Raw genomic sequence first — 52,714 nt, forward strand, 5'->3', positions numbered from 1 at the left:
ATAATAGATAGCCCCATAATGTCTAACCAAGACAATGAAGCTTAAATTTATATCAAATATCTCAATATCATCGAGTGATGGATACCAGATATCGCTAAAAAATTTAGAGAGATCATCAAAGCGCAAAATATCAATGCTCTCAAATTTATTAAAATTTATGCAAATTTCATTTGGTGTGGCGATGCCAAGCTCGCTAAAAGCGGCCTTGAGATCAAAATTTGCTTCGTCTGCATTAAAGCCATCAAGCCTGCTAAATTTATCTATCTTGAAAAACTCATCTATGTTTTGTAGGCTAAATTTATAAAGCAAATTCTCTCTTATCTCTAAGCACTCAGCCGCCGACAAGCTCCTAATGATAGGCATATCAAAGCCATGTTCTTTGCGGAAATTTTCTAGTTTTATCTGATCCATATTGTGGGTTTTGGCTAAACTAAATTTAGCCAAATTTCTATTTTAAAAGCTCTTTTGCGTATTTAAGACCCAGCTCGTAAGCTTTAGCATTTGCCTCTTTAACCTTAGCTGGCACGCTTGCTAACATCTCTTCACGCACTAAATTTTCATCCATGCACCCACTCATCGCCACAGCCACACCAAGAGCCACGACGCTTTGGGTGATGACATTTCCGACCTCGTCTTTTGCGATAGAGATGATAGGAATTTCATAAATTTTCCAGCGCTTTTTGTCCTCGTCACTTACTTTTACCAAATTTGGCTCGACAACGATCGCGCCGCCCTCTTTCACGCCACTTTTAAAGGCATCGTAGCTTATCTGCGCAGTTGCTAGCATAAAGTCTATCTCGCCCTCGTTTGCATAAGGATATAAAATTTCTTTCTCATCAAGTATGATATCGACCTTCGTTGGGCCACCGCGCACCTGAGATGTGTAGGTAGATGCCTTCACGCCGTATCCGCCCGCCTTTATCTTAGCAGCTGAGAGGATCTCGCCTGCTAGTATGACGCCCTGTCCGCCAACGCCGACAAATCTTAGCTGTGACTTCATGCTAGCTCCTTAAAATCTATCGCTTCGCCGCTCATAGCAGCCTTTCTTACCATGTCGTAAGCCTTGGTATATTCGATCTTCTCTTCGTCTTTGTGCAAAACGCCAAGTGGGAAAATGCCATTTTTCTCCTCGTCGCTTAGCATGTCAAATTTGACCTTGCTCGTCGTGCGGCCCTTTATCCACTCTAAATTTTTCACCGCCTCACCCATTTTGTTCTTGCGGCCTAAATTTATATGGCAGTTTGAAAATACATCAAAAAAGCTGTATCCATCGTGGCTAAAGCCCTCTACAAAGAGCTTTGTGAGCTTCTCAGGCTCGATGACGCTACCACGCGCGACAAAGCTAGCACCTGCTGCGGTTGCGAGCTTACAGGCGTCAAAGCTAGGATCGATGTTGCCGTATTGCGCTGTGACCGTCCACATGCCCTTTGGCGTCGTTGGGCTAGTTTGCGAGTTTGTAAGTGCGTATATGAAGTTGTTTATTAGGATGTGATTTAGCCCGATATTTCGGCGGCATCCATGTATCGTGTGGTTGCCTCCGATCGCCAGTCCGTCGCCATCGCCAGTTACTACGATGACATGCTTGTCTGGGTTTGCCATCTTTACGCCAGTGGCGTAGGCTATGGCTCTGCCGTGCGTCGTGTGAATGGTGTTGCAGTCTAGATATCCGCTAAAGCGGCCAGAGCAGCCTATGCCTGAGACCACGCAAACGTCGTTCATATCCCAGCCCATCGTGTCGATAGCGCGGATGAGCGCCTTTAGTATGACGCCGTCGCCACAGCCCCAGCACCAAAGAGTAGGCATTTTATCTGTTCGTAAATATTTATCATAATTAAAAGCCATAAATTTCTCCTATCTTCGCCTCGATCTCGCTTGGGCTTATCGGTCTGCCGTTTGCTTTTAGCAGTTTTGCAAAGTCATCTCTTAAGATGATCTTTGAAATTTCGCCACTATATTGACCTAAATTTAGCTCGCAGACCAAAATTTTCTTAAATTTATCTGATATCTCTTTTAGTTTTTTAGCTGGAGCTGGAAAGAGTGTGAGTGGCTTAAATAGCCCTACTTTTAGCCCTTTTTCACGTAAATTTAATATCGCTTGCTTAGCCGAAAGCGCCACGCTACCAAAGGCGATGATGCAAATTTCAGCGTCATCAAGCATAAACTCTTCAAATTTCTCGCACTCATCAGTGTGTAAATTTATCTTGTTAAACAGCCTATTCATTGAGTATTCAACGATCTTGCCATCTTCTGTTGGAAAGCCAGTAGCGCCGTGATGAAGCCCAGTTATGTGGTAGTGATAGCCTTTAAAGAAAGGATTTAGCGTGGCTGGCGCGTCTGGTGCTGCCTCGTAGGGTTTATACTCTTTTGGCTCGCCACAAAATTCTCTTCTTTTATAAATTTCTAGCTCGCTGATTTCTGGCAGACGCACCCTTGCTTGCATGTGGCCTATCGTCTCATCAAGTAGCAGCATAACTGGCGTCATAAACCTAGCTGCGAGGTTAAACGCTCGCACAGTCTGCGTATAGCACTCCTCTAGGCTACCAGGCGCTAGCACTATCATATTTACATCGCCGTGAGTTGGGTTTTTAGCCTGCAAGATATCGCCTTGTGCGACGCGGGTAGGCAGGCCAGTTGAAGGGCCACCGCGCATGACATTTACGATGACAAGCGGTATCTCAGCGATAAAGCCAAGACCTATTTGCTCAGCCTTTAGTGAAATTCCAGGACCAGAGCTAGCAGTCATCGCTTTAGCACCGCTCGCACTTGCGCCAAGAGCTACTGAAATTCCAGCTATCTCATCTTCCATTTGTATAAATGTACCGCCGTTTTTTGGCAAAAGCACGCTTAGCTCGTGGGCGATCTCGCTGCTTGGAGTGATAGGATATCCGCCAAAGAAGTTACAGCCACACTCGACCGCAGCCCTTGCTACTAGGGCATTTCCAGTTGATACTACCTCTCTCATGCGCTCTCTCCAAGTTTTGCAAATTTATTTGCCTTTACGGCTGCAGCTCGCTCTTTGCTTTCAGGCGTTAGCTTTGCAAATTTAAAGCCTTTATCAGCAACATAAATGGCAAAATCAGGGCAGTGAAGCTCGCAGTCACGGCATCCTATGCATGAGTCGGCATAGACCACCTCTATCATCTTGCCAAGCACCGCCTTTGGCTCAAGCCTCATACCTAGCACGCCTGCTGGGCAGTAGCTCACGCAGACATCACAGGCCTTACACCTGCTCTCATCGACCCAAACTGGGACATTTTCTTTTACGATCATATATCTTCCTACTCTAAGTTTTCTTTTAAAAATTTGATATTTTTTCTAATCTCAGCTTCACTTTTGTTTAGTTGCTCTTGCTCGTCTTCGTCTAAATTTAGCTCTAAAATTTCTTTTAAGCCATCACGTCCGAGCCTTACTAGCCTGCCGCAACTTAGCTCATCGTCTATTAGCACGCTAGCGCTTATTATCTCATCGCTCTTGCCAACGATCATCTCGCACATCTTCACAGCCGCAGCCGCTGGCGCGTAGTAAGCTGAAGTGCCAAGCAGTTTAACGATCTTTGCGCCGCCAGTGCTTGTCTCTTTTTTGAGCGCTTTTAGCTCATTTTCATTTAAATTTTCGCTGATATTGCTAGCTGATACGATCATCTCGTCATTGTGAGCGCCGACGATCTTTGCTCTTAGCTTGCTGGCATCTTTATCTTTTAAAAGCGCTAGCTCATATCTGCACCTTGCGCTATCTAGCTCGCCAGCCATGCCGACTACCTTGTTTTTGCTAAAACCGCTAAATTTATGTGCCGTCCAGACCATCACGTCAAGCGGATTTGTAACGACTATTATCACTGCGTTTTTGGCAAATTCAGCTATCTTTTGCGCTGTTTGCTTTACGACAACGGCGTTTTTAAGTAGCAGATCTTCTCTAGTTTGACCCTCTTTTCTTGGGCTTCCAGCTGTGACTATGACAATGTCACTACCTTCAATTAGCACAAAATCATCGCCACCACAAACGCTAGTTTTAGCGTTAAAGACGCAGCTTGACTGCGCTAGATCGATCGCTTTTGCGCGCGCCACGTCACCAAATATATCTACAAGCGCGATCTCATCGCAAAGCTCTCTCATACAAAGCGCATAAGCTATGCTAGCACCGACGTTTCCAGCTCCAACTACACTTATTTTCATCTCTTATCCTATTATTTGATTTAAAATTTCACTTGGTCTCATGACCTCATTAGCTCTTGCTTCATCTAGCAGGTAGTATCCGCCAAATTCCACGCTTGCACCATCTTTTTCTCTGATCTGCTTTAGAATTTCGCTCTCGTTTTTCTCTAGCTCGTCTGCTAAATTTTCAAAGATTTTGCTTAAAACCCCACCACTTTTTGCCATCTCTCTCGCCCAAAATAGCGCTAGATAGAAGTGTGACTCTCTAGTATCAAGAGTGGCGTTTGGCGTTTTGTTTTCGTCCAAATAGCTAGCAACAGCCCTATTTAGCGCATCGCTTAGCTCTTTTGCCTCTTTTTTTTGCCTAAAAAATGCTAGATGTTCAAGCGAAGCACTAAGCGCCAAAAACTCGCCCAGACTGTCCCAAAGCAGGTGATTTCTCTCTTTTAGCTCTTTTACAAGCGTCGGAGCCGTCCCACCAGCACCAGTCTCAAACATCGCTCCACCAGCAAGCAATGGCACAACTGAGAGCATTTTTGAGCTGCCGCCTAGCTCAAATATCGGAAAAAGATCGGTTAGATAGTCTCTTAAAACGTTGCCAGTTACGCCTATGACGTCTTTGCCAGCTCTTATCGCTTCAAGCGATTTTTTAGTTGCTTGCTCGTAGTTTAAAATTTCAAATTTCACGCCAGCATTAGTAAATTTATCTCTAAATTTGTCAAATTTAGCTATCAAATTTCTATCATGATCGCGGCTGCTATCTAGCCAAAATATAAGCTCATCTTTTGAAATTTCGCCTCTTTTTAAGGCAAGCTCAAACCACGCATTTATCGCATCTTCTTTAGCCTGCGTCATCCGAAAGATATCGCCACTTTTAACGCTAAATTTAAAGACGCTCTCGCCAGCTTCGTTACAAACAACAAATTCTCCGTCCTCTTTTGCGATGAAAGTCTTATCGTGGCTGCCATACTCCTCGGCCTTTTTAGCCATAAGCCCCACGTTTGCCACGCTGCCGATCTTGCTCACATCAAGCGCGCCATGCTCTTTAAAGTCCGCCACGCAGGCCTCATAAACTCTAGCGTAGGTCCTATCTGGGATCATACAAAGCGAGAAATTTAGCTCGCCGTTTTTGTCTTTTACCTTGCCAGAGTTTCTAATGAGCGCAGGCACGGAAGCGTCGATGATGACGTCATTTGGCACGTAAAAGTTGCTAGCATTTTCATTTAATGCCCAAATTTTTGCCTTTTTGCTCAAAATTTCATCAAATTTAGCCAAAATTTCATCTTTATTTTTAAGAGTTGAAATTTTAGAAAACATATCTTTTAAGCCGTTTTTTGCCTCAACTCCGTGAGCCTTAAATTCATCGCCAAATAGCTCAAAAACCTCTTTAAAATAGCTCTTTATTGCATGCGCGAAAATGACTGGGTCGCTAACCTTCATCATCGTGCATTTTAGATGCAAGCTCAAGGTCAAATTCTCTTTTTTTGCCTCATCAAAGCAGCTTTCATAAAATTTATCTAGCTCATCTACGCTTAAATATGTAGCATCAACTATCTCGCCACTTTGGACGGCAAGCTCTTTTAAAAGCTCTTTTTTGCCATCTAAACTTATAAAATTTATATAAAATTTCTCATCTTTGCTAGCGATTATTGAGCGCTCATTTTCGTAAAAATCGCCCTTTTGCATGTAGCAAATTTTAGTTTTATTTGTCTTATCCCAGTCTCCGTTGCTATGTGGATGCTTTTTGGCAAATTCTTTAACCGGTGGCAAAACTCTTCTGTCTGAATTGCCTTGTCTTAGCACTGGATTTACCGCACTTCCAAGCACTTTTGCATATTTTTTAGCGACCTCTTCATCGTAGTCTGTGATGATCTCGTCTGGATAAAATGGCACATTTATGCCCTTGCTTCTAAGCTCCTCTATCGCTGCTTTTAGCTGAACGAGTGTGGCTGAGATGTTTGGCAGTTTTATGATATTTGCCTCTTTATGCGCGGTTAGCTCACCCAAAAGCTCTAGCTCATCGGCCTTGTTTAGCCCAAGCTCTTTACTAAAAAGAGATAAAATTCGCCCTGCTAGGCTTATGTCAGCCCTGGTTATGCTAATGCCAGCGCGTGATAAAAAGCTCTTAACGATAGGAAAGAGAGAGTAGCTTGCAAATAGCGGTGCTTCGTCAGTTTTAGTCCAGATAATGTCACTCATTTTAGCCCTTTTGATTTTTTGAAATTTATCACGTTTTTTATTAAAGATAGTTGTATTTTAGCCCTATTTTGCGATATTTTGATTGTGCTCGCTTAAGGTTTTTGAAAAAATGTGTTTTTTCGCCTTTTTATCAAGCACAAAGTATAGATAATCGCTCTTTGCAGGGTTTATCGCTGCTTTTATCGCACTTATAGAGACGCAGCAAACTGGACTTGGCGGTATGCCGTCGTTTAGATAGGTATTAAACTCGCTCATGTCGCTTCTTATGCGCTCAGCCGTGATCACATCGTGCGAGTAGATGCCATAATTTAGCGTGCCATCCATCTGCAGCCTCATGCCCTTATCTAGGCGGTTGTAGATGACTGAAGCGACAAGAGGCATCTCAGCGTCGTTAGCGGCCTCTTTTTGGATGATGGAGGCGATGGTTAGAATTTTAAACCATTTTTTCTCGTTGTACTCGCCAAAAATTTTCCTGCTGATCTCGCTTTGCGCCTTTTTAGATGAATTTACAAGGTAATAGGCTAGATGTCTTTCACTGATGCCTATTGGAATTTTATAGGTATTTGGCATTAAAAAGCCATCGCTCACTGGCACAAGGGCGTTATACTCGCTATTTAGTTTAGCTCCGTCAAGTCCTAGCTGAGCAGCGATCTGGTTTAAAAAAACGATCGTAGTCTCGCCAGGTATTAGCGTGATCTCGGTCATCGCAGCCTTTGCTTTGGCAAGTTTTTTTAAAAAATCAACCCTTGAAATTTTATCTTTACCTATCTCGATCCAGCCTGACTGAGGCAAGCCGATGAAGCGCATGGCGTACTTGTCGATCGCACTTAGGTTAAAGTTGCGATTAGCTAAATAAGATATAATTTCGCCCACACTTCCCTTTGGCACAAAGACGACCTTGCTCGTGTTTATGGGGCGTGCCAAATAAACAAATACGCTTAGGACAACGATGAGTACGATATCAAAGAAAATATCCAGATATGGCTTTTTTATAAAATTTTTCATCATTTTGATTCTTTCGCTTCTTTTGCTTTTAAAATACGGCATAAAAATTAACGATTTCGAGTTTTACGGCGTAAAATTGGAGCAATTATATATAAAGTTAGATAAAAAAATAATTGTAAGAGCAAAGCAGATCAAGCTGCCTAAATTTAAACAAAACGCAGAGCAAAAAGCCAGCGACAAGCAGCTTTTAAACCTTAGCCAGGGTGTGGATTATCTTGACACATTTTTTCAAGAAATTTCGCTTGAGAGCGTGCAAATCGGCGATGATTTTAAGATCAAAATTTTATTTTTAGATGATATATTTTTCGTTGATAGCCCTTATCTAAACATCGATATCAAATTTCAAAAAGAGCAGCAAAACGGCGTCGATCGCTTCATAGTAAGAAATTTAAGCCTTAAAGATTTTAACGTAAGCATCAGTGGCGAAGGCAGCGCAAATTTTGACAAAGATGACTATAAATTTGATGGAAATTTCACCTCGCACGAGCTAAATGGCAAGCTTAGCTTTGCCTTAAAAGATACACTTTTAACTTACAAAGCCTATGACGTAAATGCTGGCAGTATCAAGGACTTCATCGCTGAGCTTGATAGTCGCATACACCTAAACAGCGAGGTTAAAAACTGGATATATGGCTATGTCGTGGCTGATGACTACCACCTAAACGAGATAAACGGCAAGGCTGATCTAGCCAAAAATGACCTTTATCTAAACGACCTAAATGCGACTGCAAATGCCAAAAATTTACTTGTTAAATTTGATAAAGGCTTACCAGCCGTAAATGTCGCTGAGGCAAATATCACGCTTAATAACTCAAAGCTTAAATTTGACCTTACAGCTCCAGTTTATAAAGGCAAAAAGCTTGATGGCTCAAATGTTGCTATAAACAACATCTTTGATGAAAAGAGCGCAAATTTAGAGCTTTTTATAAAGACAAATTCCATTTACGATGAGGCGATAAATGAGATACTAAGAGCTTATAAGATCAACGTGCCAGTTAGGCAGCTAAGCGGCAAAATGGACGCTAGCCTAAAAATTTTGATAAAACTAGACGAGAAAAGCTTAGAAAATTTTGATGAAAAAAGCGTCATCGCAAATGGCGATTTTAAGATAAGTGACGCGGTTTTAGATATCGCTGGGAGTAAATTTAACGCTAAAAGTGCCCTTGTAAAGCTTGTAAATACTTCTGCGCTAAACATCGATGCAAGCGGCTTTGGGCTTGATTTTTTCAGAGCAAATGCAAAAGCAGATATAAATTTACAAAAAAGCACCGGCGAGATAAAAGGCGTTATAGAAAGCTTTGACCTAAAAGAGAAAAATGATGAAATTTTAGCCTTTAAAAATGAGCCATTTAGCGCGCTTCTTGACTTTAGTAAGCCAAGCGAGACCACACTTAGCATTGAGCCTTTTGGGATAAATTTAAGCTTTGGTAATGAGAGCTTGATAGCCACCAAAAACAGTAACTTTATCATGCAAAACTCCCCAGTTTTAAAGCAAAATGGCGTGCTTGGTTTTGATGATGTGAGCATAAAAAGCAAGGACTTTGTTAATCTTGAAATTTTGGCAAAAGGTCTTAAATTTGACATGCCGTTTTTGGATAAAAATGGCTCAAAATATGATAGTGACGACTTTTTGATCACGGTCTCAAAAGCTGGCGTAAAGGTGCAAAGTGCGAGCAAAAAACTCTCTTTAAACATCGCCGAAAAAGGCATAGAAGCTAAGAGCAACGATCTAAATTTACTTGTCCTTGATGACAACAGCACAAAAGAGCAAAGCACGCCGCTTGAACTTTTTGCAAAAAATGGCGACATCATCTTAAAGGACTTAAACAAAACCTTGCCATTTACTAGCTTTAGCGCCGAGAAAAAAGGCAAAAGCACCTCGCTAAATGGACTAGCAAAGCAAGGCAGAGTTGGATATTTTAGCGATGAGAAAAGCATAAATTTGGACGCAACTGATATAAGCGGCGAGTTTATAAATGGTCTTTTAGGTACCAAGAGCTTTGAGGGCGGTAAATTTCGCCTAAAAATGCTTGGAGAAAACTCTAAAAATTTCAAGGCTGAGGTGAGATTTTTTGGCACGTATCTAAAAGACTACATCTTTTATCAAAGGCTCTTAAGCTTTTTAAACTCGGTGCCGTCGCTTCTTAGCTTTAAAACACCTGACTTTAACGACAAGGGTTTTACTGTTAAAAACGGCAAAATTTTACTTACTAGAAAGGGCGATGTGATCGAGTTTTTAGCGATTGAGATGATAGGCACGAGCGCAGATATCGGCGGACGCGGCACGATCGATCTAAATAGCAAAAAGATAAATATCGATCTTGAGCTAAAGATACTAAAAGACGCAAGCGGCATCATCGACAAGATCCCACTTATCAACCAAATCATCCTTGGCAAAGACCGCTCGCTCTCAACCGTCATCGCCATACGCGGCACGACTGAAAAGCCAGAGTACTCTACGCAGATACTGCAAGACGCCCTGCTCTCGCCGCTAAAGATCATAAGAAACGTTCTGCAGGCTCCGTTTTTGATATTTGAGTAGTTTAAATCTGTAACGCACGAAAATTATAGAAAAAAATTATTGGCTGCTTCTAAAGCCAAGAGTGGCGCTCATTTTTGATTATTTATATTATCCCAGGCTCGTAAAGTGCGTAAAGATATCAAAAGCTAGAGATCAAGGTTTTGGTAGCTATTTTTTACTACTACCACTATTAAAATATTTTAATAAAAAACATAAAATTTTACATATAAAAATATGTAAAATTTACTTCATCTCAAGGCGCATAAGATACATATCCTCGCCGTCAGTCACCTTTAAATTTTGGCTTTTACACTTTGGACAAGTAAAGTCATTTTCGCTAAGCTCCCCGCCAAATCCACAATCCAAACACTCTACAACAATGCCTTGTAAATTTATGACAAGCTCGGCGTTTTCGCAGATCGTGCCAGCCTTATAAACGTCAAATGCACTCTCCAGATAGTGTGGCTCCACTCCGCTTAATCGACCAACTTTTATCTCGATCTTGCTTATCTCTTTTGCGTTTTCTTTGGCAGCATTTTTCTCGCAAAGGCTGACTAAATTTTGAACGATACTAAGCTCGTGCATTAGCAGATCCTTGGTAGTAGCTCACCCTTTGGCGGCTCGAGAAATCTTCTTGATTTATAGGCGTTTTCGATGATGACACGCTCGTTTTTTGCCTCCAAAACCTCGCCTATTATCATCGCGTTTTTATCAAATTCTCTTAAAATTTTAAGTGCATCATCAGCCTGGCTCTCATCAACAGCCATCACAAAAGTGCCCTCATTTGCAAGCTCATAAGGCTCAAATCCAAATAGCTCACAAACGCCCATCACTTCGTCTGCGACCTTGATATTTTCTTCAAAAACTAAGATGTCAAATTTGCTAAATTTAGCCCACTCATTTAGCACCGCACTTAGTCCACCCCTTGTCGCGTCACGCATAGTTTGTGGCTTTATACCAGCGCTAAATAGCCTTAAAGCAACCTCTTTTAGGCTCTTGCAGTCACTTTTTAGATCAAGCCCAAGCTCAAATTCCTCTCTAGCTGCAAGCACCACTCCGCCGTGTCTGCCAACATCTCCAGAGATTAAGATTTTTGCCCCTGCTTTTAAATTTTTAAGCTCCACGCCTTCGCAAACTATCTCGCCGATGCCTGCTGTGTTTATGAAAATTTTATCGCATTTGCCCTTTGGCACGACCTTTGTATCGCCACAAACTACGCTCACACCGCTCTCTTTACAAGTTTTTGCAAGCGAGCCAAGCACACGCTCGAGCTCCTCTATACTAAGCCCCTCTTCGATGATGAGCGAGCAGCTTAGGTATTTTGCGCTTGCTCCAACCATCGCAAGGTCGTTTATAGTGCCGCAAGCCGCGATCTTGCCAATGTCGCCGCCATTAAAAAAAATGGGAGTTACCACAAAGCTATCGGAGCTAAATGCGATCTTGCCGTTTAAATTTAGTATCGCTGAGTCGTTGCTCTGCCTTAAAATTTCATTATCAAAAATTTTAAATATCGTCTCGTTTATAAGCGAGTTCATCTCCTCGCCGCCGCCGCCGTGGCTTAGCATTATCTTTTTCATTAAATTCCTTAACCAACTCTTGCGTATTTAAAATATGCCGCACAAGCGCCCTCGCTTGAAACCATGCACGATCCTATCGGATTTTGCGGATTGCAAACTTTACCAAAGACTTTACACTCTGTTGGCTTTGCTAGCCCTCTTAAAATTTGCCCACAAATGCAAGCTTTGCTCTCGCCAGCGCTCTCTACACTGCAGTCAAACTGCACTCTAGCATCAAGGTAAGCAAACTCATCTTTTAGTTTCATGCCACTTTGTGCTATCTCGCCAAGGCCTCTCCAGACAAAGTCGCACGGCTCAAAGTACTTAGCGATGAGCTCTTTTGCCTTGAGGTTGCCCTCTTCTTTGACAGCCCTTGCGTACTCGTTATAGACTTCATAAGTGCCTGCGTTTTGCTGACGGACTAAATTTAGCACACTTGCCATGATATCAAGCGGCTCAAAACCGCTAATGGCGATGGGCCTTTTAAATTCGCTTGCTAGCTCTTTATAAATTTTGCTACCCGTGATGACGCTCACGTGACTTGGACCCAAAAATGCGTGTATCCTTACGTTCTCATCGCTCATTATAGCCCTAACTGGGGCTGGAACGGTCACGTGATTTATATGAAAGTATAAATTTTTAATGCCCTCTTGCACCACTTTTTCAACCAAATTTGCGCTCATCGGCGTCGTCGTCTCAAAGCCAATGGCAAAAAATATGACCTTTTTGTCTGGATTTTGCTTAGCGATATTTAGCGCATCAAGTGGCGTGTAAAGTGCCCTTATGTCGTGTCCCTCGCCGCGAAGCTTTTGCAAGCTAGTCTTTGAGCCAGGCACTCTTAGCATGTCAGCTAGCGTGCAAAAGATCACATTCTCCATGCTAGCTAGCTTACAGGCCTCGTCTATGCGGCTCTTTGGCATCACGCAGACCGGACAGCCTGGGCCGTGGATGAAATTTATATGCTCTCCAACTAAGCTTGGCAGTGCAAATTTCATAATACTGTGCGTGTGGCCACCGCAAATTTCCATGATATTTAGCGGTTTTACGCTCTCTTTTTGTATCAGTTTTGAAAGGGCTAGGATTAAATTTTTATCGCGAAAGTCATTGATAAGATCCATCAAATTTTCCCCGCGTCCATATCCTCAGCGATCTTTTTATAGACCTCCAAGCTCTCCAGCGCAAACTGCGTATCGATCTTTTGCATGGCATATCCTACGTGGATTAGCACATATTCGCCAACTTTTACCTCTTCAGAGATGAGATCTAGGCTTACCTTTCTAGTAACGCCCAGAGTCTCAACGGTGGCTACGTTATTTTCATCTATTTCTATTACTTTTGAAGGGATCGAAAGACACATTATCTTAGCTCTTTTTTAAATTCCAAATAACTTATCCATTTGTCGATGCCCTCGCCTGTTTTGTTATCTACTACAAAGATATCAACCTTTGGATTTAGCTTTCTAGCGTCGTTTTTTACTCGCTCGATATCAAAGTCAAAGTGCGGTGCAAGCGATGCTTTTGTGATCAAAAGCACGTCAGCAGCCCTAAACATCACTGGATATTTGCTCACCTTATCATCGCCCTCTGGCACTGAAAGAAGCACAGCGTTAAAGTGTGAGCCAACGTCGTAGCTTGCAGGGCAAACTAAATTTCCAACATTTTCTATAAAGACTAGATCAAGCTCGTTTAGTGGCAGATGATGAAGCCCCTCATGCACCATAAAAGCGTCTAAATGGCAGGTCTGACCTGTGCTTATCTGATGAGCTTTTGCGCCAGCTTTTACTATGCGGTCGGCATCTTGATTTGTTTCTAAATCGCCCTCAACAACGCCTATTTTAAATTTGCCAGCCTTTATCGTAGCCTCTAAAAGCGTAGTCTTGCCAGCGCCTGGGCTACTCATCAAATTTACACAAAGTATCTTTTTCTCATCAAGATGCGCTCTATTGTGAGCTGCCTCTTTGTCGTTTTCAGATAGAATTTTCTCTATCACGTCTATGGTTTTGCTCTCGTTTAGCACAGGGTGTGCGTGAGCCTCGTGGCTATGCTCGTGTGCGTCATTAGCGTGATCTGTATGCCCATCATGAGTGTGTGGGTGTGAGTGAGTAGTGCCATCAGCGTGAGTGTGAGTATGGGCGTGATTTCCCATTGAACAACCGCAATCTTTACACATTTTATTATCCTTTTTTATTAATTTTCAGAGATTTTAACGCTTAAATTTAAAAATAAAATTAAAATTTAAGGGCATTTTATGCAAATGAGATAAATTAACCCGTTTTTTAATCGTCCCTTTAAATTTACCTTTGATCTTGCAAGCGAACTGGCTCTTCAAGGCTCTCGTTATCATCTGTGTAGCCATTTTCATCAAAATTTTCATCACTGCTTCTTTTTTTACCATTTGGCGTGATGATGAGATCTTTTAGCCTTGCCCTGCCATCATCCATTACCATCAAAACAGCAACAGCATCCACATCTTGATCCATCATCTCTCGCTCAGTCTGCTTTGCCTTTTTAGTTGGCATGTAAAACTCTTCGATGCCATATTTTACAAATGAATATCCATCAAATTTACCAGCTAAGAAAAGAGCATCTTTTGGCTTAGTAAAGCTAAATTTATCAAAAGCGTAAGTGGCATTCGCATCTTGCTTCAAAATGGCGTAAATTTCATCATTTTTTGAGAAATTTCTATCATATTGATCTATCTCAACGCCAGTTTTTTCATCAAATTTATACTGCTGCAAATTTGAAAAATCATAGCTCAAGCTCACGTAGTTCCCACGAAAGAGATCTCTTGGATCGTAGAGATTTACCCTCACTTTTATCTCTTTTCCAAGATAAAGTGGCATGAGCGCGTATGCGAGCATCGCAATTATTAGTAAAATTTGAAAAATTATGGCTAGTATTAGTGATCTTATCTTCATTTTGTACGTCCTTTTTTAGCAGCAACTGCGAGCACGACGAAGGCAAAGATGATAAATAGCGCCGTAGCCCCCAAATAATCGCCTATTAGCTCAAAGTATCTAACCACAGCAACTAAGAATATCATGCATAGTCCTAGCGTTAGCTCGCCATTTTTGATAAGCACAGCTGCGACGATGATGTTTGCTAGCGAGAAGAAGATATTTGCATATCCCACGCCAAAGCTAAAGACAAATGGCAACGCAAAGAGTATCAAGCCAAGAAGTAAGCCACTTTTGTTTTTTTCTTTGAAAAATAGCGCAATGCTAGCAATGCTAAATACGGCAAAAACCTTGCCAAAACTGCTATAAAAAAATGCTTTTGCAAACCAAAATTTATCTTCTTCTAGCTCGTAGATATCGCCATTTGCATAAGCTATCAGGCAAACGATCAAGATAACGATGCCAAGATACTTGCCAAAGCCTTTTACAAGGTGCGCTAGCCTATCTCTAAAGCCAGCTAACGTGCTAAAGAGCGCGACAAGTAAAAGCGCGTATGAGAGCGATAAAGTAGCAGCCATCGGCGCTCTAAACATAAGATCATCATAGCCATAAAATTCATTAAACCCACTGATCTTAGCGCAAAGCGAAACGATGTAGAAAAATATATCCGCTAAAAGCACAATCGCAAGAAATGCCGAGTCACTTTTATAAAGCGCGTAGGCGCCAAGGGCTATAAAGACGACAAATTCATAAGCAAACTCGCCACCCATGCCCTTTAAAACAAACCAGATCGTCGCAAAAACAAGGCTTTGAGCCACCAGCAAAGCCTTTTTACTAGCAAAAGAGAGCGCCATAGCTCCAACGCTCCAGAGCAAAACTCCACCGCTTGGCTCGTCGCTAATATTATAAATTTGAGCGATAAGCGCTATGGCTGCTCCATAGCAGAAATTTCCCAAAAAGAGCGTAGCCGCGCCAAGCTTATCTTTGCCTTTTTTAAGATAATAAACTCCGCCAAAATTTAAAAGAGCAAGCACGCCAAAGATGATGACAAGGCGCCCCATCCTTGGTATCTCCTCCCAGTAGGCTCCAACTAGGGTAAAAAATGCCAGCGCGAAAAAGAGATAAGCAACCAACTTTAAAATAAAGCTAGTCCTTTCGCTATGAGCGTTTAGATCTATATCATATAAATTTGCTATTTTTAAAGCGGTAGCCTTATCGACCACATCCTCTTTTTGCCAGCGATCTAGCTCTTTGGCTAGAAAATTTCTATTGTAAAAATTCATCTTTCATTCTCTTTAAATGACATTTTTTGTGGCTAATGATAGCATACAAGCGACAAAAATGCCAGAACAAAAATAAAGCAAAAAAAGGAGAAATTTAAAAAGCCAAAAACTTGGGCGGGCTTTTGCAAATTTAGCTTTAGCCAAAGCCCAAGTAAAAAACAAACGGTCATCAAACTTTCGCCACAAAAAAGATATCAGGCAAGCAAAAAATCGCAAAACCCGTTATCAATTTGCAAAAATGGATCACAAAAACTGCTAAAAACTACCAAAAAGACAAAATAAGACAAGCCCTGCAGCCAAGTAAGCGCTGCTAGCTATTTACAAAAAACCTAAATTAAGAGCCAAAAAAGCTTTTAGCTTAAAATTTAGGCACAGCGGCCTTTGTAAGTTTAGAAAACTTAACACCCTTTAAGCCAGCAATCCTATCAGCAAAGCGCTCTATCTTGCTAGCTTCACCTCTTATCGAGATCGTTTCTAAGCAGTTGTGGTGATCGACATGAACGTGATTTGTGCAGATGATCTTCACATCAGAGTCATGCTCGATATCCATTTTTTTATTCACCAAATCGTTGTGATGATGCACATAAATGAGCGTCAAAACCCCAATCAACTCCTCGTTAGCATCCTTCCAGCTATCGCTTACGATCTTTTCACGGATCAAATCCCTTGTAAATTCACTCCTAGAAGCGTAGCCTTGTTCGCTAACTTTTCTATCTAGTTCGTCTAGTAATTGACTAGGCAAAGAGACACTAAAACGTATAACACTATCCATTTTTTGCTCCTTTCTCGTTTGATTACCGTTTATAATCATTATACATCACTTCTCAGAAAATGTGGATAAATAATAATAAATTTGCCCTAAATTTACGTTAGAATCGTTACTGCAGAATTTCTTATTGATATAAAATTTCAAATTTACTTTAGTAAATTTTTTGTAAATAAGCTCAAGCAAAGTCTTATTTTGAAAAACTCCACCACTTAATAAAATCTCTTTTTTCTCATTTTTAGAAATTTCAAAAATAATATCAGCCATGCCATTTATAAATGCCGTTGCCGCCACTCTTGGCTCATCTTTTAAAGCACTTTTAAAGGCATATTTAAAGCCGATAACTCCGTCATTTAGGCTAAATTTGTAACACGCATCTAAATTTTTATCATAAAGCGCCTCAAGCCTCATGCCACTCTCGCCCTCAAAGCTTGAGTGAGAAATGCCACATATTATCGCACCAAACGCGTCAAAAATCCTACCAACCGAGCTAGTTTTTACTAAATTTAGCCCCTTTTGCTCCATCATCTTGAAATTTCTAAGCACCTTTTCATCAAAATTTACTAAAAATTTATGCCCCTCGTCCTCAAGCTGATACTTCAAAATAATAGAATAAGCGATGAGGTAGATATTTTTTATGCTATTTTCGCCGCCAAATAAGCTAAATTCATCAAAATGATAAACTCTCTCGTAACTCTTTTTATCAAGCCTAAAGACCTCGCCACCCCAAATTTTGCCATCCTCTGCGTATCCAGTACCGTCAAAACAAAAGCCAAGATACTCTTTGTCTGGCAAATCATTTTCAAAGATCACGCTTAGCAAGTGCGCATAGTGGTGCTGCAGATGAACTAGCTCAAAGCCCTGATCCTTCGCCCATTTTGTATTTAAAAAATTTGGATGAAGATCAGCTATAACTTTGTCTATTTTTAGATCATAAGTCGTTTCAAAAAGGGTGAAAATGTCCTTAAACCTATCAAAAGTCGCCACGTTTTTTAGGTCACCGATATATGGACTAACCATCAAAAGTCCGTCTTTGTAGATACAAAATGAGCTTTTTAGCTCCGCTCCAAGGGCTAAAAATGTCCCTTTTTGCTTAAAATTTGTATGGATGAAATTTGGATTTAGCCCGCGACTTGTCCTTGTAAAAATCACTTCATCACCAACGCAAAATGCGATACTATCGTCACTTGGCGAGTAAATTTCTCGGTCGTGATCAAGATAGAAGTCTATAACCTCGCCTAGTTTTTCTCTTAGCTCGCTCTCATCTTTTATCACAACCTCGCCTGAGATGTTTGCGCTAGTTGCGATGATGTCGTGTTCTAAATAATCAAATAGCAAAAGATGTATGCCGCTAAATGCGAGCATAACGCCAAGCTTATTTAAATTTGGAGCGACGCTTTTTGCGATATTTGAGCCGTTTTTTGCCTCCAGTAGGACGATTGGCTTTAAATTTGAGCTAAGAAGCTTCGCCTCCGCCTCTGAAATTTGCGCTATTTTTCTAGCGTTTTGCAAATTTTTACTCATCAGAGCAAAGGGCTTGCTTGGGCGGTGCTTTCTGGCTCTTAGCTCGCAAACTGCGGCTTCATTTGTCGCGTCGCAAACTAGATGAAAGCCACCAAGACCTTTAATGGCTAAAATTTTGCCCTCGTTTATGAGCCTAGCCGCCTCTTTTGCCGCTTCGTTCCCACTAGCCAAGACTTTGCCAAATTTATCTTTTAAATAGAGCTTTGGTCCGCAGTTTGGGCAAGAGATCGGCTCTGCGTGGTAGCGGCGATTAAGCGGGTCTTTGTATTCGCCCCCACAAAATTCGCACATCTTAAACTCGTTCATCGTCGTATTCACCCTGTCATAGGGCAAGGCTTTAATGATCGAAAATCTCGGTCCGCAGTTGGTGCAGTTTATAAATGGATATTTGTAGCGTGGATTTGTTGGGTCATAAAACTCGCGCAAGCAGTCATCGCAAAGTGCGTAATCAGGCAAGATAGGCGCTTGTTTGGTGGCTGATTTTGAGGCGATTATCTCAAGCTTTTCATAAATTTGATCTATCTTAAATTTCTTTAGCTCATCGATCCTAGCAAGGGCTGGCAGCTTCTCATAAAGCTCTTTTTCAAAAGCCAAAAAGCTAGCCTCTTCGCCGCTAAAATTTAGCTTCACGCCCTCATCATCATTGTAAATTTCGCCAACGAGCTTAAATTTATGCGCCAAAGTATAGACAAAAGGTCTAAAACCAACGCCTTGAACTAAGCCTTTGATCTCATATCTAAAGCTTGATCTCAATGCCAAATCCGGGGTCAAAATTTGTTTTTATATTTGGGTTTAGGTGCTTTTTTATCAAGTTGCTAACTACCTTATTGTAAAATAAATCCCCGCTTAAAGTAACATTTTTAATCTTAAATTTATCTCGTTTTTCATAGCTAAAATCGCTCAAAAAATGCGCCAAAGACTCGGTGCAACCAAAACTGATATTCTTCTCTCCAGCGCCAGCAAGGATAAATGAAATGATACTTTTTACAAACTTAACCACGTCTAAACCAAAGTTATCTTTCATTTTATAATCGATCCTAACGCCTTTTTGACCGCTAAAATCAGCTGCCATAAGAAGCAAATTCTCCCCTGCTTTTTCAAACTCATCGCTCAAGCCTAAAATCCGTCCAGCTATACAAAATAGTGAGAAAAAGCTAGCGTTTGAGCTAAATTTACCACTTGGCAAGTCGCGCTCTTTGCTAAAGTTTTCAAGTAGTCTTTCGCCGCCCTCATCAGCCCTTATGAGCTCATAAATTTCTTCAAAGCTACTAAATTTTGGTAAAAATAGAAGCTGCGTTTTGCTTGATTTTGAAAGCAGGTAAATTTCATCATCGCTAAATTTGCTAAATTTTAGCCCCAAAGCCACTTCGCCCAAACTCTCAAGCTCAAATTCCTTATTTTTTGTGTAAAAAAACGGGCTTAAAAGTGCGCTGTTTTCAAGCAAAGCAAGCCTTGAAAGAGCGCTTTTTTGCTCCTTTATGGCAACGCTTAAAAAGCTAAAGTCCTCTTTGTTTAGCTGCTCGCAAAGGGCGTAAAGAAAAAGATCATTTGGCGCCATCACATCAAAAAATGGCGGTGCGCCCTCGTGGTTTTGCCTATAAATAGCTGTCGTTTTTAGTGCCAAAAGTGGCTTTTCAAAGCTAGCAAGCGCGATCTGTGCCCTATCACCAGCTATAAAAATTTTTGGTAGCTGCTTTAAATTTACAGGCATCAAGAAATTTGCATCAAATTTTACCCCAAGAGAAATTTCATATAAATTTTCATCTTGCTCTATGCAAACGCTCTTACCATTTTTTAATAAATTTAGGCAGGTTTTTAGCTTTTCATAAAAATTATCAAGCGTTATCTCGCCATCAAATTTACTCAAAGCAAGCGCGCCGCTTTCATTTAAAATAGCCTTGCCATTAGCCAAAAATGCCGCCGCTTGAGATGGGCTAAGCGTGCCAAATTTTATCTTTTTAATTTCACCTGCCATGTCAAGCTCATCTGCTGTATCAACCTCGCTATGCTTTATAAAAAGGCTATAAGGCAAGATGACGCTAGCTCTGTCTGCTAGAGCGCTAAGCTCCTCGACAGAGCCACTTACTTTTAGGCAAATTTGATCATCTTTGCAGCTTATAGAGTGCTTAAGATCTTTAGCTAATGAGCGTAAAAATGGCGCTAAAAAGGCTGGGTCTTTAAAGCAGTCAAATTTAAAAGCAAGTATCATTTTAAACCTTTTTTGGCGTAGTCATCGAGGGTGTCGTTTAGGGTGAAATTTGCCACCTTTTCGCACTTAAAATCAAGCTCTCTTAAGTGTTCAAGTAGCGTTTTTTCTAGGATGTTAGAAGCTTTTATAACTTCATCTGAGAGGCTAAAATTTGATGATTCTATGCGGCTAGGTACGATGCCTAAGATTTTAGTTGTCGGCCTGTCGCCTGCAAGCTCCATTAGATGAAGGGTTTGGAGCATCTCGATCTCGTGAGCCGAGCCGTCCCAGCTGATAAAATTTGGTACGTTTAGAAAGTCGAAAAAATAGACATCGCCCACGCTTGCGCCATTTGCGCTAATGCAATCAACGACGATAAGATAGTCAAATTCGCTTATTATGTGAGTTAGAGCGAGGGCTAAAGTGCCCCCGTCCATTAGAGTAAGCTCGTTTTTAGAACTTGTAAATTTATAGTTTTTAGCCATCAAATTTACAAAATGAACACCTATGCCCTCATCAGCAAACATCACGTTGCCAATGCCAAGAACTAGCACTCTCATCAGTGTTCTTTTACAAATTTATAGCCACTAACGATGGCGTCCATCGCTCCATTTTTACCTTTAACGGCGTTAAATATCGCCATATAAACGTGAATTGGCACAAATATCATGATGATCCACATGCAAATTCTATGTATCGTTCTAACGTTTGCTAGACCGCCCATAAGCTCTTCAAAGTATCTCGCTGGCTCGTAGATCGCTCCGCCAAGTCCATTGTGATAAACGTGAGCGTAAAGCACTAGGCCAGTTAGGCAAATGAGTGCCAAGATGACGTAAAAGAAAAAGTATGAGGCAAACTGCAATGGGTTATAAACGCCCCTTAAATGCGGGTGCGGCCCCATAAAAATGTAATACTTTATCTGCGCTATCCAAACTTTTGGACTTAAAAAGTCAAGCACGCTCATCCACTCTTTTTTGCTATGTTTATCAAAGACAAATAGATAGAATTTAAAGATAAATACCGCTATTAGCACAAAGCCAGCGACCTGGTGAGCCAAACGCCACTTTGCTTGCATGAAATTTGTAGGCTCGCTCGTGATCTCTGGACTCATAAAGACATAAGAGATGTAGTAGCCGCTAACCACCAAAAGCGTGATAGCTACAAATCTAATCCAGTGTGTCAGCCTAACGCCGATGGAGAATTCATATTCGCTGATCCTGTCAGGATTTTTATGTGACATCTTTTCTCCTTACAAATTTGGATTTATCTTATAAGTACTCAAATCATTTCCCTTCGTATCCATAACATGCACGGCACACGCGATGCAAGGGTCGTAAGAGTGAATTTTTCGTATTATCTCAAGTGGTTTTGAAAGATCAGCGATCTTTAAACCAACTAAGCACGCCTCGTAACTTCCCATTTGACCTTTGGCGTCTTTTGGAGAGGCGTTCCATGTGCTTGGCACGACTGCTTGCCAGTTTGAGATGACGCCATCTTTTATGCGGCACCAGTGGCTTAGCGCACCTCTTGGAGCGTTACCTTTGAAGTGACCTTTATACTCTTTGCTATTGTCTATGACATATTTTGCGCAGGTCTCTTGATCTGTCTTTAAATTTTCGATCAAGGCATTAAATGCGTCCATTGTGTGCTCTGCGACCACTTTTGCTTCAAGCATACGAGCAGCAGTCCTGCCTAGAGTTGAAAAGACCGCGCTTAGTGGCAAGCCACTCTTTGCTAAAAACTCATCGACTACCTTTTTAACTCTCTCGTTGCCTTTAGCGTAGTTTATGACGATGCTTGCGATCGGTCCTACTTGCATAGGCATGCCGTCATATCTTGGCGCTTTGATCCAGCTATATTTACCCTTTGTGTCAAAAAGCTTGCTGTGAGCTAGCTTGCCCTCGCCGTCTATGCTCTCGCCATCAACAAGGCCTGTGTAGTTTGCCTCGGTCTCGCCGTCATAAGGGTGAAGTGCTTTGTCATTTTTATACCAAGCTCTTGTCGCCTCTTCTGTGATCTTCTCTTCGTCTATGTCATATACCTTGCTAAGATCGCCATTTAAGATGATGCCACCTTTAAATAGATGGTCATTTTTGCCGATCAAAAACTCATCGTAACAGAATAAATTTGATACGCCAACGTCGTTTAAAACGCTTGGCTCGTTTGCATAAGCCTTAGCCGCCATCAAGATATCTGGGTAGTAAGCTCTATCTACAAATTCTTTTATCTCGGCAAATTTGCTCATATATTCGCCCATTCTAGCTGGATCCATAAGATCCATCACGCAAGTCACGCCACCAACTGTTAGGCTTTGTGGGTGTGGGTTTTTCGCACCGAAGATAGCCATCATCTGAGCTGCTGTTCTTTGGATTCTAAGGCATTCTAGGTAGTGAGAGAGGACGATTAAATTTTGCTCAGGAGTAAATTTATATGTGCTATGTCCCCAGTATGCGTTGGCAAATGGTCCAAGGTTGCCCTTTTTAACAAAGGCTTCAACCCTCTCTTTTACCTCTTTTAGCTTATCTGCTCCCGTGGCAAATGGCGTGCTTGTGTATTTAAACGCCTCCTCGCTAGCCTTATGCACGTCTGCGCTTAGTGCAGAGACGACGTCTGCCCAGTCCATGCCGTGAAGCTGATAAAAGTGCACGATGTGATCGTGAAGATATAAAGCTGCGTTCATAAGCGTTCTAGTTAGCTCTGCATTTAGCGGAGGCTTGATGCCAAGGGCATCCTCAACTGCGACTATGCCTGCTCGGTAGTGCGAGTATGTGCAAACACCGCAAATTCTTTGCATGAAAAAGCCAGCATCTCTTGGGTCTCTGTTTTTTACTATCTGCTCTAAGCCTCTCCAAAGAGTTGAACCAGAGTAAGCCTCTTTGACAACGTTGTTTTCATCGACTACGACTTCTATTCTTAAGTGCCCTTCGATACGTGTTATAGGGTCTATTACTATTCTTTTTTCACTCATTTTTTTGCCTTATTCTTTATCTTTACTCATACAAGCTAGTGCAGCGTGAGCCGCTATACCAACACCAGCAAGTGCTAAAATTCCAATGCCTATTTTATCACTTACATTATCAGCGCCAAGCCCCAAAACAGTGTCAAATAACCTATCTGCCATCGGCTCTTCAAACGGCCCCATCGTATCCCAGAAGTCTGGCTCTGAGCAGCCTATACAGCCGTGACCTGCTTGAACTGGCCATGATGTGTGTTGATTAAATCTCTCGCGTGAGCAGTTGTTAAATGTATATGGGCCTTTACAGCCTACTTTGTATAAGCAGTAGCCATTTTTTGCGCCCTCGTCGCCAAAGCTTTGGACAAACTCACCTGCATCAAAGTGACCACGTCTCTCGCAAAGATCGTGAATTCTTAAGCCATAAGCCCATTTTGGTCTGTTATAAACATCAAGCGCAGGCAAAGTGCCAAATAGCAAGTAGTGAAGCACGTTGCCAACGATGTTTTTCTCGCTTGGAGGGCAGCCTGGCACGTTTATGACTGGTTTATCTGTCACCTTTGAAAGTCCGACTGCATTTGTTGGATTTGGCCTTGCAGCTTGAACACCGCCAAAGCTAGAACAGGTGCCAATGGCAAAGATAGCAGCAGCATTAGCAGAGGCATTTACAGCGTGAGTTTTGCCTGTTGTGCCGTGAGGTCCGACTGTTAAAAAGTGCTCAGTAGCTCCCGTTGGCACACCACCTTCAACTAGTAGGATATATCTGCCCTTATATTTTTCTATCGCATGCTCTAAATTTTCTTCAGCCTGCCAGCCAGCAGCCGCCATGATAGTTTCGTGGTATTCAAGGCTTATGTAGTCAAATATAAGGCTATCTATGCTTGGAGCGTCAGTTCTTAGCAAGCCCTCGCTACAGCCAGTGCATTCTGCCATGTGAAGCCATATCACTGGGAGCCTATCGCTTAGCTCAGCAGCGCGAGCAACCATCGGCGTCATCGCACTTGGCAATGCCATAAAAGCTGTCATCGCACCAGCCCACTTCATAAAATCACGCCTAGTAAAGCCCTTGTCTTTTAAAAGCTGCGCAATACTAGTGTCATTTTTCATCTTAGGCAAAGCACTAAGTTCGCTTAAGCGTCTATCTATCTTTTGACGCAAGTCATTGTTCATATAAGCTCCTTCATTTGAAATTTGTTTTATATGTATAGTATCTTTGTTTTAAAAAGAGTAAAATTATTTTATAATATTAGTAGTTATATTTAAACAAATTTTAAAATAAAATTTTAAATGCCTTGAAATCAATAATCTTAAAATATGTTAAAAAATAATATTTAGTGAGAATTGATCCTATTTTGAGAAATGATATGGCAAAAATTCTATTTTTCTGAAAGTAAATATCAATTAAATTTTTAATAATTTTTAAAAAAATATAATTTAGTGTTTATAAAAAGAGTGAAATTTAAGGTATAAAATTACAAAAGCCTAAATGGGTTAAATTTAGGCTTTTAAATTTGCATTAAAATGGCCAGATGGCCTCCATAAGTCTTGTGCCCCAAGGTTTTTTGGTTGATTTGTCTAGCTCGCCCTCAGTTTTATACAAAATTTTGGCATCAGCTATGTATTTTGAGTCGATTTCGTTGTTTTGCGAGATGTCGTAAGGTCTGATGACGCCACTTACTTGCATGATCTGCTTTTCGCCATTTATTAGTAGCTCGCGGCTGCCTTCGATGAAGTAGTTGCCGTTATTTAAGATCTTGATGATCCTAGCTGAGATGGTCGCGGTAAATTTCTCGCTTCTGTTGCTCGTGCCACTACCTGTAAATTTATTGCCGCCACCTGCTTTAAAGCCGATGTCGCCGTATTTGTTCAGATTTTCAGCCACGGTTGAGAGCGGCGCGGCTCCAGCTGTGAAAACGCCGCCACCAAGCGAAATGGTGCTATCTTTGTTGGTGCTTTTACTACCGCTTGAAATTTGACTTGCGTTTTCAGAGATGACGATGGTTACGATGTCATTTACATTCATCGCCTTTCTATCTGAAAATAGAGGGTTGTCGCCCTTGCCAAAGAGGCTACCAGCATTACTTTGACCGCTACCACTGTCTTTTGAAGGGAGTTGCTCGACATACACTGGAGGTTTCATATTGATGTGAGGATCTGCACTTGGGGTGCAACCTGTGTAAAAAATGCCCGCAAATGTGACGAGCCAAATCTTTTTATAGTTCATAAAATGCCTTAAAATAAGTATCTTTGTGCTAAGATTAAGCAATTTAAGTTCCCAAAAAGGTCACAAATGAAAAGTTGTTACATTTTTTCAGACAAAAATCTAGCATATTTGCAGGAAATTATAGCTACAAAATTCAAAAAAGTTGAGATCTTTAAGATAACTCCAGACGAAAATGACAAAAAAAATCTAATAAATTTAAATGAAAAAGAGTTTTTTTTAAAATTTATAGATAAATTTGAAGAGTTAAAGGCCAAGAGCGACTTTGTCGTAGTCGTTGGCTGTGAGGGCTTTAGCGTCTTTGGCAAGAGCGAGCTAAATTTAAAGCTAGCTAGAAATTTAAACGCTCCAATCTTTGATGAAAACGCAAACGAGCTAAGGGCGCTAAATTTAAACTCAAAACTTCTAGTAACTAATAAATTTGATGAAATTTTAAGCTATGAGCACGAGATCATCACGCCATTTAAATTTCAAAGCTTGCTTCTAAAAAGAGCCAAAGCGGCAAACAAGACAGTCGTTTTGCCTGAAAGTGATGATGAGAGAATTTTAAAAGCAGCTCACATCGTGCTAGAAAAAGGTGCAGCAAATATCATCTTGCTTGGGCTTGAGAGCGAAATTTCAAAAAAGGCAGCCACTTTGGGGCTAAATTTAAGCAAAGCCAAAGTGTTAAACCCTGCGCAAAATGAGCTAACAGATGAGTTTGCAAAGAAAATTTATGAGCTAAGAAAACATAAAGGCGTTGATAAAGCCAAGGCAAATGCGCTTGCGAAAGATAAAATTTACTTTGCCACGATGCTAATACATGAAGGCATAGCAGATGCTTTAGTAAGTGGCGCTACGATGAGCACGGCTGATACTATCCGCCCAGCCCTTCAGATCATAAAAACAAAGCCAAATGTAAGCGTCGTAAGCGGGGCATTTTTCATGGCGCTTGAAGAAGAAATTTTACTCTTTGCAGACTGCGCCGTCACGCCAAATCCAAGCAGCGATGAGCTAGCTAGCATCACGCTAAGCAGCGCTCAAACGGCAAGTGCCTTTGGGCTTAACCCAAAGATCGCTATGCTGAGCTACTCAACAGCTGATAGTGGCAGCGGGGCTGATGTGGAGTTTGTAAAAGAGACTGCCAAAAAAGCAAGCGAGCTTGATGCGAATTTAAAGATCGCAGCGCCAATTCAGTTTGACGCGGCGGTTGATCTAAGCGTGGCTAGTAAAAAGATGCCAAATTCCGATGTCGCTGGGCAGGCAAATGTATTTATATTTCCAAATTTAAACTGCGGAAACATCTGCTACAAAGCAGTCCAACGAAGCGCAAACGCCCTAGCTGTGGGCCCAATCCTTCAAGGGCTAAAAAAACCAGTAAATGACCTAAGCCGCGGCTGTCTCGTCGAAGACGTGGTAAATACCATCTTAATAAGCGCGATACAAGCAGGAGAGTGATATGAGAATTTTAGTTTTAAACTCAGGTAGCAGCTCGATAAAATTTCAACTTTTTGAAATGCAGACAAAAACAAGCCTAGCAAGCGGTCTAGTCGAGCAAATCGGCAGCTCTAGCTCAAGGGCAGTGCTAAAAGCAAATGGCGAAGTTTATGAGATAAAACGCTTTATAAAAGACCACCACGACGGACTTGAAGCGATGAACGAGCTATTTGTCACTTCAAACACCTTGCACGATCTAAGTGAGCTTGACGGCATCGGACACAGGATAGTGCACGGCGGCGAGAGCTTTTTTAGCTCGATGATAGTTGATGAGAGCGTCATCAAAAAGATCGAGGAGATAAGCCCTCTTGCCCCACTTCACAACCCAGGTCACCTTGCTGGCATCAAAAATGCGATGAAAGAGAGTAAAAATGTCCCTCACGTGGTCGTTTTTGACACAGTTTTTCATCAAAGCATGCCAGAGTACGCCTACCGCTACGCCCTACCCTACGATGTTTGCAAGGCTCATCACATCAGAAAATATGGCTTTCACGGCACATCGCACAGATATGTCTGTAAGCAAGCGGCAAAAATGCTTGGCATAGAGTTTGATAAATTTAACGCTATCTCGCTTCACTTAGGCAACGGCGCCTCAGCTTGTGCTGTGCAAAATGGCAAAAGCATCGACACCTCGATGGGTCTTAGTCCACTTGAAGGTCTCATAATGGGCACAAGAAGCGGCGATATGGACCCAGCCGTAGTCATCTACCTACTAAATATCGGCGTTTTAAAGTGGAACGAGATCGATAACTTCTTAAATAAAAAGAGCGGACTTTTTGGAATTTGTGGCTCAAGCGACATGAGAGAGGTCGTAGCTAAGATGCAAAACGACGAGCGCGCAAAGCTTGCATTTGATATGTTTTGCTACCGAGTGAAAAAGTATATCGGCTCATACTACGCCATTTTGGGGCGCGTTGATGCGCTTATATTTACTGGCGGCATCGGCGAAAATGCGCCAAATACAAGGCAAAAAATTTGTGACGATCTAAAGCATCTTGGCATCCACATCAACCACGAGCTAAATTTCTCAAACGAGCGAGGCGAGAGGTGCATAGATGAAGAAGGCGCTAAGATAAAAACGCTCATCATCCCAACCAACGAAGAGCTTGAGATCGCCATAGAAACAGCCAGGGTGATAAAAGAGAGAACGCTTTAAGCATGAAATTTCCACTTGACTGCAAAGATAGTTTTGAGAGCTCATTTATATTTTGGCTAACTCGCTATGTCAAATTTAAGCTTAGCTCGCTTTCAAACAAGGAGCTAAGGGACCCAAAAGCGCTTGCAAGTGTAAATTTCGCCCTAAGCCGCGAGATAAAAAACATAGAGCAGCTTGATGGGCTGGTAAAAAGCGCTAGAAATGCAGGACTAACTGGCATAAATACCTACTTTAATCCGCTTAAAAAGATATACGAGACGATGAAATTTTATGAGCTTGGCAGCCTAAAACAGATAGATGAAGAGCTGTTAAGTGAAATTTTAGCAAGCACAACTGGCGGACTAAGCGATGCGAGCAAGAAAAACTACAGAATTTCAGTGATAAATTTCTTTGCCTTTTTAGACAAGCAAAACGAAGAAGACGGCAAGGCTCATGTTTTTGATATAAATTTAAAAAACTGGGGCGGCGTTAGTGGTAACAAAGGGCAAAAGCTGCCTGAGTTTATGGGCGAAGAGGAGGTCAAGAAATTTCTTGAGGCGATCGAGGAGAGCGACTTTAAGCAAAACTCAAACCGCAACAAGCTCATCATAAAAATCATCATCTTTACTGGCATTCGTGTGAGCGAGGCACTAAATTTAAAGAGAAAAGATATCACCGAAGATGGCGATCTTTTTATCATTAGAATTCGTGGCAAAGGCAACAAATACCGCATCGTTATGATAAAGCGCCACCTAATCGAAGCTCACCTAAACGCAATCGCCATAAACTACATCAATAAAGAGGGCTACCTTTTTATAAATAAAAAAGGCACGAGGCTCACGCAGGCTTATGTTAGCCGCATAGTGGAGCAAATTTTATTTAAAGCAGGTATCAGAAAAGAGAAAAACGGCGCTCATATGCTGCGCCACACCTTTGCAACGATGCTTTATAAAAAGCAAAAAGACCTTGTGCTAGTGCAAGAAGCCCTTGGGCATGCAAGCCTAAATACCTCGCGAATTTACACACACTTTGATAGTGACAAGCTAAAACTCGCTGCCAAAGTAGCTGAGGATCTGGCGAATGAGTAAATTTAAATCAAATTTCATACATTAATAGCGAGAAAACGCAAATTTATCATTTGCAAAGCAAGTTGCCAAAGGATTTTACCACTCTGCTAAAAATGCTAAAAATTTTATTATAAAAGGCTTTATAAGCTGGTAGATAGCTATCTTAAATTTAAAGCCATCTATCTTTGTCTTTTTGGTATGGAGCTTCATCTTTGGTACGCTTGGCGTAAATCGCTTTATGACGGGACAAATTTAGCTTAAAGCCCAAGCAGGCAAACGCCTATACACTCTCAACTTTATTGGCTTGGAGTGCTAAAACTAGCCATTTTTAGCTCACGCCGTCCTTTTTATTTTCATAATCAGTGTGGCACTTGACGCAGTTACAAACATTATAAACGAATATCTGCAAAATGCCATTAGACTAATCAGAGTAAATACCTTTATAGCTGGTATCTTGAGCATTGTCATAACCATTTGATGATTGGCTATCTTTCTAGCCAGTAGCGCCGTGAGAAAGCAAAATTTAGAAAAATTTTAAAATCCACAAGCAAAGCAACCCCCAAAACTACTTTGTCTCGCGGTATAAATTTAACCCTGCTTATATAAAAAGTGCATAGTTTTGACGCAAGATGTGGCTTGTCTTTATGCCTATTTTGTATTAGCCGCTTTCAAAAAAGGCGGCAAATTTAAATTTGAAATTTTAAATTTGATGTGAAATTTAGCCTGCCCGCAAAGTTAAATTTGACTATTTTTTTGCCTTTTGCTCTTCTAAATTTTCCATAGTCTTATTTGCCTCTTGCTCTTTAAACTCTTCAAAAAGCTCGTCATATCTAGCTTTGGCGTTTTCGTAAACACCAGATGGCAAGGTGATGTTTAGATCGTCTCTTAGGCTTATGACGTCATCGCAGGCGTTTTGATAGCCAAGGTCGCAGCTTTTCATAAAATAGCTCACTCCAAGCTCGATATTTGAGTGCTTTTTTAGATCACTATCCATCTGCTCGTTTATCTCTTCATTTACAAACATATCGCCCAAAGCTTCGCACGAAAGCACATCTTTTTGCTCGCAACCATCGTAAAAAATTTCATACGCAGTTGCGTAGTCTCCGGCGCTTCTAGCCTCATTGCCCCTGTCGTAGTCATCGATGTCAAAGCCTGAGGCTAAGCTTAAGATTAGAGCTAAAAAAACTATCTTTTTCATATAAAGCTCGGTGCGTCGTTTGAAAATAGTATAAGATCGCCAGCATGCGTGTTTTGGGCTAAAATTTCTTGCATTTTGTTCTTGTCCTTTAGGATGATGATCTTTGGCTTTACGATATGTTTTAGCAGAGTTTGGGCGTTTAGCGAGCTTGTGATGATGACTAGGTCAAAAATTTCATTTATCACCTTGGCTAAATTTGCATTTTGCTCTGCATCGCTCTCGACGATACCAGGCGTTAGCAGCACTTTTCTGCCAGCGTAAGTACTTACAAGCTCATAGCTTGCGCTCATGCCTGAGAAATTCCCATTAAAGCTATCATCGATTATTAGCTTGCCGCCAGCCTCGATCTTGCTTAGGCGGTGCTCGACGTTTTTCATCTTAGATAGCGCACTATTTATCGCCTCATCGCTCATTTTTAGGTATCTTGCCACCTTGATGCAAACGGCTAAATTTGTAGCGTTAAATTTGCCAAGTAGTGGCGAGGCGTAGTTTTCACCATCAAGCGTAAATGAAATTCCATCTAAATTTGCATTTATATCTTTTAAATTTTCATCGTAAATTTCCACATTTTCGCTTGCCTCTTTTTTTGTCGAGCTATGTAAAAATGCCATTTGTAAGCGAGCGCTTTGCAACGCCTCGAGCTTTGTCGCGCGGATATTATCAAGCGTTTTAAAGTACTCTATGTGCTGAGCGCCGATCTCGCCAACGATGACGATTTGCGGATTTAGAAATTTAGTGATCTCTAGGATGTCGCCCTTTAGCCTAGCGCCTGCTTCTGCGATGTAAATTTGCGTTTGCTCGCTTAAATTTTCATTGATATCTTTGATGATACCAGCCATTGTATTTACGCTGCGAGGCGTTTTATAACAGGCAAAGCTATCTTTTAAAATTTCAAATAAGAAATTTTTGATGCTCGTTTTGCCGTAGCTTGCTGTGATCAAAATGATCTTTAGCTCTTTGTTTGCGCCTAGTTTTTTAAGCGCCTTGTTTTTAAAGCCTTGAAATTTGATTTTTTCTAAAATTTCACTAAAAAATAGGCTCACGACCAAGACAAAAAGCGGCATAGGAGCCAAAAACGCCTTGTGGATGATGAAATTTAAAGCGTAATTTAAGATGATGGCGCAAGCAAGGATCACAAAAAAGTGCTTGATCCTACCAGTAAAGACTAGCTTTTTATCAAGTTTTTTATGCCACAGATAAAGAGCTGGCAAAAGCGCAAAGTAAAAGTAGATAAAAAACCACTTGCCAGTCGTGTAAAATAGCACCAGCGGCACGATGAAGAAAAAGACATGCCAAGCGGGCTTTGTGAAGTGAAAGAGCACGCGCTCAGGCCTATATGAAAACCACTGAAAGCAAGTGATCACATAAAAAGCAAGTGCAAAGATAAATAAAACTGTGCTTAGACTTAAAAATATACTCATCTTATCTCCTCGATCCCGCTCTCATCGTCATCTAGCACGACATTTTTTGCTTCATTTGGCTCAAAATTTATCCCTTTTTCTATCTCATCACTTATAAATTTAGCGTGGAGCAAAAAGAAAAAATGATCGCCACTAAGTGGGAAAAATGAGCTATTTTTGATAAGCCTATCTATGCTCTCGCCGCTTGTTACAGGCGTTGCCTTGTCATTTTCTCCCCAAAATATAAAAGCCCTGCCCCCAAAGTCAGCAAAATGCTTTGTAAAATCCTCATCAACGACGTTTTTTAGGGTTTCATACATAACTCTACTCATACCGCTCACATCTTTTGTGGCAAAGAGTTTATAAAATTTACCAAAGCCAAATATCTTTAAAATTTTAAAAATTGCTATCTTTGCTCGCACGATAAATGGCTTTTTGACGACTATACCAGCAGAGCTTAAAAGCACTAGATATGGTGGTTTTAGAAGTGTTGCGACCTTACCACCAAAGCTGTGTCCTGCGATGATGTCTGGTTTTATGCCAAGCTCGTCACAGAAATTTGCAATGATTTTTGCGTAGTCACTTGTTTTTAAAGGCTTAAAAATGGAGCTTTTGCCAAAGCCTGGCATGTCGATATATACGTGACAAAACTCGCTTAGATATGAGCCAAAAGCCTTTTTCATTATCTCTTTGTTTGCGCCCCAGCCGTGCAAGAAGAGCACTACTTTTTTGCATTTTGGATTTACTACTTCGTAGCTGATCTCGTACTCGTCTGAGCCGTATTTGACTGCCCTACTCGCCATCGTTTTCTCTCTTTTTAGCAGCGTAAATGCTCTCAAGCACGCTTACAGCTTCGCAAAGGCGCTCATACTCCTCCATATTTAAAAGGACTGCTTCAAATTTATTGTTTTTAACGATGACAGCGCGCTTTAGCTCGCTAGCTCCCACACGTGAAAGCACTGAGCTAAAATTTCTAACAACCTCGGTTGCTGTATAAATTTCATCTTTTGTAAAAGTTACCATTGTCACTCTTTATGTAAAATTTTACGTAAAATATCACAAACTACTTTATATATCGCTAAATACTAGAGCTTGCCGCTACCTTTTACCGAAGTGATAGAGTTTATAAATTTATAATCAATCTTTATCTCACGCTCTTTTGGAAGTGAGTTTGCAAGGGCATTTAGCGTGCTCTCAAAGTCCTCAAATAGATAGTTTGCAAGGCTGCCTGGGTTTGGATTGATCTCATTTAGATAGACCTCGTCATCTATCACGAAAAAGTCGCATCTAATGATCGCTCCGTCAAATCCACAATCATAAATTTTAGAAAAGTTAAATTTAAGCTTTTGTTTTAGCTCTTCAGAAATTTCTGCCTCTTTTACCTTGTTTTCATTTGAAAAACTTAGATATTTTTGCTCGTAGTCAAGAAATTCTTTCTTTTTTGGCTCTTCGACGATAGAAAATTTGATCTTTCCATCGATCCTGCAGCCAGCTAAGTTATACTCTTTGACGCCTTTTATAAAGGGCTCTACTAAAACATCTTTGTCAAATTCAAACGCCACGTCTTTTGCGTAGGCAAGCTCACTATCATCATGCACGACGCTCACGCCGATGCTGCTGCCTAGCCTTGCTGGCTTTAATATAATAGGATAGTGAAATTTTGGCTCACTTTGACGAGTTAGCATCTCATAGTCAAGCGCCTTTACACCAGCCTTTTGTGCTAGAAATTTAGTAAGCTCTTTGTTGTAGCTAAGCGCGCTTGCTTCAAGCCTTGGACCTATATATTTGACCCCGTAAAAGTCAAAAAGTGCCGCTATCTTGCCATCTTCTCCGTCCATGCCGTGGATCAAATTTATAACGACATCACATTCAACTTTATTTGCGCCAAAAAGTGAGTGCGCATAAAAGCCGCCCTTTGCTAAAGATAGCTTCTTTGAGCTTTTGTATTTGCCAGAGCTAAAGAAATTTGCCCTCATATCTTTTTGCTCGATCAGGTAAAAGTCCCTGTTTGCATCGCAAAATATAAATTTCAGCTCCTGTTTTAGGACGTTTTTTAAAACTATCGCGCTTACTATGCTTATCTCATGCTCAAAACTCTTTGCCCCAAATATCACGCCTAAATTCATCTTTTTTATCCTTATCCTAGTTTTTTAAGTGCCTCTTTTATAAGATCGCTCGTGTTTTCACTCTTACAATCAGGCAAAATTTTTACTATCTTCTCACGCTTAAAGCCAAGCGCCTCAAGTGCCAAAAGTGCCTCATTTTGGTAGCTTGGCACGCTCTCGTCGTTTATTAGTTTTGCATCACTTAGCTCGGCTATTATGCGCCTAGCTGTCTTTGGTCCGATGCCTGGCACGCTTTTAAAAGTGTCTGCGTCGCCGCTTATTATGGCGTTTGTAAATGCCTGCGAGCTAAGGCTTGAGCAAACCGCCATCGCTGTGCTAGCCCCTATCCCATTTAGCTTGATAAGCATCTCAAACATCTTTTGCTCGTTTGCGTCTAAAAAGCCGTAGAGTAAATTTGCGTCCTCTCTTATGATCTGCGTTATGGCAAGCTCGACTTTTTCGCCTTTACTAAGTTTTGCTGAGCAAAAAAGCGAGATGAAAATCCCATAACTTACGCCGCTATTTGTCTTAAGTATGGCAAATGCAGGCTCTTTTTTTGTAACGACGCCTTCGATTGCTTTTATCATCATTTAACCTTTTGTTCCATGAAATTTATATCCGCGTAGTCTTCAAGTTTGTTTGACTTTTTGATCTTGTATTCGACCTCGCCGCCGTTATCAAATTTATCTAGCGTGATGACGTGAGCGGTCTCGTTTTGCTTCGAGACGTAGGTGACATTTTGCGGAGGATCGACGATGACAAATCTTATCTCATTTAGCTCGATCCAGTTGCCTCTGTTTATCACTTTGGCTGAGAATATGCCATTTTGCATGATCTCAAGCTCATCTTTTAGATCAGCCAAAAGCTCTTTTTTCTCTTTAAATATCCCAAGCAATGTGTTATACTCATTAACTAGCCCTTGATACTCTTTTAGCTTTTTCATGAACGTAACTGGCGGTATCACCTTTGCCTTTGAGAGCTCCTCGATCTTAGCTTTTATTGTGTAGATCGAGTCTTTGTTCTCGTTGATGACATTTTTCTTGCTCTCTATGTTTTTTAGAAGCGTAGCTAGCTCAGACTTGGTGCTTTCGATCTTACTTAGCTGGTCTTGCGTAGCCTCCGCACTCTCAGGCATCTTGCTAGCGTCAATGATAAATTTATTATCAGTGCCTCTTAGATATCTAACGTCGATTAAGTGCGAGGCTGTGATGGTGCAGTTTGAGCCAAGCGTGTCTATCTGGATGTTTTGAGCTGTTATAGAGCCACCAACTACGCTATTAATTTTTACTCTTTTTGCTATGACAGTGCCACCTTCAAGCCTATCTATCTCGACGCTTTCAGCCTCTACCTTGCCGATGTGGATAGAAATTTTGGCATGTTTGGCGTAAATTTTAGCCTTTTGGTGAGTTTGACCGCCGATATTTACATCATTTGCCTTGACCATCGCATTTGCGCCGACGTTTCCTTTTACCTCGATCTCATCAGCCTCCACGATGATGCCAGTGCCGATAGCGTCTTTGATCGTATCAGTTTCGCGAACTACTAATGTGACGTTTGTGTCTGTGCCTGCTTGGATCGAGCCAGTCGTTTTAAAATTTGCTTCATTTATCTCTATGCGCTCTTCAATGTCAAAAGAGCCGTTTTTCTCGACCACGTAGCCCGCTTTTTTAGCGATATATTTTATGCTCTCGTCATTTTCTACGCGCTCGATATTTTCGCTTATGCTTATCTCTTTTTCGCTCTCTTCTTTTGGCTTTGCAACCTCTATAAGTTTGCCTCTTACATCACGTCCATTTGCGCCCTCGTGTGACTTTTTCTCCTCCATTATCACTTCATCTTTTGCCACGCCAAAGACAAAGCCCCTATCAGCGTAATCAACCTTATCCTCGTCTTTTAACCCATCAAGCTTATCTTTGTAGTAGTAGATGATCTTAGCATCGATCGCTTTTTTAGGGTTGATGCCTTGGGTTAAATTTAGCGTGTAGTCCTTGTCAAGCTCGCCTTTTACGTGGATGATCGAAGCGATTTGCTTTAGCTCCTCTTTTAGCTTGCCGATCCTTATGCCTATTAAAATTTGAGCTTTCATAAGCTGCTTTGCGATGTATTCATAAAGCTTATCTTCGTAGTGTTGCTCGTATTCGCACTCTTTGCTCGCTCTAACCTTTGCGATGACCTTTGTGATGGTTGAATTTACGCCGATGTCGATCTTTGGGAGCTTTGGCGTGGCATTTAGCCTCACGTCAAAAAACTCCACGTCATAGACCTGCTCGATCTCTAGCGTCTCGTCAAGATAAAATGTGTTGTCATCAAAAAAGCTTAAATTTTCTTCAGGGACAAAAACTGGCTCGACGTTGTCTTTATTTTTGTAGTAAGTTAAGATATTTGAGAGTTTGTAATCTATAAATTCTACCGGCACGCTATATTGTTTGCTTAACTCTTTAAGCGATAAATAAGGTGTTGAAGTTTGAATTTGCGTTGGCGGTAAAAATCTCTCGTTTTCTTGCACGTTCTCGCTCAAATTTGATCCATTTCACATAAAATTTTGGCTCTTATTATCTCTAAAACTTTATTAAATTTGGGTTATGTAAGCTTTAAAGCATCTTTTGTTACTATTGCGTTTTTAAATTTACTAGGTGGGCGATGTTTATAAAAGGCTTTTTTTCAAACTCAGTTGGCATCATGACTTCAAGGATTTTAGGGCTTATAAGAGATCTTTTAACGGCTTCTATCCTTGGTGCTGGCATATTTAGCGACCTCTTTTTTATAGCTTTTAAGATACCAAATTTGTTTCGCCGTATCTTTGGTGAGGGTGCCTTTACGCAGGCATTTTTGCCAAATTTTGCAAATAGCAAGAAAAAAGCGATCTTTCAAGCGGAAATTTTCATCAAATTTCTACTTTTTATAGGCGTTTTGACGCTTCTTGTAAATTTATTTACGCCCTACTTTATAAAGATCATCGCAAGCGGTTTAAGCGAGCAAAATATCACAGACGCGGTGCCGCTCGTGCGTATAAATTTTTACTATCTAGCCCTTGTTTATATCGTCACTTTCATGGGTGCGCTGCTTCAGTATAAAGGGCACTTTGCAACGACTGCGTTTTCTACTGCGCTGCTAAATTTAGCCATGATCGCTTCACTACTTTTAGCTCGTGGCAAGAGCGAGAGCGTGGTAGCACTTTATCTTAGCTTTGGCGTCGTTGCAGGCGGCATTTTGCAGGTTTTAGTGCATCTAATCGCTATGAAATTTAACGCCTTAAATAAAATTTTTTGGGGTGGTCTAAGTGGATATTTTAAGGGCAAAAGAGCGCAGAGCAAAGGCTTTTTTATAAATTTTTATCACGGCTTACTTGGCTCAAGTGCGATGCAGATAAGCGCATTTATGGACACTTGGCTAGCTAGCTTTTTGGTAAGTGGCTCGATAAGCTACCTTTTTTATGCAAATAGAATTTTTCAGCTCCCACTTGCCATCTTTGCGATCGCGCTATCTCAGGCACTCTTTCCAAAGATCACCAGACTTTTAAAGCAAAAAGACGAGGCAAACGCCCTAGTTTGGACGAAAAAGAGCTTTTACCTGCTACTTTGCGCCCTGCTAGCAGCCACGATCACAGGCGTTGTGCTAAGCGAATTTATCATTTGGCTCTTGTTTGAGAGAGGAAATTTCGTAAGGGCAAACACCATTGAGTGCGCCAAGGTGCTAAGTGCTTATTTGGTGGGGCTTACGCCATTTGGACTGGCTAAAATTTTCTCACTTTGGCTCTATGCAAATATGAAGCAAAAAGAGGCAGCCAAAATTTCTATCATCTGCCTTGTGATAAATTTGATCCTAGCAGTCATTTTGATGCAGAAATTTGGAGCAGCTGGCCTTGCATTTGCAAGCTCGCTTGGGGGATTTTTGCAGCTTATTTTATATATAAGAGCCTTTGGAGCTAAGCGATTTTTAGCTATAATCGAGCCTAAATTTATAGCCGCTATCGCTGTTGCGGCGGTTTTGCTCTATTTTGGTTTAACATTTTTAAAGGATATATTTAATGCGAATTTTTGATACTTCTAAAAGAGAAAAGGTTGAGTTTAGCCCTATTAAAGATGGCGAAGTTAGCATCTATCTGTGCGGTCCAACAGTCTATGACGACGCGCATTTGGGACATGCAAAGTCAGCCGTTAGCTTTGATCTTTTAAGAAGGATCTTAAAAGCACTTGGCTACAAGGTCAAATTTGCAAGAAACTACACCGATATCGACGATAAAATTTTAAATAAAATGGCGCAAACCGGACAAAGCCTAGAGGAGATCACAAATAAATATATAGCACACTACGAAAGCGACATGGGCGCTTTAAACGTGCTTGATCCAGACTTTAAACCAAAGGCTACGCAGTGCTTGGAGGCGATCATCAGCTACATCAAGGTGCTTATGGATAGAGGCGTGGCGTATAAAACGTGCGATGGAATTTACTTTGACACGAGCAAGGATAGTGGCTATTTTAGCATTAGCGGCAAGGATAACAACACCGATCTAATCGCACGCGTAGTATGTTTTTGCGAGAAAAGAGATGAAAAAGACTTTGTGCTTTGGAAATTTGACGAGAAATGGTACGAGAGCCCATTTGGCAAGGGTCGCCCTGGCTGGCACACTGAGTGTGTGGCGATGATAAGGGAGTTTTTAAGCGATAAAAAGAACGAGGAATTTGAGATCGACATCCACGCTGGCGGTATCGACCTGCTCTTTCCGCACCACGAAAATGAGGCAAGCCAGTGCAGATGCGCTTATCATAAAAATTTGAGCAAATACTGGATGCACAACGGATTTATAAAAGTAAATAACGAAAAGATGAGCAAGAGCCTAAACAACAGCTTTTTCGTAAAGGACGCCCTAAAAAACGTTCATGGCGAAGTGCTTAGATATTACTTGCTTACGAGCCATTATAGGGCTCACTTTAACTATTCAGATGAAGATCTAGTAGCTTCAAAGAAGAGGCTTGATAAAATTTACCGCCTCAAAAAAAGAGTTGATGGCGTGCAAGCAGGCATGGCAAATGAGAACTTTAAAAATGAGCTACTTGAAGCACTAAGCGATGATCTAAACGCTTCAAAAGCGCTTGCAAGTGTCGATGAGTTTGTAAAAACGGCCAATGAAAGACTTGATAACAACCCAAAAGATAAAGCATATAAGGCCGAAGTGGTGGCAAATTTAGAGCTTATAGGTGAAATTTTAGGCATTGCTATCACAAACTATGTGGAGTATTTTCAGTTTGGTGTAAGTGACGAGCAAAAAGAGCATATCCAAAAACTGCTTGATGAGCGCGCGGTAGCTAAAAAAGAGAGAAATTTCGCAAGGGCTGATGAGATAAGAGATGAGCTAGCAAAAATAAATATCTCTATCATGGACACACCAAATGGCGCAGTTTGGGAGAGAAATAATGAATAATTTTGGCTTAAAAGATGTGCTAAAGCGCTTTGGTCCATATTTTAAAGACTATATCCCACACTTTATTTTTGCCATCATCGGCATGGGGCTTGCCAGTGGTGGAACGGCGGTAAGTGCCTATCTGGTAGAGCCTGTGCTAAATAAAATTTTCGTTGAGAAAAACGAAAAGTTGCTCTACATCTTGCCTTGCGCCATCATCGCGATCTATGTGATAAAAAACATCGGAACCTTCATGCAGGCCTATTTTACGGCATATATCGGGCAAGATACGATTAGGAGATTTCGCGAAAAGATGGTTGCAAACCTTTTAAATTTAGATATGGATTTTTTCAATGAATTTAGAACCGGCGAGCTAATCAGTAGAACGACAAACGACATCGACCGCATAAGATCGATAGTCTCAAGCATCATACCTGAGCTAACAAGAGAGTCAGTCACCATTATAGGACTTCTTTGTGTTGTTGTTTATCAAAGTCCAAAGCTGGCGTTTTTCGCCCTTGTCGTCATGCCAGTGGCGATCTATCCGATCTCACGCCTTGCTAAAAGGATGAAGAAAATTTCAAAACAGTCGCAAGAAAAAACATCAGACATCACCTCTGCGCTTAGTGAAATTTTTACAAATATCGAGATAATCAAAGCAAATAACGCCCAAGAATACGAGCATTCACGCTTTGTTGATGAAAATAACAAATTTTTTAGGCTAAATTTAAAAAGCGTCAAGATCGAGCAGCTAGTAAGCCCACTAATGGAGACCATAGGCTCAATAGGCGTGGCAGCGGTCATAATAATAGGTGGTAAAGACGTCATCGACGGGCATATAAATATGGGCGCATTCTTTTCATTTTTAACAGCGCTTTTCATGCTCTACACCCCGCTAAAACGCATCGTAAATATCTATAATAAGATGCAAGACGCCATCGCAGCAAGCGAGAGGACGTTTTTCTTGATGGATAAAGTAAGCCAGATAAAAGATGGCCAAAAAGAGCTAAACGAAGAGATAAATTTGATCAAATTTAACGATGTCCGCCTAAGCTACGGCGACAAAGAGGTCTTAAAAGGGATAAATTTAGAGGCAAATAAGTCAGAATTTATAGCCCTTGTTGGCTCAAGCGGCGGCGGAAAAAGCTCGCTTATGAATTTGCTTATGAGATTTTACGACGTAAATGGCGGAGAAATTTTGATAAATGGCATAAATTTAAAAGATATCAAAATTCGCTCACTTCGCCAAAATATCGGCCTTGTAACCCAGCGTGTCTATATCTTTAACGACACAGTTGCTAAAAACGTAGCTTACGGCAGAGAATTTAACGAAGATGCCGTTATAAACGCACTAAAACTAGCCAATGCCTATGAGTTTGTAAGCAAGCTTGATAACGGCATAAACACTATCTTAAATGAATTTGGCACCAACCTCTCAGGCGGTCAAAGACAGCGCATCGCCATAGCTAGAGCACTTTATCAAAATCCACAAATCCTCATCTTTGACGAGGCTACCTCTGCACTTGATAACGAGAGCGAAAAAGAGATCACAAAAGCGATAAATAATCTAAGAAGTAAAAAGATCATCTTCGTCATCGCTCACCGCTTAAGCACGGTTGAAAATGCCGATAAGATCGCAGTTTTGAGTGATGGCAAGATCATTGATAGTGGAAGCGACGAGGAGCTTAGCAAGAGAAATGAAATTTATGCAAAACTTAAGGGCAAAGCCTTAGTTTAAGGCGATTTTTGCTAAGATTTGCAGAAATTTTAGGCATTTTAAAGAGGTTAAAATGAGCTTAAACTACAATACTTTAAAATCTATATTTTTCAAATTTGATCCTGAAACTGCCCACAAGATCGCTGAAGTAGCGATGGTTGGGGCAAATAAAATCTTCCCTGGCTCGCTAAGCTTTTTAGCGCACAAATGCGTGGTCGATGACAACGCGCTAAAACAAAATTTATTCTCAAACACCTATCACAACCCAGTTGGCATAGCTGGCGGCTTTGATAAAAACGCCACGATGTTTGAGGCGCTTACGGCTCTTGGTTTTGGACATTTAGAATTTGGCACTTTTACACCAAAACCACAACCTGGCAACACAAAACCAAGACTTTTTAGGCTCATAGACGAAGAGAGCATCCAAAATGCGATGGGCTTTAACAATGAAGGCTGCGAAGCTATCAAAAATAGAGTAAAAAAGATCTATCCTTTTACCATACCGATCTGGGCAAACATCGGTAAAAACAAGGTTACACCAAACGAAGATGCGATAAAAGACTATGAAATTTTAGTAAGAGAATTTAGTGAAATTTGCGACACATTTGTCATAAACGTCTCATCTCCAAACACGCCAAATTTAAGAGCGCTGCAAGATGAGAGCTTTATAAAAGAGCTTTTTAGCGTCATTTTGCCACTTACTAAAAAGCCGATCATCTTTAAGATAGCTCCCGATATGAGCCACGAAGATGCGATCAAACTTTGTAGCTGCGCGGTAGAAAACGGCGCTAGTGGTGTGCTCGTTTCAAACACAAGCGTTGATTATTCGCTCTCTCACTCGTCAAATTTAAAGGATTTTGGCGGACTAAGTGGCAAAGTGATCGCCAAAAAGTCAAAAGATATCTTTAAAGCCGTGGCTGATGAGCTTTATGGCAAGACGACGCTTATCGCGTGTGGCGGCATAGATAGCGGTGCAGAGGCTTATGAGCGCATAAAAATGGGAGCAAATTTGGTCCAAATTTTTACAAGCTTCATCTTCAAAGGGCCGATGATCGCAAGAGATATAAATTTAGAAATTTTAGAGCTTTTAAAAAGAGATGGCTTTGCCTCTATCAGTGAAGCAGTCGGCGCAAATGTTAAAAAATAGAGGGCAAGAGATTGATAAAATTTAATAAATTTAAACTAGAAAATGGACTTGAAATTTATCATGTGCCAGTAAATCCTGGCTCAAAAGTGATAAGCGTCGATGTCTTTTATAAAGTTGGCTCCAGAAACGAAGTGATGGGCAAAAGCGGCATTGCTCACATGCTAGAGCATCTAAATTTCAAATCAACCAAAAATTTACGAGCTGGGGAGTTTGACGAGATCGTAAAGGGCTTTGGCGGCGTAAATAACGCAAGCACGGGCTTTGACTACACTCACTACTTTATAAAAGCCTCAAATGAAAATTTAGACAAAACGCTTGGACTTTTTGCCGAGCTTATGAAAAATTTAAGCCTAAAAGATAAAGAATTTCAGCCAGAGCGCGAGGTGGTGCACGAAGAGCGCAGGTGGCGAACAGACAACAACCCTATGGGATACCTCTACTTTAGGCTCTACAACTACGCATTTATCTACCACCCATACCACTGGACGCCAATAGGCTTCATAAAAGATATCGAAAACTGGAAGATCGCTGATATAAAAGAATTTCACGCTACATACTATCAGCCAAAAAACGCCATTTTGATGATAAGTGGCGACATCGGCAAGGACGAGGCATTTAAGCTAGCTAAGAAAAACTTTAGCAGCATAAAAAATAAAAGAGCCATACCAAAACTACACTGCAAAGAGCCTGAGCAAGACGGCGCAAGAAGGGCTATCATCTACAAAGATAGCCAAACGCAAATGCTAGCTATCGCTTATAAGATCCCAGACTTTAGACACGCTGATCAAGTGGGGCTAAATGCAATAAGCGAATATCTAGCCACTGGCAAAAGCTCTATCTTGCAGCAGCGCCTAGTCGATGAGCTAATGCTTGTAAATCAAATTTACGCTTACAATATGAGCTGCGTTGATGAAAATTTATTTATATTTTTAGCAGTTTGCAACCCAGATGTCGAGGCTAGCGCGGTTGAGGCTGAAATTTTAAAAATCATAGATGATCTAAAGGGAAAGCCAATCGACAAAGAGGATGTTTTAAGAGTTAAAAATTTGATAAAAACTGATTTTATCTACTCATTTGAGAGCGCGAGCAAGGTGGCAAATTTATATGGCTCATACCTTGCTAGAGGCGACATAAAGCCACTTTACGAGCTTGAGAAAAATATAGATAAGATAGATGCTAAGCTTTTAAAAGAGATAGCAAATAGATATTTCAATGAAAAAACTAGCACGACAATAATCTTAAAAAAGGAATAGACGTGAAAAATTCGCTTCAAGGTGCGATGACAGCACTAGTTACGCCATTTAAAAATCAAAAAATAGACGAAGTCAGTTTTGAAAAACTGATAAAAAGACAGATAAAAAACGGCATAGACGTCGTTGTGCCAGTTGGAACAACTGGTGAGAGCGCGACTCTAACGCATGATGAGCATAGAATTTGCATCGAGATCGCAGTAGATGCATGTAAAGGCACAGATGTCAAGGTACTCGCTGGAGCTGGTAGCAACGCCACTCACGAGGCCATCGATATCGCTAAATTTGCCCAAGCTCACGGTGCTCACGGCATCTTATCAGTCGCTCCTTACTACAACAAACCAACACAAGAAGGGCTTTACGAGCACTACAAAGCTATCGCAAACAGCATAGAAATTCCAGTGCTTCTTTACAACGTCCCAGGCAGAGTTGGCGTAGATATCTTGCCAGCGACCGTTTTTAGACTTTTTAAAGATTGTAAAAATATTTTTGGCATCAAAGAAGCAACAGGCAGCATCGATAGATGTGTCGATCTGCTAGCTCACGAGCCTGATTTAGTAGTCATCAGCGGCGAAGATGCGATAAACTACCCTATCCTATCATACGGTGGCAAGGGCGTCATCTCGGTCACTGCAAACCTCTTGCCAGATCAAATTTCACAGCTTACTCACCTTGCGATGAATGAAGAATACAAAAAAGCAAAACTGATAAATGACAACCTCTATACGATAAACAAAACGCTCTTTTGCGAAAGCAACCCGATACCGATCAAAGCGGCGATGTATCTAGCTGGGCTAATCGACACTTTGGAGTACCGCTTGCCACTTTGCAAACCGAGCAAAGAAAATTTCAAAAAGATTGAAGAAGTTATTAAAAATTACGAAATAAAGGGATTTTAATGAAGGACACACTAAACGAATTTAAAGGTAAAACGCTAGTCATCAGCGGCGGCACTAGAGGCATCGGCAGAGCCATAGTCGAAGAATTTGCAAAAGCTGGCGTAAATATAGCTTTTACCTACAACTCAAACGAGGAGCTTGCCAAAGAGCAGGCAAAAGAGCTTGAGGCTACCTACAAGATAAAAGCTAGAGCCTACGCGCTAAACATCCTTGAGCCAGAGACCTATAAGGAGCTATTTTTAAAGATAGATGAGGACTTTGACAGGGTTGATTTTTTCATCTCAAACGCTATCATCTCAGGTCGCGCGGTGGCTGGCGGATACACCAAATTTATGAAGCTAAAACCAAGAGGTATAAATAATATCTTCACAGCAACTGTAAATGCCTTTGTCGTGGGCGCACAAGAGGCTGCAAAACGCATGGAAAAAGTGGGTGGTGGCAGTATCATTAGCCTAAGTTCGACTGGAAATTTGGTCTATATCGAAAACTACGCAGGCCACGGCACAGCAAAAGCAGCCGTTGAAGCGATGGCAAGATACGCTGCGACCGAGCTTGGTGAGAAAAACATCCGCGTAAATGTCGTAAGCGGCGGCCCTATCGAGACAGATGCACTAAGAGCCTTTACCAACTACGAAGAGGTGCGCGATATGACGGCAAAGCTTAGCCCACTAAACCGCATGGGACAGCCTGCTGATCTAGCTGGGGCGTGTCTATTTTTATGCTCATCTAAGGCTAGCTGGGTGACTGGACATACATTTATAATAGATGGTGGCACGACTTTTAAATGAGAGCTAAATTTCTAGGCATAAAGGCATATTTGTGAGCTTAAATTTACCAAATTCACTGGCATTTTTTAGAATATTGCTAGCTCCGCTTATGTTTTTTATGCTCGTAAATGCGCCAGGAATTTTTACGCAAATTCATATAAGCTGGATAAACTACTTCGCAGCTCTTATCTTTGTGATCGCCTCGGTCACTGACTTTTTTGACGGCTACATCGCTAGAAGCTGGGATCAAAAGACCAAACTTGGCGCGATCCTTGACCCACTAGCTGATAAGATGCTGATCTTAGCTGCATTTTTGGGTCTTATGATGCTTGGCAGAGCGAGCGCTTGGGCAGTTTATCTTATCTTGGTAAGAGAGTTTTTTATAACTGGCTTTCGTGTCGTGATGGCAAGTGACGGCGTCGAGGTCGCTGCTTCGATGGCTGGCAAGGTCAAAACCGTTTCGCAGATGTTTGCGGTCGGATTTTTACTGATGAGCTGGCCTGGTGGCGAGCTTTTGCTCTGGATCGCTGTTGCGCTTACCCTTTATTCTGGGTTTGAATACATTTTTGCCTACGTAAAAGCGATGAAAAAGAGTTAAATTTGAGCTACGACTTGCAAGAGATTATTTTAAAGGGTACTGCAAATTTAGAGCCAACCCTACAAAAACAAGCGAAAAAACTAAATCAAAAGATCATCAACACAAATTTTTATCACGATGCTAAAAATTTAGAAAAGATCGGCAGCGTGATAAGCCCCGAGCTAAATGAATTTTTATTAAGCTGCGCTTTAGAATATAACAAAACCCATGCAGATAAATTTGATACGTTTGATAACGACGTAGAGACTTTGCGTGGCATTTGGAGCGCGATGAGCTTTTCAAAAAGCCCTGAAATTTTAGACTATCTAAGCACGCAGGTCACTCGCTCGGTATCGCACCGCTCGTTTGCGCACAGATATATCTTTGAAATTTTACGCTTGCAAGAGAGAGCCGGCCGTTCACATCCGCTACTTGCCAAGCTTTATGACTATTATGGTGACTTGCAGGCAAAACTGCCTATATATGAGCTTTTGCGCCGTATAGGCGTGAGCCCTGCTGATCCTTATGATTTTGACATCTCGCTAAATGCTGTAAATTTTGGCTACTGGTTTAGTAATCAAGGCTTAAGCGATGATGAGCTAGCCGGTAAATTTCACTTAGAAATTCGCCTTTTTGCGCCATTTGTGTATGATCACACATTTGAGATAGAGCTTAGAAACGACGCTGTGCCAAGGGCTAGAATAAATTTTAACGATGATGGCATGAGCTTTTTACAAGAGCTGCCAAAAGATATTTTGCCCTGCCCTGATATTTTAAATTTAAAGCCATTTGTTGATCAAGCAAAGTCACGTTTTAATGTGAAATTTGACCTAGACGATAAAGATAAAACTTATTTTAGTCTCAGCAAAGGGCTAAATAGAGCCAAAACACTCTCTTGGCTAAGAGAAATTTTCGCCTAGATGGCAAGCCAAATTTGAGAGTAAATTTATAAACTTTGGCTAAAATCTCATCAATTTTTTCAAAAAAAGGTAAGTTTTGAAAGGCATTCTCTTCACGCTAGCCCTGCTTTGCCTTGGGCTTTATGCGTATTCGTTTTATTTTTTAGTGACCGTTTTAGCCATTAGTTTTCTCATATTTTTCCATGAGCTTGGCCACTTTTTAGCAGCAAGAATGCTCGGCGTCAAAGTAAATACCTTTAGCATCGGCTTTGGCGAGAAAATTTACACCAAAAATGTTGGCGGCACCGACTACTGCCTAAGCGCTATCCCGCTTGGCGGATACGTGCAGCTAAAAGGGCAAGACGACACCGACCCAAAGGCCAAAAACTACGACGCTGATAGCTACAACGTACTAAGTCCCATAAAGCGCATCTACATCCTCTTTGCAGGACCATTTTTTAACTTTATCTTGGCATTTTTCATATACATTTTGCTTGGATTTATCGGTGTTGAAAGACTTGCGCCAAGTGTCGGACACATAGCAGAAAGCTCGGCAGCTGCAAGCGCTGGCATAGCAATAAACGATAAAATTTTAGAGATAAATGGCGTAAAAATAAACGAGTGGGACGAGATCAGCAAAAATGTAAAGCTTGAACCTAGCGCCATTTTGATAGATCGCAACGGCTCGCAAATGACTATAAATTTAACACCAAAGATAGGTGAAACGATAAATTTATTTAATGAAAAGGTGCAGCGCCCACTTATCGGCATCCAGCCTAGTGGCGAAGTGGTGAAAATTTATCACACAGGTTTAGAGAGCCTAAAATTTGCCTTTGGCGAGACGATCGAGGCTTCAAAGCTCATCTTTAAAAGCTTTGAAAAGCTAGTCGTTGGAGCTGTGCCACTAAAAGAGGTCGGAGGCATCGTTCAGATCGCCGATGTCACTTCAAAGGCCGCTAAGATCAGCCTTAGCGTTCTTCTAACCATCGTGGCGCTCATCTCTGTAAATTTAGGCGTGCTAAACCTCTTTCCTATCCCTGCGCTTGATGGTGGGCACATTTTATTTAACATTTATGAACTAATTTTTAGACGCGAGATAAATGAGCGAGTGCTTGTTACGCTTACCTACTGCGGCTGGGCGCTGCTGCTTGGCATAATGGTGCTCGCGACCTTTAATGACATTATGAGATTAAGCGGAGGTTTATGATGATAGTTTTAAAAGATCTACTTGAAAAGATAGAAAATTTAAGCAAAGACGTGACGCTGATAGCCGTTAGTAAAAATGTGACATGCACTGAAGTGAGGGAGCTTTACGCACAAGGGCAGAGAAATTTTGGCGAAAACAGAGTCCAGGAGCTAGCCAAAAAAGAGCAAGAGCTTCAAAATTTCACTGACATCAAATGGCACATGATAGGGCGTTTGCAAAACAATAAAATCAATCAAATGATAAGCCTAAAACCAGTGCTTTGGCAAAGCTGTGATAGCTTCGAAAGAGCCCTAGAGGTCGATAAAAGGCTTAGCTACAAGCTAGACACCCTACTTCAGATAAACTCGGCCGATGAAGATACAAAGCAAGGTGTGAGCGTCGCAAATGCGGCTGAAATTTATGAGCGCATCCAAAGCAAGTGCAAAAATATAAATTTAAAAGGCGTGATGAGCATCGGAGCGCATGTGGATGAGCCAAAAGAGGTGCAAAAGAGCTTTGAGCTAACATATAAAATTTATGAGAGCCTAAAGCCAAAAGGCGCAACTATCTGCTCGATGGGCATGAGTAGTGACTTCGAGCTAGCGATAAAATGTGGCTCAAACATGATCCGCCTTGGGACAATGCTATACTTATAAATTTGTCCTCCTTGGGGCAAATTTACCTTTCTACTCCTTTTTAAATTTTAATCTAAGTTATATGATTTTATAATGCAGTTAAATAAATTTTTAACGATAAAGGAGTAAATGTGTTTAAAAATTTTATTCTAACTGCTGTTGCGATCTTGTTTATCTCGGGTTGCGGTAGAGCTGAAAAGATAGCTAGGATCGAGCAAAAATGCGCAAATAATGAAGCTGTTTGGTGTTTAAAGCTTGGTAAAACATACGCCAGAAGAGACATCAACAAAGGTGTCATGTACTATCAAAAAGCTTGTGATCTAGGCGATAAAAGGGGTTGCTATAGACTTGCGGTTTTACTAAACTCAAAATCAATCAACTCAAAAAAAGACAATGAAACGATCGTAAAATCACTAACCAAATCATGCGATCTTGGCACGCCAAAAGCTTGCTTTGAGCTTGGCGAATACTATGAAGATGACCCAAAAATGCAAGGCAAAGCAAATGAGCTATTTGTAAAATCATGTGAGCAAAGATTTGGTTTTGCTTGCTATAAGTTAGCTGACTTTTACGGCGAGAAAAATGATGCTGCCACTCAAAAAAGCTACCTAGAGCTAGCGTGCAAATACCGCTATAAAGTAGCTTGTGAAGAAGTAGCCGAAGACAAAAAATAAATAACATTTTTTATGGGGAGGACATATCTCCCCACATTTTCTTAAACTCAAATTTTACTGGAACACCTTTTGCTTTAAAATATACAAGAAGCTAGGAGGCAAACCATGAATGATATTAGCATCTTAAGCACAAATGTAAATTCATACACTAAGCAACAGCACAAACAAGATAGATCTGTAAATTTTAGTGATATTTTGAAGCAAAATGTTAAAGAAAAGATTAGCGAGCCAAGCCAAGAACCAGCTAAATTTACTTATACCTCTTCTTCACAAAATAGCCTCGCCTCTTTAAATTTTAATGACCTTCAAGCTTATGGTTACACAGTAGATAAAGCTGGCTTTATGGGAGCTGATTTTAATAAGGCTGCAGGTTTGCCAAAGGACTTTAAAATCCACAAAAGCACACTTGATGAGATAGTTAGATACAACAACAAAACATATCTCTTCACACAAGATAAAAGAAAGGCTGCCTTTGAAAAGATAGATGTAGCTGATACCACAAAGCACTACTATAAACTTTTTAAAAGCATTGTGAGCGACGAGAAAGATAGATATAATGAAGCTGATCTAGCAAATTTACCAAAAGGCTTTAGCTTGGATACTAACCAAAAAACCTTTGGTAAAAATGCAAATTTCTTAAAAGATGTGAGCCTGATATCTGTTACAAATGTATATAAAACATTTGATCAATTTAACGATGCAAAGAGCGTTAGAGATGAGCTCAGAGGCTTTAGAGTAAGCCACGAGGTCTATGAGCTAAATTTTAGCAAAGAGCATCTTGACGCAAGAGCCAGTGATGAATATATATTTAACCCTGATATGTCGGTATATCAAGCAAATGATACTTATAGCAATGCTGGCGTGTTTGTGGGATTTTTAAAGAGTTTTAGCCCTATCGCTAGTGATAGTGGCGAGACGAAGCTTAGCGTGGAGGCAAGCTCTTACTCAAAGCTAATGAATGAGCAAAGCTTGGCTGATGATATAGTGCCTCTCTCAAGGCTTTTGAAAAATGAGAAGATGATCAAATTTATCTTAGAAGAGCTACTAAAAATAAATTTGCTCACTTCAAAAGATGGCAAAAGTGCTGGTGAGATAGTAGATAGCGTGCTAACTCATGCCACAAAGCTTCAAAATGAGACAAAAGTTTAAATAGATAAATTTAAAAGGTGGCTATCCTTAACCAGTTAAGCCATCTTATTTAAAATTTGCTTCTTGTCTATCTTTTGCATAAGCTCTAAGACGTCTATGCCTCTTTTTTCTTTGAAATTTAAAAGCTCTCTTGTATAGAGAAATTTTTGATCCTTGTTTATATCATAAGTCTCATACTTCTTCTTAATCTGCATAGGTTTAAATTTTTTCTCAGCCTGCTCTTTAGCGAAATTTGCATTGTATTCTTGTTCTTCTTTGTGTAGTTTAGCCAGAAATTCTTTATGCTCTTTTGTAGTTTTTTCTACGTCTTCTCTATAAAGCTTTTTAAACTCTTCTATACTTAGATCAGCTCTAACAAACAAAGCAGCACCATCATTACTCATCATCGTATCTTCAGAAAATGAATTTACAAAAGCTTCTAGTTCCGCCTCCTCTTCTGCTGTGCCAAGACCAACCATTTTACCAACTATCGTTGGTTTGCCGTCTATAGAGTTTGTAAGCAACCAGTCCATGTAATCTTGGAGTTCGCGAACTCTAAATTCTTCCATATTTTCTGGTTCTCTTTTTGCTGATAAAGCTCGTCTTTCTTGAATGGTGTAATCAGACAGCATATTATCAATTCGATTTATAGTATCTGCTATCCAGCCCTCTTTGCTTTTGTCTATATCTATAAATTCTTTTATAGTTTCGCTCCATGGTTTAAAAAGATTCTTTGAGTAGTCAAATTTTTCTTCGGTAGCGTTTTTGTCTTGCTTGCCTTTTTTGGCTACATTTTCTATTGTATTTTCTTTTTGAATAGTGTTATCTTGTATCGGTGTGTTGCTAAGTCCGTTTATGCTAGTTATCATTTTCAATTCCTTTGAAAGTAATGGCCTACAATAAAATTTGTAGGCTACTTAAATTTTTACCAACCGCCTAGGTCAGATTTCATTCTTCTTTTAAAAGTGTCTCGTAATTGTCTAACAACAGAAAAGAACATCTCATGCTAATTAATTTTTAATAGCCTTTTTCATTTAGCATTCTGTAATTATCACATCCTAACTGAAGTCCTAAATCACAAGCCTTGCCACAGTATTGTTTTGCAGTGGAAAAATTCTGCCTTACACCTTGACCGTTGTGATATAAAGCCCCTAAATTATAGCAACCCATAGCATTTCCACTATCACAAGCTTTTTGATAAAGCTGGGTTGCTTTTTGGTAATTCTGCCTTACACCTTGACCGTTTCCGTATAAAACCCCTAAACTATAGCAACCCATAGCATTTCCACTATCACAAGCTTTTTTAAGCAGTTCAGTAGCTTTTTGGTAATCTTGTTTTACACCTTGACCGTTTAAGTATAAAAACCCTAAGGTAAAGCAACCCATAGTCTCTCCACTATCACAAGCTTTTTGATAAAGCTCAGCAGCTTTTTGGTAGTCACCTTTATCGTAAGCTTCGTCTCCCAATTCAGTAAGATCTTTGGAAAATCCAATAGAGAATAAAACTACAAGTAAAACTAAAATTCTTTTCATTTTTTACCTCCTTAATGTAAACTATATAGACGATATTTTGTCTTTCTTAAACTTAAATTATTATTAATTATCTATTTATTTTTATGATAAAATATCATATATAAACTTACCTATCATTTCCTATACTTTTTTCCTATACTTTTCTAAAAAATAAACTCTGGTTTTGGTTTATATTTTTTTAGGAGAAATGGGTCAAATTTCAAACATAAATTTACTCCTAAACTCTCGTATCTACCTTTTTATAAAGCCTATCTTTGCTAGATAGTTCCTTAAATTTGAGGTCGTTTTCAAGGTAAGTGATGTTGTAAATTTCTTTGGTGGTGATGCTTTTACCATTTTCAAGTCCGATCAGGAATTTGCTTGTAAATTTATCAGAGAGGTTTTTTATGAGCTTATACTCTTTTGCTCTTTTAGCTGTCTCACGCTCTAACTCTTTACCGCCATAAGTTGCCACTGCTTGCATACTTTTTGAAACGCTAACGTTTGAAGTGAAAATTTGCACCGCATTTGAAGTCTTTTACACACTTGATTTAATCTGATCGTCAAAGTCAGAAATCTCTAGTCATACATTTTTCTTTGTGATGTCTAAACTATCAGTTGAAAAGACGCACACTAATTGCAGTGCCGATAAGTTTAAGTGCAAGCATCTTTTTAGCAGCTACTAAAATTTTGAGTTTTTTTGGTAAAAATATAATTACTTTTCACACCTGACTAATTTTATTAATCTATTAACTGCTTTAACTTTTACATCCTTGTTCAATAGTACTTTTTTAAATAAGCCTACCTTACTAATTGCTTGTATCTATTACATCAAGCAGCTTAAATTTTGTACTTTCAAACTTCATAGCTATTTTAAAAAAATATTGTTAGAATCCTAAAAACTTTTTATATCAAATTTTAGTATATGTTCTAGAACTTTAATCCAAGGCAAATAATTAAATATGCCTCTTTTCTAGCCTAAACAATTGTATCTCGATCTTTGATTTTGTTCTTTGCTTTTCAAGCAAAGGATCATATTATCATTAAGTAAAATTCAGTCTAAAGATTTTAAAAACTAGCATAAAAACAAACATAAAAGCCTTACTACACCTAATCAATAAAAGCCAATTAAAAAGAAATAAGAAAATAAAAAACTACTATTTTACACTTAGACAAGAAGTAACACTAATAAAAACTAGTATTAAATAATATAAGAATTAAAGCAGATTAAGCAAAGCCCGCAACGACCTACTTTTCCAACATCCCAGTAAGGGAGAG

The 52,714-nt window shown here is 40.5% G+C and carries 50 protein-coding genes; 17 read left to right on the forward strand and 33 right to left on the reverse strand.

Going from position 1 to position 52,714, the window contains the following annotated elements; genetic code table 11:
• The 8 genes from CYP84_RS08710 to mltG form a co-directional block, all read right to left on the reverse strand.
• On the reverse strand, positions 1 to 444 hold a 444-nt coding region (locus tag CYP84_RS08710; protein WP_258033920.1), incomplete at its 3' end, for a hypothetical protein.
• 4 nt (positions 445 to 448) lie between these two features.
• Positions 449 to 1,000: a 2-oxoacid:acceptor oxidoreductase family protein gene (locus CYP84_RS08715; protein WP_103567213.1), complete on the reverse strand. Its 552-nt coding sequence runs from the start codon at positions 998 to 1,000 to the stop codon at positions 449 to 451.
• Entirely contained in the window at positions 997 to 1,842 is an 846-nt protein-coding gene (locus CYP84_RS08720; protein WP_103598803.1) for a 2-oxoglutarate ferredoxin oxidoreductase subunit beta, read from the reverse strand. Before CYP84_RS08720 ends, CYP84_RS08715 begins: the two co-directional genes overlap by 4 nt.
• A complete protein-coding gene (locus CYP84_RS08725; protein WP_103637285.1) occupies positions 1,832 to 2,962 on the reverse strand; it encodes a 2-oxoglutarate synthase subunit alpha in 1,131 nt (376 codons plus the stop codon). The genes CYP84_RS08720 and CYP84_RS08725 overlap by 11 nt, the downstream gene beginning before the upstream one ends.
• Positions 2,959 to 3,270 (reverse strand): 4Fe-4S dicluster domain-containing protein, encoded by a 312-nt coding sequence (locus tag CYP84_RS08730; protein WP_009293870.1) that lies wholly within the window; start codon positions 3,268 to 3,270, stop codon positions 2,959 to 2,961. The genes CYP84_RS08725 and CYP84_RS08730 overlap by 4 nt, the downstream gene beginning before the upstream one ends.
• 8 nt (positions 3,271 to 3,278) lie before the next feature.
• A complete protein-coding gene (locus tag CYP84_RS08735; RefSeq protein WP_103637286.1) occupies positions 3,279 to 4,172 on the reverse strand; it encodes a lactate/malate family dehydrogenase in 894 nt (297 codons plus the stop codon).
• A gap of 3 nt (positions 4,173 to 4,175) precedes the next feature.
• On the reverse strand, positions 4,176 to 6,350 hold the full coding sequence (locus CYP84_RS08740) for an NADP-dependent isocitrate dehydrogenase (RefSeq protein WP_103637287.1): 2,175 nt from the start codon (positions 6,348 to 6,350) through the stop codon (positions 4,176 to 4,178).
• A gap of 63 nt (positions 6,351 to 6,413) precedes the next feature.
• On the reverse strand, positions 6,414 to 7,358 hold the full coding sequence (mltG, locus tag CYP84_RS08745) for an endolytic transglycosylase MltG (RefSeq protein WP_103637288.1): 945 nt from the start codon (positions 7,356 to 7,358) through the stop codon (positions 6,414 to 6,416).
• Positions 7,359 to 7,431: 73 nt separating this feature from the next.
• Between mltG and CYP84_RS08750 the strand changes: the two genes are divergently transcribed.
• Positions 7,432 to 9,897: an AsmA-like C-terminal domain-containing protein gene (locus CYP84_RS08750; protein WP_103637315.1), complete on the forward strand. Its 2,466-nt coding sequence runs from the start codon at positions 7,432 to 7,434 to the stop codon at positions 9,895 to 9,897.
• A gap of 222 nt (positions 9,898 to 10,119) precedes the next feature.
• Here CYP84_RS08750 and hypA read toward each other — a convergent pair whose 3' ends face one another.
• The 15 genes from hypA to flgH all read right to left on the reverse strand — a co-directional run bounded on the left by hypA (position 10,120) and on the right by flgH (position 25,266).
• The gene (gene hypA / locus CYP84_RS08755; protein WP_021085088.1) at positions 10,120 to 10,461 is read right to left on the reverse strand and encodes a hydrogenase maturation nickel metallochaperone HypA; all 342 of its coding nucleotides are present in this window, start codon (positions 10,459 to 10,461) and stop codon (positions 10,120 to 10,122) included.
• Positions 10,461 to 11,453 carry a hydrogenase expression/formation protein HypE gene (gene hypE / locus CYP84_RS08760; RefSeq protein WP_103637289.1) on the reverse strand — a complete coding sequence of 331 codons (993 nt, stop codon included), beginning with the start codon at positions 11,451 to 11,453 and terminating at the stop codon, positions 10,461 to 10,463. The genes hypA and hypE overlap by 1 nt, the downstream gene beginning before the upstream one ends.
• Positions 11,454 to 11,461: 8 nt before the next feature.
• Positions 11,462 to 12,550 (reverse strand): hydrogenase formation protein HypD, encoded by a 1,089-nt coding sequence (hypD, locus tag CYP84_RS08765; RefSeq protein ID WP_103637290.1) that lies wholly within the window; start codon positions 12,548 to 12,550, stop codon positions 11,462 to 11,464.
• Complete coding sequence (locus CYP84_RS08770; RefSeq protein ID WP_103558480.1) at positions 12,550 to 12,789, reverse strand: HypC/HybG/HupF family hydrogenase formation chaperone; 240 nt, start codon at positions 12,787 to 12,789, stop codon at positions 12,550 to 12,552. The genes hypD and CYP84_RS08770 overlap by 1 nt, the downstream gene beginning before the upstream one ends.
• The gene (gene hypB, locus CYP84_RS08775) at positions 12,789 to 13,601 is read right to left on the reverse strand and encodes a hydrogenase nickel incorporation protein HypB (protein WP_103637291.1); all 813 of its coding nucleotides are present in this window, start codon (positions 13,599 to 13,601) and stop codon (positions 12,789 to 12,791) included. Before hypB ends, CYP84_RS08770 begins: the two co-directional genes overlap by 1 nt.
• 124 nt (positions 13,602 to 13,725) lie before the next feature.
• Complete coding sequence (locus tag CYP84_RS08780) at positions 13,726 to 14,349, reverse strand: GDYXXLXY domain-containing protein (protein WP_103637292.1); 624 nt, start codon at positions 14,347 to 14,349, stop codon at positions 13,726 to 13,728.
• The gene (locus tag CYP84_RS08785; protein ID WP_103637293.1) at positions 14,346 to 15,611 is read right to left on the reverse strand and encodes a DUF2157 domain-containing protein; all 1,266 of its coding nucleotides are present in this window, start codon (positions 15,609 to 15,611) and stop codon (positions 14,346 to 14,348) included. Before CYP84_RS08785 ends, CYP84_RS08780 begins: the two co-directional genes overlap by 4 nt.
• A gap of 358 nt (positions 15,612 to 15,969) precedes the next feature.
• A complete protein-coding gene (nikR, locus tag CYP84_RS08790; protein ID WP_009293882.1) occupies positions 15,970 to 16,383 on the reverse strand; it encodes a nickel-responsive transcriptional regulator NikR in 414 nt (137 codons plus the stop codon).
• A 45-nt stretch (positions 16,384 to 16,428) separates the two neighbouring features.
• Positions 16,429 to 18,654 carry a carbamoyltransferase HypF gene (gene hypF, locus CYP84_RS08795; RefSeq protein ID WP_103637294.1) on the reverse strand — a complete coding sequence of 742 codons (2,226 nt, stop codon included), beginning with the start codon at positions 18,652 to 18,654 and terminating at the stop codon, positions 16,429 to 16,431.
• On the reverse strand, positions 18,638 to 20,110 hold the full coding sequence (locus CYP84_RS08800; RefSeq protein ID WP_103637295.1) for a hypothetical protein: 1,473 nt from the start codon (positions 20,108 to 20,110) through the stop codon (positions 18,638 to 18,640). The genes hypF and CYP84_RS08800 overlap by 17 nt, the downstream gene beginning before the upstream one ends.
• A complete protein-coding gene (locus CYP84_RS08805) occupies positions 20,107 to 20,649 on the reverse strand; it encodes a HyaD/HybD family hydrogenase maturation endopeptidase (protein ID WP_103637296.1) in 543 nt (180 codons plus the stop codon). The genes CYP84_RS08800 and CYP84_RS08805 overlap by 4 nt, the downstream gene beginning before the upstream one ends.
• The gene (gene cybH, locus CYP84_RS08810; RefSeq protein ID WP_021089089.1) at positions 20,649 to 21,329 is read right to left on the reverse strand and encodes a Ni/Fe-hydrogenase, b-type cytochrome subunit; all 681 of its coding nucleotides are present in this window, start codon (positions 21,327 to 21,329) and stop codon (positions 20,649 to 20,651) included. The genes CYP84_RS08805 and cybH overlap by 1 nt, the downstream gene beginning before the upstream one ends.
• Before the next feature lie 9 nt (positions 21,330 to 21,338).
• On the reverse strand, positions 21,339 to 23,057 hold the full coding sequence (locus CYP84_RS08815) for a nickel-dependent hydrogenase large subunit (RefSeq protein ID WP_103637297.1): 1,719 nt from the start codon (positions 23,055 to 23,057) through the stop codon (positions 21,339 to 21,341).
• Positions 23,058 to 23,066: 9 nt separating this feature from the next.
• Positions 23,067 to 24,212 (reverse strand): hydrogenase small subunit, encoded by a 1,146-nt coding sequence (locus CYP84_RS08820; RefSeq protein WP_103637298.1) that lies wholly within the window; start codon positions 24,210 to 24,212, stop codon positions 23,067 to 23,069.
• Between the two features lie 346 nt (positions 24,213 to 24,558).
• Positions 24,559 to 25,266: a flagellar basal body L-ring protein FlgH gene (gene flgH, locus CYP84_RS08825; protein WP_087580128.1), complete on the reverse strand. Its 708-nt coding sequence runs from the start codon at positions 25,264 to 25,266 to the stop codon at positions 24,559 to 24,561.
• A gap of 66 nt (positions 25,267 to 25,332) precedes the next feature.
• Here flgH and pta point away from each other — a divergent pair, with 66 nt between their 5' ends.
• Genes pta through CYP84_RS08840 form a run of 3 tightly spaced genes read left to right on the forward strand, consistent with a single transcriptional unit; the run spans position 25,333 to position 28,962 of the window.
• Positions 25,333 to 26,700, forward strand: a complete 1,368-nt coding sequence (gene pta, locus CYP84_RS08830; protein WP_103637299.1) for a phosphate acetyltransferase — start codon at positions 25,333 to 25,335, stop codon at positions 26,698 to 26,700.
• 1 nt (position 26,701) lies between these two features.
• On the forward strand, positions 26,702 to 27,895 hold the full coding sequence (locus CYP84_RS08835) for an acetate kinase (RefSeq protein ID WP_103557990.1): 1,194 nt from the start codon (positions 26,702 to 26,704) through the stop codon (positions 27,893 to 27,895).
• Between the two features lie 2 nt (positions 27,896 to 27,897).
• The gene (locus CYP84_RS08840; RefSeq protein WP_103637300.1) at positions 27,898 to 28,962 is read left to right on the forward strand and encodes a tyrosine-type recombinase/integrase; all 1,065 of its coding nucleotides are present in this window, start codon (positions 27,898 to 27,900) and stop codon (positions 28,960 to 28,962) included.
• A 724-nt stretch (positions 28,963 to 29,686) separates the two neighbouring features.
• On the opposite strand, the gene CYP84_RS08845 is transcribed toward CYP84_RS08840, so the two are convergent.
• The 7 genes from CYP84_RS08845 to CYP84_RS08875 form a co-directional block, all read right to left on the reverse strand.
• Positions 29,687 to 30,139, reverse strand: coding sequence for a hypothetical protein (locus CYP84_RS08845; RefSeq protein WP_103637301.1), 453 nt, complete (start codon positions 30,137 to 30,139; stop codon positions 29,687 to 29,689).
• The gene (locus CYP84_RS08850) at positions 30,136 to 31,560 is read right to left on the reverse strand and encodes a Mur ligase family protein (RefSeq protein WP_103637302.1); all 1,425 of its coding nucleotides are present in this window, start codon (positions 31,558 to 31,560) and stop codon (positions 30,136 to 30,138) included. The genes CYP84_RS08845 and CYP84_RS08850 overlap by 4 nt, the downstream gene beginning before the upstream one ends.
• Positions 31,557 to 32,342, reverse strand: a complete 786-nt coding sequence (locus CYP84_RS08855) for an alpha/beta fold hydrolase (RefSeq protein ID WP_103557995.1) — start codon at positions 32,340 to 32,342, stop codon at positions 31,557 to 31,559. Before CYP84_RS08855 ends, CYP84_RS08850 begins: the two co-directional genes overlap by 4 nt.
• Complete coding sequence (locus CYP84_RS08860) at positions 32,332 to 32,562, reverse strand: type II toxin-antitoxin system Phd/YefM family antitoxin (RefSeq protein WP_002942153.1); 231 nt, start codon at positions 32,560 to 32,562, stop codon at positions 32,332 to 32,334. Before CYP84_RS08860 ends, CYP84_RS08855 begins: the two co-directional genes overlap by 11 nt.
• Before the next feature lie 62 nt (positions 32,563 to 32,624).
• A complete protein-coding gene (locus CYP84_RS08865; protein ID WP_103557996.1) occupies positions 32,625 to 33,665 on the reverse strand; it encodes a D-alanine--D-alanine ligase in 1,041 nt (346 codons plus the stop codon).
• Positions 33,666 to 33,676: 11 nt separating this feature from the next.
• Positions 33,677 to 34,231 (reverse strand): Holliday junction branch migration protein RuvA, encoded by a 555-nt coding sequence (gene ruvA / locus CYP84_RS08870; protein ID WP_103637303.1) that lies wholly within the window; start codon positions 34,229 to 34,231, stop codon positions 33,677 to 33,679.
• A complete protein-coding gene (locus CYP84_RS08875; RefSeq protein ID WP_103637304.1) occupies positions 34,231 to 36,162 on the reverse strand; it encodes a flagellar assembly protein A in 1,932 nt (643 codons plus the stop codon). Before CYP84_RS08875 ends, ruvA begins: the two co-directional genes overlap by 1 nt.
• A 122-nt stretch (positions 36,163 to 36,284) precedes the next feature.
• Here CYP84_RS08875 and murJ point away from each other — a divergent pair, with 122 nt between their 5' ends.
• The 13 genes from murJ (at position 36,285) to CYP84_RS08940 (ending at position 49,945) form a co-directional block, all read left to right on the forward strand.
• Positions 36,285 to 37,685, forward strand: a complete 1,401-nt coding sequence (murJ, locus tag CYP84_RS08880; RefSeq protein WP_103637305.1) for a murein biosynthesis integral membrane protein MurJ — start codon at positions 36,285 to 36,287, stop codon at positions 37,683 to 37,685.
• Entirely contained in the window at positions 37,672 to 39,066 is a 1,395-nt protein-coding gene (cysS, locus tag CYP84_RS08885) for a cysteine--tRNA ligase (protein ID WP_103637306.1), read from the forward strand. The genes murJ and cysS overlap by 14 nt, the downstream gene beginning before the upstream one ends.
• The gene (locus CYP84_RS08890; RefSeq protein ID WP_103637307.1) at positions 39,059 to 40,783 is read left to right on the forward strand and encodes an ABC transporter ATP-binding protein; all 1,725 of its coding nucleotides are present in this window, start codon (positions 39,059 to 39,061) and stop codon (positions 40,781 to 40,783) included. The genes cysS and CYP84_RS08890 overlap by 8 nt, the downstream gene beginning before the upstream one ends.
• Before the next feature lie 52 nt (positions 40,784 to 40,835).
• Positions 40,836 to 41,909: a quinone-dependent dihydroorotate dehydrogenase gene (locus tag CYP84_RS08895; protein WP_103637308.1), complete on the forward strand. Its 1,074-nt coding sequence runs from the start codon at positions 40,836 to 40,838 to the stop codon at positions 41,907 to 41,909.
• 11 nt (positions 41,910 to 41,920) lie between these two features.
• A complete protein-coding gene (locus CYP84_RS08900) occupies positions 41,921 to 43,162 on the forward strand; it encodes a M16 family metallopeptidase (protein WP_103637309.1) in 1,242 nt (413 codons plus the stop codon).
• Positions 43,163 to 43,188: 26 nt separating this feature from the next.
• On the forward strand, positions 43,189 to 44,058 hold the full coding sequence (gene dapA / locus CYP84_RS08905; RefSeq protein WP_051282761.1) for a 4-hydroxy-tetrahydrodipicolinate synthase: 870 nt from the start codon (positions 43,189 to 43,191) through the stop codon (positions 44,056 to 44,058).
• Positions 44,058 to 44,846: an enoyl-ACP reductase gene (locus CYP84_RS08910; RefSeq protein ID WP_002942175.1), complete on the forward strand. Its 789-nt coding sequence runs from the start codon at positions 44,058 to 44,060 to the stop codon at positions 44,844 to 44,846. The genes dapA and CYP84_RS08910 overlap by 1 nt, the downstream gene beginning before the upstream one ends.
• A 31-nt stretch (positions 44,847 to 44,877) precedes the next feature.
• Complete coding sequence (pgsA, locus tag CYP84_RS08915) at positions 44,878 to 45,423, forward strand: CDP-diacylglycerol--glycerol-3-phosphate 3-phosphatidyltransferase (RefSeq protein ID WP_103590285.1); 546 nt, start codon at positions 44,878 to 44,880, stop codon at positions 45,421 to 45,423.
• Between the two features lie 2 nt (positions 45,424 to 45,425).
• A complete protein-coding gene (locus CYP84_RS08920) occupies positions 45,426 to 46,322 on the forward strand; it encodes a hypothetical protein (RefSeq protein WP_103637310.1) in 897 nt (298 codons plus the stop codon).
• A gap of 76 nt (positions 46,323 to 46,398) precedes the next feature.
• Positions 46,399 to 47,508 (forward strand): RIP metalloprotease RseP, encoded by a 1,110-nt coding sequence (gene rseP / locus CYP84_RS08925; protein ID WP_103637311.1) that lies wholly within the window; start codon positions 46,399 to 46,401, stop codon positions 47,506 to 47,508.
• Positions 47,505 to 48,143 carry a YggS family pyridoxal phosphate-dependent enzyme gene (locus CYP84_RS08930; protein WP_180996407.1) on the forward strand — a complete coding sequence of 213 codons (639 nt, stop codon included), beginning with the start codon at positions 47,505 to 47,507 and terminating at the stop codon, positions 48,141 to 48,143. The genes rseP and CYP84_RS08930 overlap by 4 nt, the downstream gene beginning before the upstream one ends.
• Positions 48,144 to 48,253: 110 nt before the next feature.
• A complete protein-coding gene (locus CYP84_RS08935) occupies positions 48,254 to 48,796 on the forward strand; it encodes a tetratricopeptide repeat protein (RefSeq protein WP_103574981.1) in 543 nt (180 codons plus the stop codon).
• Between the two features lie 105 nt (positions 48,797 to 48,901).
• On the forward strand, positions 48,902 to 49,945 hold the full coding sequence (locus tag CYP84_RS08940) for a Cj0814 family flagellar-dependent secreted protein (protein ID WP_103637312.1): 1,044 nt from the start codon (positions 48,902 to 48,904) through the stop codon (positions 49,943 to 49,945).
• Between the two features lie 35 nt (positions 49,946 to 49,980).
• On the opposite strand, the gene CYP84_RS08945 is transcribed toward CYP84_RS08940, so the two are convergent.
• From CYP84_RS08945 to CYP84_RS08955, 3 genes are all read right to left on the reverse strand, one after another.
• Positions 49,981 to 50,793, reverse strand: coding sequence for a cell surface protein (locus tag CYP84_RS08945; protein ID WP_103612073.1), 813 nt, complete (start codon positions 50,791 to 50,793; stop codon positions 49,981 to 49,983).
• A 148-nt stretch (positions 50,794 to 50,941) separates the two neighbouring features.
• Complete coding sequence (locus tag CYP84_RS08950; RefSeq protein ID WP_103637313.1) at positions 50,942 to 51,457, reverse strand: tetratricopeptide repeat protein; 516 nt, start codon at positions 51,455 to 51,457, stop codon at positions 50,942 to 50,944.
• Between the two features lie 217 nt (positions 51,458 to 51,674).
• On the reverse strand, positions 51,675 to 51,959 hold the full coding sequence (locus tag CYP84_RS08955) for an SU10 major capsid protein (RefSeq protein WP_103612076.1): 285 nt from the start codon (positions 51,957 to 51,959) through the stop codon (positions 51,675 to 51,677).
• Between the last annotated feature and the right edge of the window lie 755 nt (positions 51,960 to 52,714).

The organism is Campylobacter concisus, assembly GCF_002912425.1.
Lineage (GTDB): Bacteria > Campylobacterota > Campylobacteria > Campylobacterales > Campylobacteraceae > Campylobacter_A > Campylobacter_A concisus_AH.

Coding starts and splice junctions, on each gene's coding strand:
- cybH (WP_021089089.1), bottom strand. CDS start 21,329: ATGTCACATAAAAATCCTGACAGGATCAGCGAATATGAATTCTCCATC.
- CYP84_RS08715 (WP_103567213.1), bottom strand. CDS start 1,000: ATGAAGTCACAGCTAAGATTTGTCGGCGTTGGCGGACAGGGCGTCATA.
- cysS (WP_103637306.1), top strand. CDS start 37,672: ATGCGAATTTTTGATACTTCTAAAAGAGAAAAGGTTGAGTTTAGCCCT.
- ruvA (WP_103637303.1), bottom strand. CDS start 34,231: ATGATAAAAGCAATCGAAGGCGTCGTTACAAAAAAAGAGCCTGCATTT.
- CYP84_RS08815 (WP_103637297.1), bottom strand. CDS start 23,057: ATGAGTGAAAAAAGAATAGTAATAGACCCTATAACACGTATCGAAGGG.
- CYP84_RS08860 (WP_002942153.1), bottom strand. CDS start 32,562: ATGGTAACTTTTACAAAAGATGAAATTTATACAGCAACCGAGGTTGTT.
- CYP84_RS08800 (WP_103637295.1), bottom strand. CDS start 20,110: ATGATACTTGCTTTTAAATTTGACTGCTTTAAAGACCCAGCCTTTTTA.
- CYP84_RS08845 (WP_103637301.1), bottom strand. CDS start 30,139: ATGAAAAAGATAGTTTTTTTAGCTCTAATCTTAAGCTTAGCCTCAGGC.
- CYP84_RS08930 (WP_180996407.1), top strand. CDS start 47,505: ATGATGATAGTTTTAAAAGATCTACTTGAAAAGATAGAAAATTTAAGC.
- CYP84_RS08805 (WP_103637296.1), bottom strand. CDS start 20,649: ATGAGAGTGCTAGTTCTTGGCATTGGCAACGTGATGTTTGCTGATGAG.
- flgH (WP_087580128.1), bottom strand. CDS start 25,266: ATGAACTATAAAAAGATTTGGCTCGTCACATTTGCGGGCATTTTTTAC.
- CYP84_RS08780 (WP_103637292.1), bottom strand. CDS start 14,349: ATGAAGATAAGATCACTAATACTAGCCATAATTTTTCAAATTTTACTA.
- CYP84_RS08910 (WP_002942175.1), top strand. CDS start 44,058: ATGAAGGACACACTAAACGAATTTAAAGGTAAAACGCTAGTCATCAGC.
- CYP84_RS08890 (WP_103637307.1), top strand. CDS start 39,059: ATGAATAATTTTGGCTTAAAAGATGTGCTAAAGCGCTTTGGTCCATAT.
- CYP84_RS08820 (WP_103637298.1), bottom strand. CDS start 24,212: ATGAACAATGACTTGCGTCAAAAGATAGATAGACGCTTAAGCGAACTT.
- hypD (WP_103637290.1), bottom strand. CDS start 12,550: ATGGATCTTATCAATGACTTTCGCGATAAAAATTTAATCCTAGCCCTT.
- CYP84_RS08740 (WP_103637287.1), bottom strand. CDS start 6,350: ATGAGTGACATTATCTGGACTAAAACTGACGAAGCACCGCTATTTGCA.
- CYP84_RS08785 (WP_103637293.1), bottom strand. CDS start 15,611: ATGAATTTTTACAATAGAAATTTTCTAGCCAAAGAGCTAGATCGCTGG.
- CYP84_RS08945 (WP_103612073.1), bottom strand. CDS start 50,793: ATGATAACTAGCATAAACGGACTTAGCAACACACCGATACAAGATAAC.
- hypB (WP_103637291.1), bottom strand. CDS start 13,601: ATGTGTAAAGATTGCGGTTGTTCAATGGGAAATCACGCCCATACTCAC.
- CYP84_RS08770 (WP_103558480.1), bottom strand. CDS start 12,789: ATGTGTCTTTCGATCCCTTCAAAAGTAATAGAAATAGATGAAAATAAC.
- CYP84_RS08730 (WP_009293870.1), bottom strand. CDS start 3,270: ATGATCGTAAAAGAAAATGTCCCAGTTTGGGTCGATGAGAGCAGGTGT.
- CYP84_RS08895 (WP_103637308.1), top strand. CDS start 40,836: ATGAGCTTAAACTACAATACTTTAAAATCTATATTTTTCAAATTTGAT.
- CYP84_RS08835 (WP_103557990.1), top strand. CDS start 26,702: ATGAGAATTTTAGTTTTAAACTCAGGTAGCAGCTCGATAAAATTTCAA.
- CYP84_RS08950 (WP_103637313.1), bottom strand. CDS start 51,457: ATGAAAAGAATTTTAGTTTTACTTGTAGTTTTATTCTCTATTGGATTT.
- nikR (WP_009293882.1), bottom strand. CDS start 16,383: ATGGATAGTGTTATACGTTTTAGTGTCTCTTTGCCTAGTCAATTACTA.
- pta (WP_103637299.1), top strand. CDS start 25,333: ATGAAAAGTTGTTACATTTTTTCAGACAAAAATCTAGCATATTTGCAG.
- CYP84_RS08940 (WP_103637312.1), top strand. CDS start 48,902: ATGAATGATATTAGCATCTTAAGCACAAATGTAAATTCATACACTAAG.
- CYP84_RS08735 (WP_103637286.1), bottom strand. CDS start 4,172: ATGAAAATAAGTGTAGTTGGAGCTGGAAACGTCGGTGCTAGCATAGCT.
- CYP84_RS08865 (WP_103557996.1), bottom strand. CDS start 33,665: ATGAATTTAGGCGTGATATTTGGGGCAAAGAGTTTTGAGCATGAGATA.
- CYP84_RS08725 (WP_103637285.1), bottom strand. CDS start 2,962: ATGAGAGAGGTAGTATCAACTGGAAATGCCCTAGTAGCAAGGGCTGCG.
- CYP84_RS08720 (WP_103598803.1), bottom strand. CDS start 1,842: ATGGCTTTTAATTATGATAAATATTTACGAACAGATAAAATGCCTACT.
- dapA (WP_051282761.1), top strand. CDS start 43,189: ATGACAGCACTAGTTACGCCATTTAAAAATCAAAAAATAGACGAAGTC.
- mltG (WP_103637288.1), bottom strand. CDS start 7,358: ATGATGAAAAATTTTATAAAAAAGCCATATCTGGATATTTTCTTTGAT.
- murJ (WP_103637305.1), top strand. CDS start 36,285: ATGTTTATAAAAGGCTTTTTTTCAAACTCAGTTGGCATCATGACTTCA.
- CYP84_RS08840 (WP_103637300.1), top strand. CDS start 27,898: ATGAAATTTCCACTTGACTGCAAAGATAGTTTTGAGAGCTCATTTATA.
- hypE (WP_103637289.1), bottom strand. CDS start 11,453: ATGAAAAAGATAATGCTAAGCCACGGCGGCGGCGGCGAGGAGATGAAC.
- CYP84_RS08850 (WP_103637302.1), bottom strand. CDS start 31,560: ATGAGTATATTTTTAAGTCTAAGCACAGTTTTATTTATCTTTGCACTT.
- hypA (WP_021085088.1), bottom strand. CDS start 10,461: ATGCACGAGCTTAGTATCGTTCAAAATTTAGTCAGCCTTTGCGAGAAA.
- CYP84_RS08855 (WP_103557995.1), bottom strand. CDS start 32,342: ATGGCGAGTAGGGCAGTCAAATACGGCTCAGACGAGTACGAGATCAGC.